The 57,671-nt window shown below is 40.1% G+C and carries 47 protein-coding genes and 1 pseudogene (2 of these 48 only partly in view); 17 read left to right on the forward strand and 31 right to left on the reverse strand.

What is annotated here, in order from left to right; all coding sequences use genetic code 11:
• Together ACIQXP_RS08595 and ACIQXP_RS08600 are read right to left on the reverse strand one after the other, a co-directional pair.
• Positions 1–54, reverse strand: partial view of a hypothetical protein gene (locus ACIQXP_RS08595; protein WP_387505220.1) — the 5' portion only. It extends 1,077 nt beyond the left edge of the window; 54 of the gene's 1,131 nt are visible here — the first part of the coding sequence; the start codon lies at positions 52–54; the stop codon falls past the left edge of the window.
• Complete coding sequence (locus tag ACIQXP_RS08600) at positions 54–686, reverse strand: ABC transporter ATP-binding protein (protein ID WP_387505221.1); 633 nt, start codon at positions 684–686, stop codon at positions 54–56. The genes ACIQXP_RS08595 and ACIQXP_RS08600 overlap by 1 nt, the downstream gene beginning before the upstream one ends.
• 74 nt (positions 687–760) lie before the next feature.
• Here ACIQXP_RS08600 and ACIQXP_RS08605 point away from each other — a divergent pair, with 74 nt between their 5' ends.
• The 5 genes from ACIQXP_RS08605 to ACIQXP_RS08625 all read left to right on the forward strand — a co-directional run bounded on the left by ACIQXP_RS08605 (position 761) and on the right by ACIQXP_RS08625 (position 5,135).
• Positions 761–1,270, forward strand: a complete 510-nt coding sequence (locus ACIQXP_RS08605; RefSeq protein ID WP_387505222.1) for a GNAT family N-acetyltransferase — start codon at positions 761–763, stop codon at positions 1,268–1,270.
• Between the two features lie 71 nt (positions 1,271–1,341).
• A complete protein-coding gene (locus tag ACIQXP_RS08610) occupies positions 1,342–2,190 on the forward strand; it encodes a DUF2911 domain-containing protein (RefSeq protein WP_387505223.1) in 849 nt (282 codons plus the stop codon).
• A 410-nt stretch (positions 2,191–2,600) separates the two neighbouring features.
• Complete coding sequence (gene eno / locus ACIQXP_RS08615) at positions 2,601–3,896, forward strand: phosphopyruvate hydratase (RefSeq protein ID WP_387505224.1); 1,296 nt, start codon at positions 2,601–2,603, stop codon at positions 3,894–3,896.
• Positions 3,897–4,122: 226 nt separating this feature from the next.
• The gene (locus ACIQXP_RS08620; RefSeq protein WP_029286805.1) at positions 4,123–4,422 is read left to right on the forward strand and encodes an FtsB family cell division protein; all 300 of its coding nucleotides are present in this window, start codon (positions 4,123–4,125) and stop codon (positions 4,420–4,422) included.
• Between the two features lie 98 nt (positions 4,423–4,520).
• On the forward strand, positions 4,521–5,135 hold the full coding sequence (locus tag ACIQXP_RS08625; RefSeq protein WP_387505225.1) for a trimeric intracellular cation channel family protein: 615 nt from the start codon (positions 4,521–4,523) through the stop codon (positions 5,133–5,135).
• 182 nt (positions 5,136–5,317) lie between these two features.
• On the opposite strand, the gene ACIQXP_RS08630 is transcribed toward ACIQXP_RS08625, so the two are convergent.
• On the reverse strand, positions 5,318–7,402 hold the full coding sequence (locus tag ACIQXP_RS08630; protein ID WP_387505226.1) for a hypothetical protein: 2,085 nt from the start codon (positions 7,400–7,402) through the stop codon (positions 5,318–5,320).
• Between the two features lie 256 nt (positions 7,403–7,658).
• Here ACIQXP_RS08630 and ACIQXP_RS08635 point away from each other — a divergent pair, with 256 nt between their 5' ends.
• Positions 7,659–8,393 (forward strand): L,D-transpeptidase family protein, encoded by a 735-nt coding sequence (locus ACIQXP_RS08635; RefSeq protein ID WP_387505227.1) that lies wholly within the window; start codon positions 7,659–7,661, stop codon positions 8,391–8,393.
• Between the two features lie 160 nt (positions 8,394–8,553).
• On the opposite strand, the gene fabG is transcribed toward ACIQXP_RS08635, so the two are convergent.
• The 14 genes from fabG to sucD form a co-directional block, all read right to left on the reverse strand.
• Positions 8,554–9,297 carry a 3-oxoacyl-[acyl-carrier-protein] reductase gene (fabG, locus tag ACIQXP_RS08640; RefSeq protein ID WP_387505228.1) on the reverse strand — a complete coding sequence of 248 codons (744 nt, stop codon included), beginning with the start codon at positions 9,295–9,297 and terminating at the stop codon, positions 8,554–8,556.
• A gap of 47 nt (positions 9,298–9,344) precedes the next feature.
• Positions 9,345–9,644, reverse strand: a complete 300-nt coding sequence (locus ACIQXP_RS08645; protein WP_387505229.1) for a GIY-YIG nuclease family protein — start codon at positions 9,642–9,644, stop codon at positions 9,345–9,347.
• A gap of 148 nt (positions 9,645–9,792) precedes the next feature.
• Positions 9,793–10,869 carry an agmatine deiminase family protein gene (locus tag ACIQXP_RS08650; protein ID WP_387505230.1) on the reverse strand — a complete coding sequence of 359 codons (1,077 nt, stop codon included), beginning with the start codon at positions 10,867–10,869 and terminating at the stop codon, positions 9,793–9,795.
• Between the two features lie 228 nt (positions 10,870–11,097).
• Positions 11,098–11,973, reverse strand: coding sequence for a carbon-nitrogen hydrolase (locus ACIQXP_RS08655; RefSeq protein WP_145860175.1), 876 nt, complete (start codon positions 11,971–11,973; stop codon positions 11,098–11,100).
• Between the two features lie 309 nt (positions 11,974–12,282).
• Positions 12,283–13,422, reverse strand: a complete 1,140-nt coding sequence (locus tag ACIQXP_RS08660) for an efflux RND transporter periplasmic adaptor subunit (RefSeq protein WP_387505231.1) — start codon at positions 13,420–13,422, stop codon at positions 12,283–12,285.
• Positions 13,423–13,428: 6 nt separating this feature from the next.
• The gene (locus ACIQXP_RS08665) at positions 13,429–17,796 is read right to left on the reverse strand and encodes a CusA/CzcA family heavy metal efflux RND transporter (RefSeq protein WP_387505232.1); all 4,368 of its coding nucleotides are present in this window, start codon (positions 17,794–17,796) and stop codon (positions 13,429–13,431) included.
• A 72-nt stretch (positions 17,797–17,868) separates the two neighbouring features.
• Positions 17,869–18,249, reverse strand: a complete 381-nt coding sequence (locus ACIQXP_RS08670; RefSeq protein ID WP_293744264.1) for a hypothetical protein — start codon at positions 18,247–18,249, stop codon at positions 17,869–17,871.
• Positions 18,250–18,464: 215 nt separating this feature from the next.
• Complete coding sequence (locus ACIQXP_RS08675) at positions 18,465–20,429, reverse strand: SPFH domain-containing protein (protein ID WP_387505233.1); 1,965 nt, start codon at positions 20,427–20,429, stop codon at positions 18,465–18,467.
• 471 nt (positions 20,430–20,900) lie between these two features.
• Entirely contained in the window at positions 20,901–21,122 is a 222-nt protein-coding gene (locus tag ACIQXP_RS08680) for a cysteine-rich CWC family protein (protein ID WP_387505234.1), read from the reverse strand.
• 189 nt (positions 21,123–21,311) lie between these two features.
• Positions 21,312–23,696: a ribonucleoside-diphosphate reductase subunit alpha gene (locus tag ACIQXP_RS08685; RefSeq protein ID WP_134204802.1), complete on the reverse strand. Its 2,385-nt coding sequence runs from the start codon at positions 23,694–23,696 to the stop codon at positions 21,312–21,314.
• A 160-nt stretch (positions 23,697–23,856) separates the two neighbouring features.
• Positions 23,857–24,828 carry a ribonucleoside-diphosphate reductase small subunit gene (locus ACIQXP_RS08690; RefSeq protein ID WP_090771670.1) on the reverse strand — a complete coding sequence of 324 codons (972 nt, stop codon included), beginning with the start codon at positions 24,826–24,828 and terminating at the stop codon, positions 23,857–23,859.
• A 455-nt stretch (positions 24,829–25,283) separates the two neighbouring features.
• A complete protein-coding gene (locus ACIQXP_RS08695) occupies positions 25,284–25,664 on the reverse strand; it encodes a septal ring lytic transglycosylase RlpA family protein (RefSeq protein WP_090984688.1) in 381 nt (126 codons plus the stop codon).
• 144 nt (positions 25,665–25,808) lie between these two features.
• Positions 25,809–26,312, reverse strand: a complete 504-nt coding sequence (locus tag ACIQXP_RS08700) for a methionine-R-sulfoxide reductase (protein WP_090984690.1) — start codon at positions 26,310–26,312, stop codon at positions 25,809–25,811.
• Positions 26,313–26,779: 467 nt separating this feature from the next.
• Entirely contained in the window at positions 26,780–27,652 is an 873-nt protein-coding gene (gene sucD / locus ACIQXP_RS08705; RefSeq protein ID WP_293744255.1) for a succinate--CoA ligase subunit alpha, read from the reverse strand.
• A gap of 1,108 nt (positions 27,653–28,760) precedes the next feature.
• Between sucD and ACIQXP_RS08710 the strand changes: the two genes are divergently transcribed.
• Complete coding sequence (locus tag ACIQXP_RS08710) at positions 28,761–29,192, forward strand: cupin domain-containing protein (RefSeq protein WP_293744253.1); 432 nt, start codon at positions 28,761–28,763, stop codon at positions 29,190–29,192.
• Positions 29,193–29,325: 133 nt separating this feature from the next.
• Here ACIQXP_RS08710 and rlmF read toward each other — a convergent pair whose 3' ends face one another.
• The 12 genes from rlmF to truA form a co-directional block, all read right to left on the reverse strand.
• Positions 29,326–30,294 carry a 23S rRNA (adenine(1618)-N(6))-methyltransferase RlmF gene (rlmF, locus tag ACIQXP_RS08715; protein ID WP_387505235.1) on the reverse strand — a complete coding sequence of 323 codons (969 nt, stop codon included), beginning with the start codon at positions 30,292–30,294 and terminating at the stop codon, positions 29,326–29,328.
• Positions 30,295–30,514: 220 nt separating this feature from the next.
• Positions 30,515–31,783 carry a C4-dicarboxylate transporter DctA gene (dctA, locus tag ACIQXP_RS08720; RefSeq protein WP_387505236.1) on the reverse strand — a complete coding sequence of 423 codons (1,269 nt, stop codon included), beginning with the start codon at positions 31,781–31,783 and terminating at the stop codon, positions 30,515–30,517.
• A 552-nt stretch (positions 31,784–32,335) separates the two neighbouring features.
• The gene (locus tag ACIQXP_RS08725; protein WP_387505237.1) at positions 32,336–33,175 is read right to left on the reverse strand and encodes a cyanophycinase; all 840 of its coding nucleotides are present in this window, start codon (positions 33,173–33,175) and stop codon (positions 32,336–32,338) included.
• Entirely contained in the window at positions 33,175–34,200 is a 1,026-nt protein-coding gene (locus ACIQXP_RS08730) for an isoaspartyl peptidase/L-asparaginase family protein (RefSeq protein WP_387505238.1), read from the reverse strand. Before ACIQXP_RS08730 ends, ACIQXP_RS08725 begins: the two co-directional genes overlap by 1 nt.
• Positions 34,201–34,206: 6 nt before the next feature.
• Positions 34,207–35,298 (reverse strand): cyanophycinase, encoded by a 1,092-nt coding sequence (locus ACIQXP_RS08735; protein WP_387505239.1) that lies wholly within the window; start codon positions 35,296–35,298, stop codon positions 34,207–34,209.
• 51 nt (positions 35,299–35,349) lie between these two features.
• Positions 35,350–36,741 carry a RagB/SusD family nutrient uptake outer membrane protein gene (locus ACIQXP_RS08740; protein ID WP_387505240.1) on the reverse strand — a complete coding sequence of 464 codons (1,392 nt, stop codon included), beginning with the start codon at positions 36,739–36,741 and terminating at the stop codon, positions 35,350–35,352.
• Between the two features lie 11 nt (positions 36,742–36,752).
• A complete protein-coding gene (locus ACIQXP_RS08745) occupies positions 36,753–40,151 on the reverse strand; it encodes a TonB-dependent receptor (RefSeq protein WP_387505241.1) in 3,399 nt (1,132 codons plus the stop codon).
• Positions 40,152–40,227: 76 nt separating this feature from the next.
• On the reverse strand, positions 40,228–41,403 hold the full coding sequence (locus ACIQXP_RS08750; RefSeq protein WP_387505242.1) for a FecR family protein: 1,176 nt from the start codon (positions 41,401–41,403) through the stop codon (positions 40,228–40,230).
• 95 nt (positions 41,404–41,498) lie between these two features.
• Complete coding sequence (locus tag ACIQXP_RS08755) at positions 41,499–42,083, reverse strand: RNA polymerase sigma factor (protein ID WP_387505243.1); 585 nt, start codon at positions 42,081–42,083, stop codon at positions 41,499–41,501.
• Between the two features lie 97 nt (positions 42,084–42,180).
• Entirely contained in the window at positions 42,181–44,025 is a 1,845-nt protein-coding gene (locus ACIQXP_RS08760) for a glycoside hydrolase family 2 protein (protein WP_293744237.1), read from the reverse strand.
• A gap of 110 nt (positions 44,026–44,135) precedes the next feature.
• Positions 44,136–45,905: an ABC transporter ATP-binding protein gene (locus tag ACIQXP_RS08765; protein ID WP_387505244.1), complete on the reverse strand. Its 1,770-nt coding sequence runs from the start codon at positions 45,903–45,905 to the stop codon at positions 44,136–44,138.
• 128 nt (positions 45,906–46,033) lie between these two features.
• Positions 46,034–46,786 (reverse strand): tRNA pseudouridine(38-40) synthase TruA, encoded by a 753-nt coding sequence (truA, locus tag ACIQXP_RS08770; RefSeq protein WP_293744232.1) that lies wholly within the window; start codon positions 46,784–46,786, stop codon positions 46,034–46,036.
• 202 nt (positions 46,787–46,988) lie between these two features.
• On the opposite strand from truA, the gene ACIQXP_RS08775 reads away from it, so the two are divergent.
• From ACIQXP_RS08775 to ACIQXP_RS08795, 5 genes and pseudogenes are all read left to right on the forward strand, one after another.
• Positions 46,989–47,456 (forward strand): DUF4293 domain-containing protein, encoded by a 468-nt coding sequence (locus tag ACIQXP_RS08775; RefSeq protein ID WP_293744231.1) that lies wholly within the window; start codon positions 46,989–46,991, stop codon positions 47,454–47,456.
• A 16-nt stretch (positions 47,457–47,472) separates the two neighbouring features.
• The gene (locus tag ACIQXP_RS08780; RefSeq protein ID WP_387505245.1) at positions 47,473–48,033 is read left to right on the forward strand and encodes a DUF4256 domain-containing protein; all 561 of its coding nucleotides are present in this window, start codon (positions 47,473–47,475) and stop codon (positions 48,031–48,033) included.
• Between the two features lie 7 nt (positions 48,034–48,040).
• On the forward strand, positions 48,041–48,502 hold the full coding sequence (locus tag ACIQXP_RS08785) for a glycosyl-4,4'-diaponeurosporenoate acyltransferase CrtO family protein (protein ID WP_293744228.1): 462 nt from the start codon (positions 48,041–48,043) through the stop codon (positions 48,500–48,502).
• Positions 48,503–48,598: 96 nt separating this feature from the next.
• Positions 48,599–48,925: pseudogene (locus tag ACIQXP_RS08790) on the forward strand (DUF2200 domain-containing protein).
• A gap of 255 nt (positions 48,926–49,180) precedes the next feature.
• The gene (locus ACIQXP_RS08795; protein WP_090984730.1) at positions 49,181–51,067 is read left to right on the forward strand and encodes a DEAD/DEAH box helicase; all 1,887 of its coding nucleotides are present in this window, start codon (positions 49,181–49,183) and stop codon (positions 51,065–51,067) included.
• A gap of 120 nt (positions 51,068–51,187) precedes the next feature.
• Here the strand turns inward: ACIQXP_RS08795 and ACIQXP_RS08800 are convergent, their stop codons facing one another.
• A complete protein-coding gene (locus ACIQXP_RS08800; RefSeq protein ID WP_387505246.1) occupies positions 51,188–51,562 on the reverse strand; it encodes a hypothetical protein in 375 nt (124 codons plus the stop codon).
• 167 nt (positions 51,563–51,729) lie between these two features.
• On the opposite strand from ACIQXP_RS08800, the gene ACIQXP_RS08805 reads away from it, so the two are divergent.
• From ACIQXP_RS08805 to ACIQXP_RS08825, 5 genes are all read left to right on the forward strand, one after another.
• Entirely contained in the window at positions 51,730–52,632 is a 903-nt protein-coding gene (locus ACIQXP_RS08805) for an alpha-L-fucosidase (RefSeq protein ID WP_387505247.1), read from the forward strand.
• Positions 52,595–53,077: an alpha-L-fucosidase gene (locus ACIQXP_RS08810; protein ID WP_387505248.1), complete on the forward strand. Its 483-nt coding sequence runs from the start codon at positions 52,595–52,597 to the stop codon at positions 53,075–53,077. The genes ACIQXP_RS08805 and ACIQXP_RS08810 overlap by 38 nt, the downstream gene beginning before the upstream one ends.
• A gap of 326 nt (positions 53,078–53,403) precedes the next feature.
• On the forward strand, positions 53,404–53,577 hold the full coding sequence (locus ACIQXP_RS08815; RefSeq protein WP_387505249.1) for a hypothetical protein: 174 nt from the start codon (positions 53,404–53,406) through the stop codon (positions 53,575–53,577).
• 262 nt (positions 53,578–53,839) lie between these two features.
• On the forward strand, positions 53,840–55,426 hold the full coding sequence (gene bshC, locus ACIQXP_RS08820) for a bacillithiol biosynthesis cysteine-adding enzyme BshC (protein WP_387505250.1): 1,587 nt from the start codon (positions 53,840–53,842) through the stop codon (positions 55,424–55,426).
• A gap of 73 nt (positions 55,427–55,499) precedes the next feature.
• On the forward strand, positions 55,500–56,585 hold the full coding sequence (locus ACIQXP_RS08825; RefSeq protein WP_387505251.1) for an Ldh family oxidoreductase: 1,086 nt from the start codon (positions 55,500–55,502) through the stop codon (positions 56,583–56,585).
• Between the two features lie 601 nt (positions 56,586–57,186).
• On the opposite strand, the gene ACIQXP_RS08830 is transcribed toward ACIQXP_RS08825, so the two are convergent.
• Positions 57,187–57,671, reverse strand: partial view of a glycoside hydrolase family 3 N-terminal domain-containing protein gene (locus tag ACIQXP_RS08830; protein ID WP_387505252.1) — the 3' portion only. It continues 2,188 nt past the right edge of the window; 485 of the gene's 2,673 nt are visible here — the last part of the coding sequence; the start codon falls outside the window, past its right edge; it ends in the stop codon at positions 57,187–57,189.

Genomic DNA, 57,671 nt, shown 5'->3' on the forward strand with positions numbered 1-57,671 from the left:
GTAGAATCCATCAACAAATATTTTTCTTAAAGCGATGTTTGAAAGCGGAAACATTAAAAATTCAGCGTTATTTTTTTATCATCAATATTAATCTGTTTAAGTCCTGTCAATTTTACTTTATCAAATGGCTGGTGTGAGGATAAAAGAAAACTGATCCTTTCTTCTTTATGTTTTTTGTTGATCCAATTGTACAATACTTCTAGAGCTTCGGCATCAATGGTATTTAAAGGTTCATCCAATAAGATCAACTTGGGTTTACCCAAAAAAGCCAGCACCAGCGAAAGCTTTTTAAGCATCCCACTGGAATAAGAACCCAAAGGGTTGTTGAGATAGCCCTGCATTCCCATTTCGGCAACCAGAATTTCCGCCTGACCAGCTCCCGCACCTTTTGCTTTTGCAAAAAGGGTAATCATCTCCGCTCCACTTAGAAACTCGGGAAATAATGGTTCTGCAGCGGCAAAATTGACCAGCTTTCTATAAGCCACAGCGTGATTTTTCAGATAAACCGTTCCTAACGCGATATCCCCCTGAAAAGACAATATTCCGGCAATTGCCTTTAGCAAAGTACTTTTGCCAGAACCATTGCTTCCTTTTATCCAAAAAATGCCTTCAGGAAGTTTAATATTATCTATCTTTAAAACAAGATGATCGAAATAAGATTTTTCAAATTGATTGAAGTGTAGCATAAAACCATTTTATTTCTGACTTTATTTTTGTTGAAAAGTTACAAGCTGCGCTTGTCTTGATAAAATCCCATAGCATGCAATTAACTTTACGCCCTTATCAACCCAGTGATGTTGAAAATCTGGTTAAACATGCCAATAACTTTAACATTTCCAAATACCTTACCAATAAATTCCCCTTCCCCTACGAAAAAAAAGATGGCGAGGCTTTTATTCAACTGGCTTTGAGTCACGATCCCCTGCAGATCAAGGCTATTGTGTTAAACGATGAAGTTATCGGATCGATCGGCGTGCATCAACTCGCAGACATTTACAGCAAAAGTGCAGAAATGGGTTACTGGATTGGTGAGGAACATTGGGGTAAAGGCATCGTTGCGCTTGCGATAAAAGAAATGCTACAATATGGTTTCAAAACATTTGAGATCGACAGGATTTTCGCGAGGACTACCCATACCAACCTGGCTTCACAAAGGGTTTTACAGAAATCTGGTTTTATTTTTGAAGCCGAATTAAAGGGGACCATTTTTAAAAATGGCGAATATTTTGATGAACTGATTTTTGGTTTCAGAAAAAACCAACTGATTTAGAGTTGATATTAAACTTTTGTTAAAGCCGGAGCTTATTGCGTAAATTCGCAATAAGCAAAAACAACAAAATAATGAAATTATCGATCAAATCATTAATGCTATCTGTTGCACTTTTAGGTGCTGCACATTTCGCCGGTGCTCAGGATGCAAAATTCCCTCAGCCAAGTAGTGGCCAAACCTTAATCCAGGATTTTGGATTGGGGAAGATAACTTTAACCTATTCCCGTCCGAATGTAAAAGGCCGCAAAATTTTTGGTGGTATAGAACCAATGGGTGTAGTATGGCGTAACGGAGCAAACGCTGCTACGCGGGTTAAATTTACCGATGACGTTAAAATTGAAGGTAAAGATTTACCAGCAGGGGAATATAGCTTGTTCAGTATTCCTGGTAAAAATGAGTGGACCGTTATTTTCAATAAGACAGCCGATCAGTGGGGTGCATATGATTATAAGGAAAGTGACGACATACTTCGAGTGAAAGTAAAAACGATAGCTCTAAAGGATAAAGTTGAAACTTTAACCATGCAGTTCTCCTCTGTCAGCGAAACTTCTGCAACTTTAAACATGATGTGGGAAAATAGCGCGTATGCTGTTAATATCACCACTTCTATTGATGAAAAAGTAATGGCCAATATTGCCGAAGCCATGAAAGGTGAAAAGAAACCCTATTTTGCAGCCGCACAATACTATTTTCAGCATGGAAAAGATTTAAAACAGGCTTTGGAATGGGTGACTGAAGCAGAAAAATCAGATCCAAAGGCACCTTGGTTTAAACTTTGGAAAGGCCGTATACAGTTAAAAATGGGTGATAAAGCTGCTGCTGCAACTACAGCGCAACAAGGCATTGACGCCGCTAAAGCCCAAAAGATTGATGAATATGTACGCCTGAATTCAGAACTTTTGGCGGAGACTAAAAAATAAAGAAACTCTATTCGGTCGGTGAGACACCGACCGATAAATATCACCATTCCAATGCTGCCTGATCTTACAGCTATAGCATCGGGATGACAGCATCTTCAGCACGGGCATTGTTTCCTATAATTTACCGAACCTAAGTAATTTAAACCCGATTTCAATGAAAAGCGGGGCCAACCCCAACCGAAGCAATGCTGCAATTGCTTTTCAAAAAAATATCAATGTTCCATAAGGATCATGAGTTTAACTAGCAATATTAACTTAAAATTAACCATCTATTAACTCAAACAACTATCGTAACATTAACCCTCAAAACGCTTTATTTATTTAAAAATTATACTAACTTTGATGTTGGGCTTAGTAATTGTACTTTGTACACTAAGCAGATTAAGAAATCAACAAAAATTAAAATAAAAATGAGCATAATCGTTAATGTCCATGCGAGACAAATCCTCGATTCAAGAGGAAATCCAACAGTAGAAGTAGAAGTTGCAACAGAAGCAGGTGCATTTGGCCGTGCTGCAGTACCAAGTGGTGCATCTACCGGACAATATGAAGCTGTTGAATTACGTGATGGAGATAAATCTACATATTTAGGAAAAGGCGTTTTAAAAGCAGTAGAAAATGTAAACACCAAAATTGCTGATGCATTAAGGGGTATTGATGTTTTTGAACAAAACGCAATTGACAAACTTATGTTAGACCTTGATGGTACCGAGAACAAAGGTAACTTAGGCGCCAATGCTATTTTAGGTGTTTCTTTAGCGGTTGCAAAAGCTGCTGCTGACGAAATTGGCCAGCCATTATACCGTTATATTGGCGGTGTTAATGCAAACACTTTACCTATCCCGATGATGAACATCATCAATGGTGGTTCTCACTCTGATGCTCCTATTGCATTCCAGGAGTTTATGATCATGCCAGTAGGTGCACCTTCTTTCTCTGAGGCGTTACGTTGGGGAACTGAAGTTTTCCATAGTTTGAAAAAAATCCTTCACGATAGAGGTTTATCTACTGCGGTAGGTGATGAAGGTGGTTTCGCCCCAACTTTTGATGGTACTGAAGATGCAATTGAAACGGTATTAAAAGCTATTGAAACTGCTGGTTACCAACCAGGTTCACAAATCTGTTTAGCGCTAGATTGTGCATCATCTGAGTTCTACAAAGATGGTAAATACGATTATACCAAATTTGAAGGCGATAAAGGTGCTATACGTTCAAGCGAAGAGCAGGCACAATATTTAGCTGATCTTTCTGCCAAATATCCAATCATCTCTATCGAGGATGGTATGGATGAAAACGATTGGGCTGGTTGGAAAACTTTAACTGATAAAATTGGCGACCGCGTTCAATTGGTAGGTGATGATTTGTTTGTAACTAACGTAACCCGTTTACAACGTGGTATCGATGAAGATACGGCAAACTCTATCCTGGTAAAAGTAAACCAGATCGGTTCATTAACTGAAACGATTAACGCGGTTACTTTAGCACAAAACAGTGGTTATACTTCGGTAATGAGTCACCGTTCTGGTGAAACTGAAGATGTTACCATCGCTGATTTAGCTGTTGCATTAAACTGCGGACAGATTAAAACCGGTTCGGCTTCACGTTCGGACAGGATTGCAAAATATAATCAATTGTTACGTATTGAAGAAGAATTGGGCGAAAACGCACGTTTCATCGGTTCGAAATTCAAATACGCGAAAAAATAATCTTTGTGATGAGTGTCATTCTGAGCTTGTCGAAGAACTTTTCGATAGGTGTTTAGACGGGCTCAACATGAAAATCCAATTTGATGTTAACAAGTTGAAAAACTTATTTGCGAAACATCCGGAGATTTTAAATCTTCGGATGTTTTTATTTTAATACTATATTTGCTCAGCAAACCTTACAGGTTTTAAAAACCCGCAAAGTTTAATAACGGTTTTCGAGAAAAATATGAAACGTTTAATAGATCTTTTCCGCAATAAATATTTCCTTGCAACGGTCGCTTTTGCGATGTGGATGTTATTTTTCGACAAAAATGATATGATGTCGCAATATGAATACCGCAGTCAGGCGAATAAACTGCAGGAAGAAAAAGAATATTTCGAGAAAGAAACCGCCCAGGTTAAAAAGGATTTAAACGAACTGAACACCAACTTAAACACTGCAGAGAAATTTGCACGCGAAAAATACTTTATGAAGAAAGATAATGAAGATGTTTTCGTGATTATCAGGGAGGAGAAGAAAGATTAGTTTTCAGTTGGCAGTATTCAGTTGGCAGTATTTATTTTAAAGTTCAACTGTTAAACAATCTGCCGATCAATTAACCGATTAAACCTTTAAACATTCGAATGCTCCATATCCTCTACATTATAGCCATAACTGCCGAGGCCATGACTGCTGCATTATCTGCCGGCAGGCGCGATATGGATTGGGTTGGCGTTTGTATTATTGCCTGGGTTACCGCTCTGGGTGGCGGAACGGTTAGAAATGTATTATTTGGACATTACCCTATGAGTTGGGTAGAACATCCCGAGTATTTAGTGATTACCGCGGTGGCGGCCTTATTTGCTGCTTTTATTGCGTCGATCATGACCAGGCTCAAAAAACTTTTTATTTACCTGGATGCTTTGGGTTTGGTGGTGTTTACCATTATCGGGTGCCAGGTAGCGCAACAGATTCATTTACCTTATTTGATTGTACTTTTTAGCGGAATGATCACAGGTTGTGCAGGTGGTGTACTCCGTGATGTGCTCTGCAATGAATTGCCTTTTCTTTTCCGCAAAGAGATTTATGCCAGTGCCGCAATTGTTACCGGCTCTGTTTACATCGGGATCGAACATTTTCACGGATCCGAAATGCTTGCAACTGTTTTTGCTGCCATAGTGGGTTTAACATTGAGACTGCTTTCTATCCGTTTCGAATGGCATATGCCTAAGTTTGTTTACCGGGATGAATGGCACTAACTCAGTTTGGAGTTTTTAGTTCGGAGTTCTGAGTCTCCAAACTTAAGCTCCCTATTCCTTTTGCTTTCCGTGGTGTCACAAGTACCTTATGTTTAATGGTGCCGGGTATTACCACCTTTCCATGGCTAGCATGTATAGTTCGGCGTTCTAAGTCTCTAAACTCATAACACCCAGCTCCCAACCTAAAGTTCTCCGTTTCTTTTCCTTAAAAACCACTCGGTTCCGAGCAAAATCATGATTAAACCAAACAGCCACTTCATATTAATTAACTCATCATACTTACGGTCTTCATAGCTGATGGTTTTGATGTTCTCATTTTTCAGGATTTCATCAGCTATTTTAAGCAGGTTTTCGGGCATAAACAATTTACCATTGCTTTGTCTAGACATGGCATTTAAAAGCTGGTGGTTGGCTGTTGTTTGCTGGTATTCAGCAATTAAAGCGTTTACATGAAAACTTCCGGTAGCCGTGTATTTCTTTCCGCCGAGTTCTGTATTGGCCAAATACGAATAATTACCAGCTGGCATGGTACCTGCATCCAATTGATAAGCCGTTTCCGTTTTGGAGAAAGTATAATTGAACAGCTTTCCTGCTTCATTTTTAACCTGCAGATTTACCTCCGGCTCATTAACCGCCTGGTAACTGTCGTTATAAAGGGTTGCATTAAACTGGATACTTTCATTTTCATCATAAGCTGCTTTAGCAGTAAAAACCTTAAACCTGCGTTTATCACCTTTAACAGAAAGGTATTGAACGGTTTTTGAAATCAGATCATTTAAAACGGATTTCGGCGCTTCGTTCTCAGCTTCAGCAAGTTTCCATCGCCATAGCCCCTCCCCCATTAAATAACCGGTCTTTAAGCCGTTTTCGTTTGCAAAAAACAGCAATGGTTGCTGCGTACTCACTTTACCAATGCGTTGATTAAACACCGGAGTTGCTCCTGCATTTACGGTTAACCTGCCAAAAGGACTCAGTAAAGGATCGAAAGATGAAACCTGCTTTTTATCCTCATCCGTCAGGTTGAAACTGGTAAAACCATTGGCAAAATCAGCATATACTTCCTGAACAGAACCATTGGCGGAGCTCAAATTAACTTGATTTTGGATCTGATTAAAAGCATTTACATTGCTCTGTGCCCCCACAATGTACCAGACCGGTTTCTTTAATGCGGTGAATTTCTTTAAAAAGACTGACGAGATATTCTGCACATCGGGTAGCTGATACAATATAATTAAATCAAATTTAGATGGATCTGTTGCATTTAAATCATCTGCAAGGGCAAGTTTAACTTCGTAGTGTTTATTAAGCGAAATAGCCTCCTTTAAAACACCCAGATCAGGGTGAGGTGAAGCAGCAGCAAGCAATACCTTCTGCCTGCCGTCAATAACCTCTACATAAAAGGTCTGAACGTTATTTTGCGTGGTAATTTCATTTTCTAAAGCGCCTAATTGAACGGTGTACTTCTGCACACCGATTTTGCCTGCATGGAGCTTTACCGGAATGGTTTTAACAAACGAAGCGGCATTAATCAAGATATTCTGTTGCGTTATCTTTGCACCGTTTTCGCTAATGGTTAATGAGGTGGTTTCACCGTTGCTTTGAAAAGCCTGTACCTGTACTTCGACCGTAAAATCATCATCCAGGTAAACAATGTTATTATAGTTTACATTCGAGATCAATACATCGCGCCTGGGAATACTATCACCCAGCGCAATGGTGTAAATTGGGGCATTGATCTGATTAACGCTGTATAATGGGTTGCCACCTTGGTTAAAAATCCCATCAGTGGCCAAAACAACTGCCCCGACATTGCGGTTGGTATATTCATCTCTGACTTTCTGAAAAAGTGCAGAAGCATCGGTCAATTTTCCCTGGTTTTTAAAGTCGAAGCCATCAGCAACCTGATCGCCAAAATGAAGCACTTTTACTTCGTATTTGCCTGCGAGTTTATCCCTTAACCTTTCAAGGTTTTGTTCGTATCGTTTTTGATCGAAACCTGCTGCTTTAACCTGACCAACTGATAGTGAATTATCCTGTCCGATGATGATTACAGGCTTATCTAAAGTATAATTTATGGTTTTAATGAGTGGTGCAAACAGGAACCATGAAATCGTAGTAACAACCACAATCCTCAACGCAGCCAAACCATATTGAAGTTTTTTATCCAGATTTTTATTACCGCGATAAAGCAACCAGGCATACAGGGCACCTAAGGCCAAACAGCCCAGAAAAGATAAAATAGAAGCACCCGAAAAAAAACCAGTCATAATTCATAAAGATGGTAATTTTAGGGAAATTTTCAAGGTTATTCATTATAAAGAATTTATGCTAAGACCAAAAAACATCCATTTGTTTAACCACCAAGTGCACTGAGTTTTACACAGAGGATCACAAAGTACCTAAACCTTTTTAGGCACCTAACTCTATGTACTTCGTGTCTTTTCTTTGTGAACTTTGTGGTAAAAAAAGAGAGCGCTATGCTCTATGTGGTTAAATTCATATTTTTAACCCAAATCAATCCTTATGAAATTAATCTGTTTAACGTTACTGCTATCTCTAAGCTTTATGGTAAATGCCCAAAGTAATTTCAAAGCTACTCAAATCAAATTTGAAAGAGTAGAAAAGGCATACAGCGAAAAGTGGGAAACATTAAGAAAATTTATCCTGGCTGAAGGTTTTGGTGATCAATTTTCGATGGTAATCAATGCTTATAAAAGCGAAGGTAAACTGGAAGTTTGGTTAAAGGCTAATACCGATAAAAACTACAAATTATTCCGCACTTATGATTTTTGTGCATATTCGGGTACACTGGGGCCAAAAGTAATGGAAGGCGACGGACAAACACCTGAAGGATTTTATTACATCAATGTTTTCAACCCGATGAGCAAATTTCATTTATCAATGGGTATAAATTATCCGAATACGATAGATGATTTTCGAACTGGAAAAAACCGAAAACCGGGAAGTGATATCTACATCCATCGCGATTGTGTTACGGTTGGTTGCATTCCGCTAACGGACGAAAAAATTAAAGAAGTGTATATTCTAGGCGTTGAGGCAAGCAATGCTGGTCAGGAAAGGATTCCGGTAAACATTTATCCCTTCAAAATGACCAATGGAAACTTAAAAAAGTATTCAAAGCAATTTCCTGATCAGGCCAGTTTCTGGAAATCGTTACAACCTGGCTATTTAGCTTTTGAAAAAAATAAAAACCAGGCTAATGTTAGTGAAGTGAAAGGGCAATATGTTGTAAAATAGATTGAAAAGTTAAAGGTTGAAATGTTGTTAAGTTATGTCCCTAAATAAGACAAAAACCAAAAGGCGTAAGATTTGGGGTCATTACCCGCCTTACGCCTTTACTATTTTATATTGATGGAAAGAAACCTTCTACCCTAAACCTTTTAACCCTCTACCTTTCTTAAAGCATTCCACCGCAAACCGATAAGGTTTGTCCGGTTACGTAAGCACTCATATCAGAAGCTAAAAAGACGCAAACATTGGCAATATCTTCGGTTTCGCCGGCACGTTTTAACGGAATATCTTTTTCCCATCCTTCCACTACCTTAGGATCTAAAATATCGGTCATTTCCGTACGGATAAAACCCGGTGCAACTACGTTTGCACGGATATTTCGCGATCCCAGTTCTTTAGCTACCGATTTGGTAAAACCGATAATACCAGCTTTAGAAGCGGCATAATTAGCCTGACCAGCATTACCTGAAACACCTACTACTGAACTCATGTTAATGAAGACACCTTTACGGGCTTTCATCATCACTTTAGAAGCTGCCTTAGTTACGTTAAAGATCGATTTTAAGTTGACGTTGATTACATCATCCCAGTTCTCCTCGCTCATCCTCATCAATAAACCATCTTTGGTGATACCTGCATTATTTACCACAATATCGATCGCTCCAAATTCAGCTACGATGTCATTGATCAATTGCTCAGCTTCATGAAATTTAGAAGCATCAGAACGATATCCCTTAACTTTGGTACCAAAACCTTGCAACTCCTGCTCTAAAGCCTGACCTTTTTCTACTGATGATAAATAGGTGAATGCTACATTAGCACCTTGCTCTGCAAATTTCTCCGCTATTTTACGACCGATCCCTTTTGATGCGCCGGTAATCAACGCTGTTTTTCCTTCTAGTAATTTCATTTGTTATCTTATTGTTGTCAGTCTGAGCCTGTCGAAGACCGAACGTGTTATTTATTTTTATAGTTTGATAATCTTACAATTTCATTCCAATCTTCTTTAAATAAAGCTTCCTTTTTCTTTCTACTCCAACCTTTAACCTGTTTTTCGAAGTTTATAGCGTCTTCTATTTGATCAAATCTTTGATAGTACTTCAAAGTGACAGGCCTTCTTGAAAAAGTATATGCAAAAGCATTTTCACCGTCATTATGCTGAGAACGTCTAACCTCTAAATCATTTGTTACCCCAACATAATAACTTTTGTCGGAGCACTCCAAGATATAGACAAAATAGTTATGTACTCTTGCCATAAAAGATCTTTAGAAAGATGAAGTTACTAAAAATATTTCTTGCTAAAACTGTCATGTTGAGCTTACCGAAACATACCATAAAAGTCCTTCGACAGGCTCAGGATGACAATCGCGCAGAATGGAAACTACCTACTTTCCAACTGCAAACTTAAACCGCCGGTTCCTGCTGGCTTAAACAGTGAAAGCTTCCCAATCCCCAAATAATATCAACAGAATTAATACCTACTACCTTACGATCGGGGAAACAGCCCTGGATAATATCTAAAGCTTTTTGGTCGTTCACATCATCAAAAACCGGAACAATTACAGCTGCATTAGCAATGTAAAAGTTCGCATAAGATGCAGGCAAACGCGTATCATCATAAATTACCGGTGAAGGCATTGGTAATTCAATAATATTTAATGATCTGCCATCTTTTAGTTTCATTGCCTTTAAAGCTTCCAGATTTTCCTGCAGCAGCACGTAGTTTTCATCAAGCGGGTTACTTTCAACAACCGTTAAAACGGTATCCTTGTTTACGAAACGGGTAATATCATCAATATGGCCATCGGTATCGTCTCCTACAATTCCATCGCCCAACCACAGTACCTGGTCTTGACCATAATACTCAAGCAAATACTTTTCAATCTGCTCTTTAGTTAAATGTGGATTACGGTTCTCGTTCAACAGACATGCAGTAGTGGTTAAAACTGTACCGGCGCCATTAAACTCTACCGAACCGCCTTCCATTACAATATCGGGATTGAATAATGGCAGATTAAAATGTTTTGCAATTTTAGTTGGCACTACATCATCCAGATCAAACGGGGGGTACTTACCACCCCAGGCATTGTAACCCCAATCCACCACTGCTTTTTCATTGCCTTTAAGCACAAATGCCGGCCCATGATCTCGGCACCAGGCATCATTGGTTTCATTGAAATAAAATTCAATCTGCGTCAAATCGGCATCTGCTTTTTGAAGTTCGCCAATGGCAAAGGCTTTCATTTCTTCGTCTTTTACATTGATCCGTACCTTTTCACCTTCGGCAACAGCTTTAATAAACTGACAGTAAGGCTCATAAATAGTTTCAATCTTACCAGGCCAACTGGCCTCTTTGTGCGGCCAACTTAACCAGGTTGCCTCATGTTTAGCCCACTCAGCAGGGAAAGCATAACCTTGCTGCTTAGGTGAATAATCGAATTGATTGATATTTAAATCTTTTCTTGGCGGAAAGTTTGACATCTAATTTTAATTTATAAAATGAATGGTTCGTAAGGACACGAACCATGGATTTGGATGTTCGTCATCTCGACTGAAGCGCAGCGCAATGGAGAGATCTATTGACAAAAACTGAAGATTAGATTTCTCGCCTCCGTTTCACTCCGCTCGAAATGACGATTTTGGAGGTTTATTGAAATAAACAACCCTCGATAATTGTTCGCTTTAAGCTTTGGTCTTTAACCTTCCCGCTTAATCCCCATCAATATACCTTTTTGTAATCGGCTGGTAAGAATCAATTCTTCTGTCTCTTAAAAATGGCCAGTGCTTACGCATAAAATCACTTTGATCGAGGTCCAGCTCCACAACTTCGGTTTCTTCCTGATCGTGCGACGCTAAATAAAGTAACCGGCCCTGTGCATTGGTAGCAAAACTGCCTCCCCAGAATTTCATGGCACCATCTTGTTCAAAACCAACACGGTTTACACTCACCACCGGAACGCCATTGGCCACAGCATGCGAGCGTTGAATGGTTTGCCAGGCATTGTATTGATCCTGGTTGGTTTCCTCATCCTGATCGGTAGCCCATCCAATTGCTGTTGGATAAAACATGATATCGGCCCCCATTAATGCGGTAATGCGTGATGCTTCAGGATACCATTGATCCCAACAGATTAGAATGCCGATCTTCGCAAATTTGGTTTGGAAAACCTTATATCCCAAATCACCTGGGGTAAAGTAAAATTTTTCGTAGTAAGCCGGATCATCAGGAATGTGCATTTTGCGATACTTACCTAAATATGATCCATCGGCATCTAAAACAGCAGTTGTATTGTGGTACAAACCTTCAGCGCGTTTTTCAAACAACGAAGCAATAATTACTACACCCAATTCTTTAGCAATTACCTGTAAAGCATCGGTTGACGGACCCGGAATAGCTTCTGCCAGATTGAAATTATCGTAATCTTCAACATCGCAGAAGTATAAGGATGTAAAAAGTTCCTGCAAACACACAATCTGTGCTCCCTTTGCAGCGGCTTCCCTTACTTTAGTAATCGCTTTATCTAAATTTTCCTGCTTATCTTTAGTACAACTCATCTGCACTAAGCCAACTTTTACTTTCTTCATGTTTTCTGAAATGAGAGAATGAGAGAATGATTAATTGAGAGAATGTTATTGTAATTTTAACCACATTCACTCCTTCAAAAATTCACTCATGCTAAATTAACATGCAAAGTTACTATTTGTTTAAGAGTAGAACGGCATAAAATTGTAAATATTGGTATAAATCGGCTTCAATCATTTATGCTAAAGATGAGGTATTTTGTTTTTAAAATTCAATGCCCAAAAAGCAAAGAAATATGCTGCAAGTGCTTCATTTATTTTTTTGAGGCATTGTGCAGCATATTCAAATATTTGGTATTCAGACCGAAGTTATTAGCCCTCTTCTCCTCCGTTTTTCATTTTCATTAAAAGTGCATAAGCATTTTTTGTCACCACACTGCCCAGCTGTTTATTGGTTTTAATTTCTATAAATCCATCCACTGTTGTTCCAATTTCTACAGGAACCATTTTGTACAGCCTATTACCAACGTCCTCAAAAATGTAATATTTATTTTCCCATTTAACTATGGCATCTTCCGGCACGGCATCAACAATTTCGTTGCCAACAGAAATAGCCGCATTTAGAAAAGAGCCAGGTAATAGTTTATGATCTGAATTTTGAATATCACAATGTACGGTTGTGGTCCGGTCGTCTTCAATATTAGGCGTAATCAGATGTATTTTAGCGATATATTTCTTTTCGGGGTTTGTTGTCGTATTGCAGATCACTTCTTGTCCTTTTTTTAAACTGGCCGCATCTTTTTCAAATACAGTAAGGTTTGCGTGTAATTCTCCCGGACCAATTAATTCAAATAAAATATCGGCTGCATTAACAAATTTGCCCGTGTTTACATTAACCTTGGTAACGTATCCACTAATGGGCGAATAAATTTTAATATAACGGGTGATCGAATTTTCATTTAAAATTTCAGGATTAATGCCAATTAGCCTCAGTTTTTGAGCAAGTGCTTTTACCAAAACTTTTTGATTGTAATAATCGCTTTCAGTTTGCTGAAAGATTTTATCACTCGTCGCCTTGGTTTGATTTAGCCCCTTTTGCCTGGTATAATCTGCCGCCAAAAACTTCAGTCTGTTTTGAGAAGTTAAGTAATCTTGCTGGAGTTGGATGTACTGCTGATCTTCGACGGTAGCCAACACTGCTCCTTTGTTGACAAACATTCCGGGCATCATAATCATTTTCTTAATATAGCCGCCCATAGGCACACTTACGGAATAGGTATTTTCTGGTGGCACATCTACAACACCATTAACATTAATGGTGCTATGCATCGTTTTTCGTGTGATTTTGCCGGTTAAAATCCCGGCATTTTTAACTTGTGCGTCGGTAAGTTGTACCTCGTCTGTGTTTGCTGCTACAGGTTTTTCTGCCTGTACGGTTTCTTTTTTATCCGCACTGCTGCAAGCCATTAGAAGTGACATGCAAAACAATCCTGCTAATATTTGAGTTCTCATTTTATCTTATTTATCTGTGGCTGTAATACGTTCAATTTCAAACGCAGCTTCGTTAAATTGCTGCACCTTATCATAATATTCTGCTTTGACCTGTATAAACTGGTTAACCAGGATCACCCAATCCAGATAGGCAATCTCTCCGGCATTAAGTTTATCAGATGCCGTTCTAAAAATATCACCAGCATTCCGTAAAGCGATTTTATGGTAAGAGCCAATCAGTTTTTCAAGCCTGTTATACCGTTCAACCGCGTTTATTAAATTATTATCCAAAGTTTTTTTTGTTAAGGCCAATTCTTTTTCACGCTGTTGGATGAGGATGCCATTGGCTTTGATGCGTGAATTTTGCGCACCGAAAAAGATTGGAATTCCAATGCCAACACTAATTGAAGAAAACCTTTTACTTTTGTCGAAATATTGCTCTGCCCCAATACTGCTGGTTTGCCAACCAATAATACTCGAGTTATTATAACCAAAACTTAAAGAAGGAAGCAGTTTACTTTTTTCGAGTGCCTTTTGTTGCCTGGCCAATACCAACTGTTCCTCTCCCAATTTTAGCAAAGGATGGCTGATCTCTTCCTGTTTCAATAAAGGCCTTGTGGCGTAAAGCAAGCTATCAGCCTCCGGCTGCAGGTTTTCACTGCTGTTTAACAAAAACTTAAACCTGTTTTGCATCAGGGTATAATCTGTTTTAAGCAACTCAAGCTGATTGTTAATTTGTTGCTTTTGATTTTCTGCAGTGCGAAGTTCAAGCAAATCGACATCTCCTGATTTAAAACGCTGGGTAGATTTATCCAGAAATGCACCATAAACGCTATCGGCCCAAAGCAATAATTTCTCTTTTTCACTTAATAACAAAAGGCTGTAGTAGGCTGATTTCACTTCGGTTTTCAAGTCAAGCTGGCGCGCATTAACTTCAATCTCACTGATGCGCAAATTTGTTTTATGGGTAGCAAATTGCCTTGCATAAACAGTCGGAAAATCGAGTGTTTGTAAAACAGAAAATTTATTGTCATTCTCCAGACTGTTGAATTTGCCATAATCGAAACCAATTGCTGTTTTTGGTGCGTCAAAGCTACTTTTAGCAATCTGCTGATAATACTGAACGTTGGTTTTGGCAACCTGCAACGAAATGTTGTTTTTAACAGCCGTATCTAACGCAGCTTTTAAGCTGATGGACTTCTGTGCATTCGTATTTAAGGTTCCAAAAAGCATGATGAGTACAGTTAACGCAAGTTTATTTTTAGGTTTGAAATACGAAAAGCCCTTTTCAAATAATATGTATAACATGGGCAAAACAAATAATGTTAATAACGTAGAAATTAATAAACCACCAATAACCACTGTAGCCAATGGTTTTTGAACCGCACCGCCCGCACCAGTACTGATGGCCATCGGAATAAAACCAAGTGACGGGACCAATGCAGTCATTAAAACGGCACGAAGTTTTGATTTTGTAGCATGGATGACAATTCTTTTTACATCTGTCCAGCCCTCTCTTTTTAACCGGTTAAATTCCGAAACCAGTAGAATTCCGTTTAATACGGCTACACCAAAAAGGGCAATGAAACCAACACCGGCCGAAATACTAAAAGGCAAGTCCCTGATCCATAAAGCAAATATGCCACCTGTTGCGGAAAGTGGAATAGCAGTATAAATTAAAAGTCCTTGTTTAACAGAACTGAAAGCAAAATAAAGGAGTAAGAAAATGAGCAATAAGGCAATCGGCACTACAATTGCCAATCGTGATTTCGCTGCCGTCATATTTTCAAAAGAGCCGCCATAAGAAATCGTATAACCTTTAGGTAAGTTAAGTTTTGCAGCTGCTTTCTGCTGTAGTTCCTCTACAATCGACTGCACATCCCTATCCTTCACATTAAACCCAACAATTATCCTGCGTTTGGTATCTTCTCTTTGAATCTGGTTAACTCCTTCCACTTCTTCAATATTAGCAACCATACTTAAAGGCACCTGATTACCGGATTTGGTTAAAACCATCAGGTTTTCTACATCTTTAATATTTTTCCGGGCTGCTTCGTCAAGGCGTACCACCATATCAAAACGTTTTTCCCCTTCATAAACCTGACCAGCCACCTGTCCGGCAAAAGCAGTATTAACCACCCGGTTTACATCGCCTACGTTTATGCCATATTTAGCCATTCCGTCGCGGTTGTATTTAATTACTACCTGAGGCATTCCCGTAACTTGCTCCTCGTAAACATTGATAGCTCCTTTAACGGTACCGATTATAGCTCCTAAACGTTTGGCATAAATAGCCAGCGAATCCAGGTCTTCACCGAATATTTTACAAACTACATCCTGCCTTGCACCAGTCATCAGTTCGTTAAACCGCATTTGTACCGGAAATTGAAAACCCACGGTAATACCAGGAATTACTTCAACCGCTTTGGTCATTTTGGCACTTAATTCCGGAAATGATTTAGCAGAAGTCCATTCTTTTTTGGGTTTTAAAATTACCATCATATCTCCTGCTTCAAAAGGCATGGGATCTGTTGGTACCTCGGCACTTCCTATTTTGGTTACGATTTTTTGCACCTCAGGAAACTTATCCAGCAGAATTTTCGATGCTTTTTGTGTAGTTTCAATCGTATTGTTCAGGTTACTACCGGTGAGCAAACGGGTTTCAACGGCAAAATCGCCTTCTTCCAGCTGTGGAATAAATTCCCCACCGAGGGTACCCATTATAAAAATAGAAATAGCGAACAAGGAAAGTGTAACCACCAGAATGGTTTTTGGAAAACGGAGTACTTTACTTAAGATGGGTTGGTATTTTCTCTCTATCCATGCCATCAGCTTATCGGTTAAATTTTTCTTGTGGCTGATGGTTTTATTTAGGCATAAAGCCGACATCATCGGCACATAAGTGATGGACAAGAGAAATGCACCGAGAATAGCAAAAGCTATGGTCCATGCCATAGGTTTAAACATCTTACCTTCAATACCTTCCAGCGATAAAATAGGCAGATAGACAATAAGGATAATGATCTGACTGAACACCGCCGATTTAATCATTGATCCGGTTGATTTTTCCACTTCATTATCCATCTGATTTTGGTCTATCTTACCGATAGCCCTAAAGTGTTTACTATGCGAAAAGCGGTGAAGGATGGCCTCTACCACAATTACAGAACCATCTACAATTAAACCGAAATCTATCGCGCCAAGCGACATCAGGTTTCCGCCAACCCCAAACTTATTCATCAATATGATCGCAAAAAGCATAGATAGCGGGATCACTGAGGATACGATCAGGCCTGCACGAAGGTTCCCTAAGAAAAACACCAGTACAAAAATCACAATCAGCGCACCTTCCATTAAGTTGGTCTCTACGGTACTAATGGCATTATCGACCATTTTTGTTCTATCCAGAAAAGGCTCGATCACCACGCCATCGGGAACCATTTTTTGAATTTTCGCAATTTTATCTTTAACCCGTTTTACTACCACAGAAGAATTTTCACCTTTTAACATCATCACCACAGCACCTGCAACTTCACCCTGGGCATTATAGGTCATCGCGCCATAACGTATGGCCGAGCCATACTGAACCTTGGCAACCTGGCCCATTAAAACAGGCATTCCATTGTCAAGCGTTTTTACCACAATCTTTTCAATATCGGCCAGATTGGTTGTTAATCCTTCGCTTCGGATATATAAAACAGTTGGTCCCTTTTCAATGTATGCCCCGCCTGTATTTTCATTATTTTTTTCGAGGGCATCAAATATTTCAGCAATGGTTAATCCATAGGCTTTAAGTTGGTCTTGCCGTACCGCAACTTCGTATTGTTTCAGCCTGCCGCCAAAACTAGATACTTCCGCGACTCCCGGCGTACCTAAAAGTTGCCTTCTTACTATCCAATCCTGAATGGTACGCAATTCCTGTTCATTAAATTTGCCTTCGTAACCTTTTTTTGGCCGAACTACATATTGATATATTTCGCCTAGGCCTGTTGAAACAGGAGCCATTGCCGGCGAGCCTATGCCCTGTGGAATTTCTTGCTGCACCTGCTGCAAACGCTCGGCAATTTGCTGCCTTGCCCAGTAAACATCGGTTTCTTCAGTGAAAACGATGGTAACCAAAGAAAGTCCGAAACGTGAAAAACTCCGAATCTGCTTAAGTCCTGAAATACTGCTACAGGCCTGCTCAATAGGAAATGTAATGAGGCGCTCTATATCCGGTGCGCCCAATGATGGAGAAACGGTAATAACCTGCACCTGGTTATCGGTAATATCAGGAAGTGCATCTATCGGTAATTTGGTAACCTCGTAAGTACCCCAACCAATCAGTGAGCATACGAACAAAGCAATGATCAGTTTATTCCGGATGGAAAAACCGATGATTTTATTTAACATCATAACTTAAATTAAAATAACAGACATATCCAGAAGCCATGGGGAATGGTTCTGAAAAAATTTGAAAAATAAATTTTAAGCTATGGCAATGGGAGGGCGAAATAGGCTTCCGAAAGCAGGATTACTATAGCAATTGGTGTAACTGAAAGTTTTCCAGGTATGTATATTCAGGCATACTGCTTTTAGTAAAATAAATTTTTCTGCCGGAACACCGATTGAAATGATATGATGACCATCAATCTTTTTGAAAGGAAGTTTCATATCCTCTTCATCATCATGATCATCCAGGTCATGCCCGAAGTAATGCATTTCAAGAAAGTCCATAAAACTGATTTCAGCATTAAGCTGATGGTGTTGTAAAAAGTGAAGAACAAGTTGAGGTGCCTTTATTACTTCGCGAACGGAGGTATTAAAAATGAGTACCGGGAAAAGTAGCAGAAGGACAACTTTATTCACCTTGCAAAGATAGCAAAGCTTTCAAAATAATTCAAACCTGCGCGTTTATAAGAGCTGTTACTTACCGAAAAAGAACGGTAATTAAAGCTGGTATTTAAAAAATGCGTCAAAAATCGAAAAATGTTAGCAGAATGGAGCCAGTACAGCTCCGAAATCGATATCAAAAAAAGCAGATGAACATTTTTAGCACTGTTCACCTGCTTTCTTAAAATTGTTTAGGGATTGATATTATCCTTTTTCGGTTTCGTTTTGGTTTCTACAATTTCGGCAACCGCAACCACCTCCTTACGTTTTTCAGGATCCATTAACTCCATTAGTTTCAGTCCTAATAAACCATCCATTGCTGAACCGCCCGCATTGGCATTTCCACCAATCAATACATCCGGGATCAGTTTCACATTGCCTTTGGATAACTCTTCAGTAATTTTGTAACGGGTAAAGTTTTCGCCTCCCAAAGCTTTGACAGCAAGTTCGTAAGCCTCTGCTGTAGATTTACCTACCGCTAAAATTTTACCTGCTTCAGCACTACCGGTTAACGAAATCTGTTCTGCTTCTGCTGATGCCCGTAACTTAATTGCTTCAGAATCGGCTTGTGCACGTGCTTTCGTAGCTTCAGCTTCAGCATGAGCACGCATTTTGGTAGCCTCAGCCTCTGCTCCTACCGCTAGTTTTACTCCCGCTGCATCACCTTCCGATTTTTTCACTGTTGCACTTGCGGTACGTTCAGCAATCTCCACACTTTGCTGTGCCTTCACAATATCTTTTTGCATATCGGCAATGGCAGTTTCTTTCTCCATTCCCTGGCGGGTTTCCTGTGCTTGTTTTTGAGTTTCGTATGTGACTTTTTGTTCCTCCGCAATTTTACGATCGGTTAAAGTTTTCATCAACGATTCTGGCGGAACAATATCACCAATCAACGTATCAACCGCATTTACGTTATATTCATCAAGTACCTTACGGATATGCTCTTTTGCCGATTCCTGACGCTCTCTACGGGTACTTAAGAAAGCAATTACATCGCTGCCCTGCGCCGAGTTACGGAAATAGTTACCAATCGTAGGCTCTAAAACCTGCGACACCAGATTCAACATATTTCCAAAACGGGCAATCACTTTTGGCGCTTCGGTAGTGGGTACATGGATAATCTGTGCCACATCCAGGTTAAAAGGGAAACCATCTTTGGAGCGCACAGTTATAGTGGATAGATTTTTATCCAGGTTATGTGCTTCACTACGTGCCGATGCCCAGTTGAGTACTAAATTGGTTGTAGGAACCAGCTCGACCTTCATAATGTATTTGTTAATGGGATATTTTCCTGGTCCAAGCGGTTCCAGCCAAACGCCTTTTGATCCTTTAGCTACAATATTACCATGTTTAAAATCGGCACCGGTTAAATCATCACCTTCTTTATCAATAAATGAAATCACCACGCCTACATAACCTATGGCAATCTCAGTCATGGGAATTTCTTCTAACTGGATAGCCCAGGGGTTTAAGTTGTACGAACCTGCCAGAATTACCTGTGGTTGCAGCCCACGATTACCACCATGCCTTATAAAAGCGTCGAAATCCTGAAAATTATTGTGGCCTTCTACCAGTTTACCCGCAATCTGGTTAGCTTCGATCGGTAAACCATCCAGCGTCGTTACAATTCCCACCATACTTTCCTGAATGCGGACCATATCGGTAACCGAAACCTGAAACAACATGGTATTGATCCGGTACGAACCGGAAGTAATGTAAGCGGTTTGCCTCCCCCGCTGACCACCGTTTTCGAGGAACTTTACAGCATCCTGAAAATTATCAGATTCTACTTTTTGCCCCAGGATATTGCCTGTTGGGATTTCGGCCCCGTCTTTAGCCATAATAAGTCCGATTTTCCCTTCAGGGATGATGGTAAATTGCTCCATGCTTACACTGTACTGCCAAAACCACATCCCGAAATATAAGCCCGGCGCCAAAGTTTTTCCCTGGAAACCGGCCTCGCCTTTAATCGCGATAATACGTCCGTCCGGTAATTCCCTTGCCGATCCAAAGAGCACAAATTTTTTGGTAATCAACCCGATCCTGTCTTCGGGTACGATGACCATACCGAATAGGAAACGTAAAATATATTTGTATAAAACAATGCACAACAGTGCCACTAAAACCCACCAGTAATTAGAAATGAGCGCTTCCATAATCTTTTATATTTTTCTTTTTTTTAAGCCTGATAAACCATTTATCAGGCGCGATATGGATATCAAATGATGTGCTTTATTATCATTTTCAGCGCTTAATTTGAAACTATTTTTTATTGGTTTTAAGGCCTCAAAAACGACTCAGGATCCATTGAGTGCAAAATGTCATCTGCAGATGACATTTCCTGGAATAAGCTGACCGAACGCTTATAATGAGCAAATTCGGGCGTTTTAATTTATACAAATAGCCTCAGAAATTTTAAATGTATAAATTACAATTAATGCGAAAGAGATGTCCTTTTTTCAGAACTAAGGAACCGACCTAACCGCAGGACAATGCTCATAAAGCTGGACAATGGAAACAATATGGATATTAGTTAACCGAACGCGTTTTTGGGACAACGTTATCAATGCGTTGGTGTTTAGCCAAAGACCAGGTATATAAATTGGAAAGCAACAATTAATTAAAACTTACACCCCTATTTCTTCTCTGTATTCCTGTTGCAGTTCGAACAGGCATTTGGCACAAAGGCAGCCATCGTAGAGTTCGGAGATATACTGTACTTCGTTAATGCTGAGTTGCACCACACTGCACTGGCATTTGGTATAGGAATTTGCCTTGCATTCAATAGCGCTTCCGCATCTTTCGCAGGGAATGATTTCGTGTTTGCTATGAGGTGAGGTATAAGGCATGAGGTGTAAGGTAAAACCTATTGTAATACAAAAATATAAACAAAAAATAAGGTTTTGAGCGTTTGCCCAAAACCTTATCTATTTTATTGCTTTATGATGAGAAGGGGTCGACTATTGCATTAAGATTGCTTCGTGCATCACAATGACGGCGCTAGCGACCTTAAACCTTCTGCCTTCCAAGCCTCTACCTTAACCTGAGCAGCTAATACAACCTTCTTCCATGGTACAAACCGGGCCGGTGATGATTTCTTCTGCTACCTGATCTTGTGGGATTTCGGCAGGGATAACCGCTTCAATCGCTTTGCCACCCTGGTTCTCTACGGTAAACTTAACCGCTTGAGAAGCCGCTTGTGTACGCAAGTAGTACATACCGGTTTTCAAGCCTTTCTCCCATGCATAGAAGTGCATTGAAGTTAGTTTTGATGTATTTGGTGCGTTTACGAACAGGTTTAATGATTGTGATTGGCAGATATAGGCACCACGGTCGGCAGCCATATCGATGATATTACGCATCTTGATTTCCCAAACGGTTTTATACAGTTCTTTAATGTAATCAGGAATTTCAGGAATAGCCTGAATTGATCCGTTGGCCAATATGATTTTGTTTTTCATATCATTGTTCCATAGACCTAAGGCGACTAAATCTTTCAATAAGTGTTTATTTACCACCACAAACTCTCCGCTTAATACACGGCGGGTGTAAATATTAGAAGTATAAGGCTCGAAACACTCATTGTTACCCAAAATCTGCGAAGTAGATGCAGTTGGCATCGGAGCAACCAATAATGAGTTGTACACACCATCTTTAACTACTTTTTCGCGCAATGTATCCCAATCCCAACGGCCGCTATCTGGCTTTACGTTCCACAGATCGAACTGGAATTTACCTTCAGATAATGGCGAACCTTTAAACGTTTGGTAAGGACCGTGTTTTACTGCCAAATCGTGCGAAGCCGACATCGAAGCAAAATAAATGGTTTCGAAGATGTCTTTGTTTAAACGTTTAGCCTCATCGCTTTCGAAAGGTAAACGCAACAGGATAAAGGCATCAGCCAGACCTTGCACACCTAAACCAACCGGACGATGGCGCATGTTGGAGTTTTCGGCTTCCTGAACAGGATAATAGTTGTGATCGATGATCTTATTCAGGTTTAAAGTAGCCTGATAAGTTACATCATATAGTTTTTGGTGATCAAAAGCACCGTTGATTACAAAACGAGGCAATGCCAATGAAGCTAAGTTACAAACCGCAACCTCATCTTTAGAAGTATATTCGATAATTTCTGTACACAGGTTAGAACTTTTAATGGTACCTAAGTTCTGTTGGTTAGATTTGCTGTTCGCTGCATCTTTAAACAACATATAAGGTGTACCGGTTTCGATCTGCGAATCTAATATAGCAAACCAAAGTTCCTGTGCTTTAATGGTTTTACGGCCACGGCCCTCGGCTTCATATTTAGTATACAATTCTTCAAATTCCTTACCGAAACAATCTGCCAAACCTGGTGCTTCGTGCGGACAAAATAAGGTCCAGTTGCCATTGTCCTTAACACGTTGCATAAACAAGTCGTTGATCCACAGGGCATAGAACAAATCGCGCGCACGCATTTCTTCTTTACCGTGGTTTTTACGTAAATCTAAAAATTCGAAAACATCTGCATGCCAAGGCTCCAGATAAATCGCAAAAGCACCTTTACGTTTACCTCCACCCTGATCTACATAACGGGCGGTATCGTTAAATACACGTAACATTGGAATGATTCCGTTACTGGTACCATTTGTACCGCCAATGTACGAACCGGTAGCACGGATGTTGTGGATGCTTAAGCCAATACCACCTGCACTTTGTGAAATTTTAGCAGTTTGCTTTAAGGTATCGTAAATGCCTTCGATGCTGTCATCCTGCATGGTTAACAGGAAACATGAAGACATTTGAGGTTTTGGTGTAGCCGCGTTGAACAACGTTGGTGTTGCATGCGTAAACCAACGCTCGCTCATTAAATTATAGGTTTTAATGGCGCTTTCGATATCTTCTTTGTGGATACCAACCGAAACACGCATAAACAAATGCTGAGGGCGCTCCACAATCTGACCGTTAACTTTTAACAGGTACGATTTTTCAAGAGTTTTAAAACCAAAATAATCGAAACCGAAATCGCGGTCGTAAATGATCGAACTATCTAAAATATCCTTGTTTTTTTCAATGATCTCATAAATATCGTCAGCGATAAGAGGGGCCTCTTTCTGCGCTTTCGGGTCGAAATATTCGTACAACATCTTCATCGTACCCGAGAATGACTTGGTGGTATTTTTATGTAAGTTGGAAACCGCAATGCGCGAGGCCAGCAAAGCATAGTCAGGGTGTTTTGTGGTTAATGAGGCAGCAGTTTCCGCAGCAAGGTTGTCCAACTCCGACGTGGTTACCCCATCGTATAAACCTTCAATTACCTTTTTGGCAACGTCAATCGGATCAACAAGATCTGAATTTAAACCATAGCAAAGTTTTTGAATACGCGCTGTGATTTTGTCAAATTGCACCGGTTCTTTCCGGCCATCTCTTTTTAGTACGAACATATTTTATGAGATTTAAGTTTTGTATTAGGTAGCGTGTATCAAGTATCAAGACTTGATGATCGCTCTATATTTTTGTAATTTAATTAATTGGTATTAAGTGGTGAGTATCAGGTATCGAGATTACAACAACCTTCCACCCTCAACCTTCTAACCTTCCACCTTAGAAGTCTTCATCTAAAGAAAATGCCTGTGCTTTGTTATCCGCAGCAGTTAACACACCACTTTTCTGATAATCGCCAACACGTTTTTCGAAGAAGTTGGTTTTACCCTGCAACGAAATCATTTCCATAAAATCGAAAGGATTGGTTGCGTTGTATATTTTTTTGTAACCTAATTCCTGTAACCATCTGTCGGCTACAAACTCGATATACTGGCTCATTAATTTTGCATTCATGCCAATCAGGGCAACCGGCAATGCATCGGTAATAAATTCTTTTTCAATCTCAACTGCATCGCTGATAATGCCATGCACTTGTTCTTCACTCAATTTATTGCTCAACATGCTGTACAACAAGCAGGCAAATTCGCAGTGAGAACCTTCATCTCTTGAAATCAACTCATTACTGAATGTTAAGCCTGGCATTAAACCGCGTTTCTTCAACCAGAAAATTGAACAGAAACTACCGCTGAAGAAAATACCTTCAACCGCAGCAAAAGCGACTAAACGCTCAGCAAAGGTTCCGTTATCAATCCAACGTAAAGCCCATTCGGCCTTTCTTTTTACTGCCGGAACAGTATCAATAGCATGGAACAAACGATCCTTTTCTTCCGGATCTTTAATGTAGGTATCGATTAATAAAGCGTAGGTTTCTGAATGGATATTTTCCATCATAATCTGGAAGCCATAAAAACAGCGCGCTTCCGGAATCTGAACTTCGCTCATGAAATTTACTGCAAGATTTTCGTTTACAATACCGTCACTGGCTGCAAAAAAGGCTAAAATATGTGATATGAAATGCCTTTCACCATCGTTAAGGTTCTCCCAATGCTTCAGGTCATCAGAAAGGTCGATTTCTTCGGCCGTCCAGAAACTGGCTTCCGTTCTTTTATACATCTCCCAAACTTTCGGATACTTAATCGGCAAAAGCACAAACCTGTCTTTGTTTTCTTGTAGTAATAATTCCTGTTCCATACGCTGATGTTTTTAAATCTTATTTTTTTTCAGAGCCGACGAAGACATGCATCCATCAGTTTTAATATGATGATTGTAATGTCTTGATCAAAACGCTGCTGTGAAAGTGTTAACCCTATTGTCTGGCAAACAACTGAATTTTTAGTTGCGAAAATTTAGAATGGTAATCTGAGAGATCTACTTATAATTAACTAAAAACTAAGCTTTTATATTTGTTTCCAAACGCAAGAAGTTAAAGAACTTTGTTATAACAAATATATACACGGGGGCTATTTTTTGTGAACCAAAGTTGTTAACACACCACCCAATTGCTGGGGAAAAACGATCAGCCAAATATCATTTTCAAGCAAAAAAAAAGCTAATTGTTTCTTTTAAAGGCTTTAACAAACGAAAATAAGTGTTAATAACTTAAATTTTAGGAGTATTTTGAGCTGTAAATAGAGCTAAAACGAGTATTATTCAACCGTATAACTGAGTTCTACTTTACCTATGCCTTTACGATAAATACCTATCTGTTTTGCAGCACGTTCAGACAAATCTATAGCCAATCTTTTAGAGAAAGGGCCACGGTCATTTACCTTAACTACTACAGATTTCCCGTTATCCGGATTGGTTACTTTAACCATGGTGCCGAATGGCAGGGTACGATGTGCAGCTGTGAGTTTTTTCGAGCGGTACTTGGCGCCGCTGGTGGTTCGGTGCCCTTCGAATTTTCTGTGGTAATAAGTCGCGAGAACTGTTTTTTTGATACGATCCGGTTCATTTGATGAACCAGAATTTTGTGCTTTACCTTGTAAAAACAGGAAACAAAAACTTAATAACAGCAGATACTTCATAGGCTAAATTTTCTTTATCGAGCCTGCAAATATAAGCATTTAGTTTATAATCAATAATTTGTGGAAAAACAGTACATTTTTGTGCATTAAAAAAGGCGTAAAGCTAATCGCCTTACGCCTCTACCTAACCCATCTACATCCACCTTATTTTTGATCCGGCACAAAGTTCATGGAAATCGAATTTACGCAATGACGGGTGTCTTTGTTGGTAAATCCTTCGCCCAAAAACACGTGACCCAGATGCGCACCACAATTGGCGCAAACAATTTCTGTACGTGAGCCGTCGGCATCCGGAATACGTTTCACAGCGCCTTTAATTTCATCATCAAAAGCAGGCCAGCCACAATGGGCATCGAACTTACTTTCTGAGCGGTATAGCGGAGCGTTACAACGTTTACACGTATAAGTTCCTTTATCTGTAGTATGTTCATATTTACCTGTACCAGGATATTCGGTACCCTTATGTACAATTACCCTTTCTTCTTCGGGAGTTAATGGATTCCAGTTCATCTTTTTCTTGGGTATAATTTGTGTCGCTTCCTTTGCCTGTTTTGTTTCTTTCTTATCCTGCTTTTGTGCACAGGCAGATAGCCCTGTAGTTAAAACAACAGCAGAAAGCAAAAATAGTTTATTTAACATCGTTTTCATACCTCAATATACGCTATAGATATTGTTTTGGTTTGCTGGTTTAAGGGTTTGTATTAGTGTTTACCTCTCCCTGACAAAGTTTGATGCTTATTATCTTCTGTGCTGTCCCTCTCCTAAAGGAAAGGGAAACAAAATAAAGTGGTTTTAACCCGAAGCTAAACTTAACCAAAGGCATTAAGATTCTGCCTGCGCAGGAATGACGAAGTGAAAACAAAAAAGAATAATAAAGTCCAACTTTGTGTTCTTTGCACCTTTGGTGATCAAAACCAATCTTTGAGAATTTTTCGGTTAAAAATGAGACCTACTAAAGCCTCCTACTTCTCTGTGCCAACCTCTGTACACTCAGTGGTTAATAAAACAAAAAACTTTGCGTGCTTTGCGTCTTCTCTTTGCCTTCTTTGCGGTTAAACAAAAAAAGCGCTTCGAACCTAATCGAAACGCTTTTCATTATGTAAATTTTAAAAATCTTACTTCGCCAATTCTTCTGCCATTGCAGCACCGATTTCAGCAGGACTTTCTACTACACGGATACCACACTCACGCATAATTTTCATTTTAGCAGCTGCAGTATCATCAGCACCGCCAACAATAGCACCTGCATGGCCCATTCTACGTCCCGGAGGCGCAGTCTGACCAGCGATAAAACCAACAACAGGTTTAGTTCCGTTTTCTTTGATCCAACGTGCAGCTTCAGCTTCCATACCACCACCAATTTCACCAATCATGATGATACCGTGTGTTTCAGGATCGCTCATTAATAATTTTACGGCTTCTACAGTTGGGGTTCCGATAATCGGATCACCACCAATACCAATCGCAGTAGTAATGCCTAAACCAGCTTTAACCACCTGATCTACAGCTTCGTAAGTCAAAGTTCCTGATTTAGAAACCACACCTACATGACCTTTTTTGAAGATAAAACCTGGCATGATACCAATTTTAGCCTCATCAGCAGTGATTACACCAGGGCAGTTAGGACCAATAAGCGTTACGTCACGATCTGCAATATATTCTTTAACCTGAATCATATCCTTTGTAGGGATACCTTCGGTAATACAAACAATAACTTTAATACCGCCTTCAGCAGCTTCCATAATGGCATCAGCAGCAAAAGCCGGCGGTACAAAAATGATCGATACATTTGCACCTGTTTGATCAACGGCATCTTTAACAGTATTAAAAACAGGCTTTTCTAAATGTAATTGCCCACCTTTGCCAGGTGTTACACCACCAACTACGTTTGTACCATAGGCCAGCATCTGCTCAGCGTGGTAAGTTCCTTCGTTTCCGGTAAAACCCTGAACGATAACCTTAGAATCTTTATTTACTAAAACGCTCATGTATCAATATTTTTTTGTGCAAAGCTAATATTATTGAACTGGAATTCAAATCTAAAACCATATTATTTAGTCCGTTTTTTCAGTAAAATGTAAGGAAATGGTTTTAAGCTGAAAGGGGAAAGATTAAAGCTAAAAGCCTAAAGCAAATCAATGATTGTCTTACTATCATAAAAAAGATGCTATCGGGTTATCAACATCAACCGTAGCCTCCGATTTCTCATATCAGAGTTACGGTGTGGGGCAAGGTTAGAGGCCAAAGAACCACAAATCGCTCATTTAGAAAAAAATATTGGTCCTTTTGGTTAGGGAATGAGCAGTCCCATTCTTTTGAAGGGCTTCAGCCCCGCTCCCCCTTCCTGCTCCGAAGAAACCCGTAAAACAAGCAAGCACACCAATAAAAAACAAAAAACAGTGCTTAAATCGGGAGCATCCACTAAGATCGTCCACCTGAAACGGGCAGGGGTTTAGTAACAAAGGCGGGGTGCTTTTAGGCTCCATAACCGGAGCAGGCCTTTCGGTAATAAACCTGACAGCAGCGAACACGGAGTGCAACGGAGTAAAGCGAATGGCAGGGCTAAAGACAGCCAAGAATTACTGCGCGTCCGTTTCCGAATTAAAAACATTAACGCTTAGAGTTAGCAAATGAGCAGTCCCGTTCTTTTGAAGGGCTTCAGCCCCGCTCCCGATCCTGCCCCGATGAAACCTGTAAAACAAGCAAGCACACCAATAAAAAACAAAAAACAGTACTTAAATCGGGAGCATCCACTAAGAATACGGGTTTAGTAACAAAAACAGGGTGCTTTTGGCAAGATGCGCGGAGCGAGCCCCTCGGTAATAAACCTGACAGCAGCGAACACGTAGTGCAACGGAGTAAAGCGGATGGCAGGACTAATGATAGCCAAGAATTACTGCACGTCCGTTTCCAAATTAAAAAAATATGCTTAGGGTAAGTGACGATGAACAGCCCACAAAAACCGGGGCCACTCCGATCACGTTTAGTAACAAGTTTAAGTGATATTGGCTAAAATAGGACAAAACATTTAAATTTACCTTAAAGACCAAAAACTTAAAGCAGAAAGATAAGCTTAAGCCAATAACCTACATAAAAATGAGCCACAAGAGTTACCGGACATTAGTCGTACTATTTTTTATCCTCTTTGTTTCAATTGCCGCGAAAGCTCAAACAACTGATACCAGTAAATACATTTTGCAAAATGATGCTGAGGTAGCTAAGGAAGAAACAGGAACCCACAATGGCGGAGGTAAAACCATAGGCTTTAACTTTTTCTCCAATGCCAAAAACCTGAAAACAGCCTTTAGGAAAAGAATCCTGAAACCAGGCTCATCGATTGGTTATCACCTGCAAAAAGAAGATGAAATTTATTACGTGATCAGCGGAAAAGGAACCATGCAAATGAACGGAAAAACTTTCGCCGTTAAACCTGGCGATGCCATTTTAACCCGACCGGGCAGTTCACATGGGATTGCGCCAGATCCAGGCAACGACCTAACCATTTTGATTGTTTATGAAAAGAAATGATTGGCAGTTTTCAGTTGGCAGTTAATGAAGTAATTAAAAAAAATGCCAAATGATGATATCCACCCGGCATTACTGTATCATCTGATTAGATTACGCACCCAAAACTAACAACGCCAAACTGCCGACTCCAAACTCAGACCTTCCATCCTTTTACCCATTCATCCTGTGCTCTTTCATCCTGAAAAGTCCAGGCTACAAAGCGGCTTATTTTCTGGCCCTGGCTCATGATAACGGTACGCACCTCAAAAGCATTTGCTTTAACCAAAGCATTATAAATACTTTTTAGGTTTGCGCTTTTTGAAACGAGTGAACTGAACCATAACACCTGGTTTTTAATCTGCGCACTCTGGATAATCATCTGCTCCACAAAGGCACGTTCGCCTCCAGGACACCAAAGCTCGGCCTTATTGCCTCCAAAGTTTAATACATGTTTTACTTCTTTTTCATTTCCCCCCAGGTTGCGCCATTTTTGGCGGGTACCCTGCTCAGCTTCTTTTAAGGAAGAATGGAAAGGTGGGTTACAAACCACGGCATCAAAACGCTCAGTTCTACCTACAATCCCCCTGAAAATACCCATTTTAGATGATTGCTGGCGGATTTCTATTGCACCCTGCAATGGCTTATTGGCTTCGATAATGCGTTTTGCCGATTCAACTGAAAGTGGATCAATCTCCGACCCCACAAAACTCCATCCATACTCCTGATGACCGATAATCGGGTAAATGCAGTTAGCCCCTACACCAATATCCAACACGTTGATTTTAGGCCCTTTGGGATTTTTACCTTTATTGCTTGATCCCAGCAGGTCGGCAATGTAATGGATGTAGTCTGCCCTGCCGGGAATAGGCGGACAAAGAAAATCCTGTGGGATATCCCATTGCTGTATATCGTAGAAATATTTCAACAGCGCCCTATTTAGTGCTTTTACGGCATTTTGATCAGCAAAATCGATTGAATCGTCGTTATGTTCGTTTTTAAAAACAAAACGTCTTAATTCTTTTGAAGCGGCAGTAAGTTGTTTGAAATTGTAACGCGAACGGTGTTTGTTGCGTGGATGTAACTCGCTTTTTTCTTTGCGGTTACTTTGTTCTTCTTGAGCCAATGTATTATGGATTAACTAAACAAGCTGTGTTGCCTGTTTCTGCTGCAAAGATACGGAAAAAGGTTGAGGGTGGGAAGGTTAAAGGCTAGAAGGCTTGAAAAACAATCGAATTAGCTTGAAGTTGGGAGTTCGGAGTTTTTAGTTAGGATTAGACTCAACTCCAAACTAACCGTTTGCTTTCGACTTCCTGATCGCCTTACGACAAACGCTCAACTCCAAATTAACCTTCCTTACCCTTTTCTATGGTTACAGGTTGAATGGCCTTCAGATATTTTTCTTCATCGAACTGGTTTTCACTTTTGGCAATTACAATAGTGGCCACGCCGTTTCCGATTACATTGGTAATGGCCCTTGCCTCGCTCATAAAACGATCTACACCAATTAAAATAGAAATGTGCTCAATCGGCATCATTTTTAAGGCGGTGAGGGTTGATACCAATACAATAAAACCACTTCCGGTTACACCTGCTGCCCCTTTTGAAGTGACCATAAGTACCCCTAAAACAGTAATCTGTTGACCTAATGTTAAATCGACATGAAAAACCTGGCAGAGAAATATCACTGCCATGGCCAGGTAAATGGCTGTACCATCGAGATTAAAAGAATAACCTGTTGGAATAACCAAACCCACCACCGATTTATCACAGCCTATGCTTTCCATTTTCTGCATCATACTGGGCAAAGCTGATTCTGAAGAGGAAGTACCCAATACGATTAATATCTCCTGGCGGATGTATTTCAGGTATTGCCAAAGACTGAATTTATAATAGCGGCAAATGGCATTTAACACAATAAAAATAAATAAAATGCAAGTTAAATAAACTGAGCCCATCAACTTTGCCATTCCCAGGATGCTTTCCAAACCATGCGTACCAATGCTAAAAGCCATCCCACCAAAAGCTCCGATTGGCGCTAATCGCATAATCAGCTTCATAATTTTAAAAAGCACATTCGAGATTTTATCGAAAGCATTTAAAACACTGTTTCCATCAGCCCCCAGCTTGTTCAATCCATAACCAAAAAGAATGGCAAACAGCAAAATCTGCAGAATATTTCCCTCTGCAAAAGCAGCCATTACATTATGTGGAATGATGTGAAGGAAAAATTCTCCCCAATTCATCTCTTTTGCCTGCTCGGCATATCCTGCGATTTTTGTAGCATCACCAGTTTTGGCTACCATGCCTGCACCCGGTTTTAAGATATTCGCCACCAGCAAACCAATGGCAATGGCAACCGTGCTTACAATTTCGAAATATAACAGTGCCTTACCACCAACCCGGCCAACCTTTTTCATATCGCCCATGTGTGCGATGCCCAAAACAATGGTAAAAAATATGATCGGGGCAATTAACATGCTAATGAGCTTAATAAAACCTTCACTGATCATTTTGGCTGTTGGTGCGAAGCCAGGAAAGTAAGTACCCACACAGATCCCTATGAAGATGGCAACTAAAACCTGAACTGTTAAATTGGAGAAAATCTTTTTCATTTATGATTTAAGAAAAATGAAAGATAAGGTAATTTTTCTTTCTGTCTAAATCCTGTATAAAAATCTAAAGTAACCTGAAAGAAAAACCTATTCTGATTTATACGTAGAGTCTTAAAGTTAAAGCGAGAAGCTACAGTATTTACATTCGTTTAAAAACAAGTGCAAGCACCTTAACCTATTGATATACCTGCTTATGGCCAGCATTAACCCTGGCTGACCCAAAAATGGCTCAATGCAGCCTCTGGCTTTACCTTCCAGGTAAGCAATAGGTAAACAATAGGTAATGAATAGCTAAACAATAGGTAACGAATAAGTAAAGAAAAGGTAAGCAAGGGGTTAACTTGGTACCTAGAAAGGGTAAATGAAAAGGTAAATATATTACATTAAAATCAATATATATTTTACTTGCTCGATATTGTTAACAAATAGCTTATTACTGCCGTTAGTTTAACATACAGGGTTTCAATTAGGTCGTAATCTGCGGCCAGAAAGTAAGAAGCCTATCCTGATTTCTCTGGATAGGCCTGTATTTAAGATATAAGCAAGTACGATTTAAGGTTTAATGTTAATCACATCACCTGCGGTAAAAATACCAAAATCGGCCTGTTTAAATTTTAACAGCCCTTTATCTGTTTTTTTGATGTCTTTTGGATTGGCCAGACGAACGACCTGACTTTCGCCTGCAATTGTTGCCTTATTGCCATGAACAATGATTGCTGTGCTTTCATCAATACCTATGCAAACCAGATCGGGATGGGCGGCTAAAGCAGAAATTAAGCGGTTATAGCGGTTGCGTTTTAAAAAGTGCTGGTCGATAATGGTGTTTTGCAATAAACCCATTCCTTCAGCAAATTCGATATTTTTATCCCATAGTTTGTTAAAAGTTTCTTTATAAACGGTATCCAAAAGCTGTTTGCCGGTAATCATATACTTACTCATTACCGCAGCTCCGGCGCTTGTTCCGGCAATAGTTGCCCCATTTTGATAGGCTTTATGAATAGCAGTATAAACAGGGGTATTGAGTACCGATTTCATAAAACGGTTCTGGTCGCCACCTAAAATATAAATCAGTTTTGCCCCAGTAAGGGAATCGATCCATTTTTTATCATTCACATCATGTTTGTTGAAGTTAAAATTCCTGATCGCCCGGTTGTCAAGCTTCTTTAGCTGAGTAGAAAGGGTTCCGAAGCCTACATCAGGCACCTCGCTAGCCATTGGCAACACAATAATATAATCGTTCGCTTTTAGTGAAGCTATATTCAGCATTTCTTGCATCAACGCATCTGACCGATCGCCACCTCCGATGATAAACAGCTTACCTTCAGGCTTTCCCTGGGCAGCCGCCATTAATGAAAGGCTGACCAGACATGTCATCAAAAATAGTTTCTTCATTATTTGTAAATATTTACCTCAATTTTTCCATCTGCGGTTATGGTGCCCCTGTACATGCCTTCAGTATTAAAAGGCATGGCTACATTACCTTTTTTATCTAATGCGATCAAACCACCGTCGCCACCCATTTTGCCTACTTTGTCCAATACAATTTTCGAAGCTTCTGCTACCGAAATACCTTTGTATTCCATTAAATCGGAAATGGTTTTGGCTACCACATTGCGGATGTAAAATTCGCCCCAGCCGGTACACGAAATACCTGCTGTTTCATTGTTACAATAAGTTCCTGCACCGATAATCGGCGCATCGCCTACCCTTCCATATTTTTTGTTGGTCATACCACCTGTTGATGTTCCTGCTGCCAGGTTGCCTGCTTGATCTAAAGCCACACAGCCTACAGTGCCGAATTTATAATCGTGGTTTTTGATGCCAAGCAATCCTGATTTTTTACTGCCATGATCTAAAACTGCTTTAGTAGAATCCTCTTTAATGGCTTCCTGCAAACCGTTCCAACGTTCCTTTGTCCAGAAATACTTAGGATCTACAATTTCCAGTCCGGCATCTTTTGCAAACAGATCGGCCCCCGAACCCACCATCATCACATGTTCTGATTTTTCCATTACCGCCCTTGCTGCTGAAATGGGGTTTTTAACGGTTGTGACACCAGCAACGGCTCCTGCCATCAGGGTTTTTCCGTCCATAATGGCGGCGTCCAGTTCATTTCGGCCATCATGAGTAAAAACTGCTCCTTTACCGGCATTAAAATGCGGATCGTTTTCCAAAACATGGATGGTTGCCTCAACAGCGTCGAGACTGGATTTTCCGGCTTTAATTTCTGCATAACCGGCCTGCAAAGCCTTTGTTAACGCAGCTACATAAGCAGCCTCTTTCTCTGGCGTCATGTTTTTCTTTAAAATGGTACCTGCACCACCGTGGATCACCATTACATATTTTTTCTGCTGTGCTGCAACATTCAATGCCAACACAGTACACAGTAATACCGCAAATAATTTCAATGCTTTCATTTTATTTTATTGATCTTTTTTATTTAAAACTCCGTTATCGATCCACCATGCATACCATTTTCCACCGCTGGCCTCATTTGCTTTAAAGGTAGCAACATTAAAACTTCCACCACCATTAACAGAGGCCTGAATTTCGTAAACAGAAACAGCTTTTTCGTTATTGTTCCAATTTACTTTCTGGTTTGCTTCGAACTGCTCTGGTTGTTTACCGGCATCGGAAGAGATGAAGTAAGCATAACTGTAAGGTCTGGTTACGGAATCATCACCAAAAACTTTAGCCATTCCGTCTTTATCAATACACACAGCTGTACGCTCGTCTACAGCAATACATTTAGCCTGAACTGAAAAATCTTTATTAATCCTCCCTAAAAACACCACCGATCTTCCTTCACGATCGCGGGTTAAATAATGCTGATCGGTAATTACATTTTGTAAATAAGGCACTTTCAGAAAATCGTTATTATACAGGGTAACATTGGTATGGTACGGATTTGCCAATGCCTGTGCAGAGGTTAAGCCACCGGTTTCGCCGCTGTAGTAAAAACCACCCAAAATAGCGCAGCCTGCACTGGTACCACCAACGGGTGCTTTTTTATCATTCAACAAATAATTTAAGGCCTGTTCTGTTTTGGTGCCTTTCCAGTATTTCATGTAATCAGACTGGTCGCCACCGGCAATGAAAACCATTTCTGCATTGCGGATAATATAGGCAACCCCATCATCATTGGCCAGTTCCCTGGAGTTGATTAACAGGGTTTCGACAGAATTAACGATACCCAGGGCATTTACAAAAGGGTTGTACGCATCGGTTCCGCTTGCACGGAGAATAACCACATCACCGCCCCCGCTTCTGGCTATCATCCACCTGAAAGCAGCTTCCACATCGGCTCCGCCACCCATTAAAACCATACCGCCATTGGTTGATTTTACCACATTGGCACTATCGCCAACAATTCCGATTGAAGCTGGCCTGAGTTTGGCCACAGGTGTATTGGTGGCATTACCTGTTGAAGAAGGTATTGGTGTTTCGGTTGCTTTACTGCATCCCATAACCGAAAAGCAGTAAGCCAATAAAATGATAAAAAAGGACGGTTTCATTGTAAATATATTAACCCAGAGGCATGCGAACATGCCTCTGGACAATGGTACTTAGTAGTTAGGATTTTGAACGGTTTGCTTGTTTACTGAGATTTCTGCAGCAGGAATCGGGAATGCATACTGCGCCTGCGTAGTGGGCAGGGTGATGGCTCCAGATGCATTTGCGGCATCAGCTGCCAGCCTGACTACCGGCAAACCTCTTCGTTTTAAATCGAAAAAGCGGTGCCCTTCGAAAGCCAGTTCTTTGTAGCGCTCTTCTAAAATAGCAGCGATTAAAGTTGGTTTATCGGTGAAAGCAGCAGTCACATATCCATTGATACGCGCACTACGTAAGGTGTTTAAATCTCCAAAGGCATCACCTGTCGATTCTGCTTCTGCTTCAGCTTTAATCAAATACATTTCTCCTGTACGGAATAATTTAACATCAGTTAAACCAGGGGCTGTTGAAGTGCCACCAATATATTTATTGACCAGATATTGTGATCGGGTTCCAGTTCTTGTTGCGTCAAATCTGATGTATGCACTATAACGTATATCGTTCACTTTATCAAAAGCGTTGATCAACTTAAATGCCGGAGCATATAAAACAATTCCGCCTGTTTGTCGGAAATAAAAATCGCCCAAACGTGAATCTGTAGTTCCTACGCGTTTTGCTTTCCAAATGACTTCACTATCATTCGCATCTGTCCAGATACCAGGAAATTGCGCTTTTGTAGCGAGTGGAAAAGCTGCAATGGCTTCGCTGGCATAAGTAATTGCCTCGCTCCAGTTTTTTTCGTACAAAGCTAATCTGGCCTGTATCGCTGAAACAGCCGCTTTTGTAATACGGGTTTTATCTGTAAAAGTTGTTGGAATTAATGGTTTTGCGGCCACTAAATCTGCTTTTGCATTGGCAACAACTACTTCAAAATTGTCTCTTGCGGGGTAAACAATGGCTGAGGCTTTCATGTAAGGCACACCTAAGGCACCTGTTTGATAAGATGAGGCATAATGACGAAGCAACTCGAAGTGGAAATAAGCGCGCAAAGCCAGCAACTCGCCTCGGTAGCGGGCACCAGTTACAGCGTCGGCACCTGTTAATGTTAATGCATCTAAACCGGCCAGGGTTCTGTTTATACGGTCTATCGCAACATAAAATGTATAATATTGAGACGTCACGGATCCACTACCTGAATTGTAAAGCCACCTGAAAGCATCGCTATTTCCGACCGTATTTTCTGTTGGAAACGTAGCTTCATCAGAAACGGTAGAAACTACACCAATGGTAGCACCATCCAAAAGCGCGTAAGCACCAAGAACACCTAAATTGATATCATTGATATTTCTGTAAGCTTTATCTGGTGATATGCTATCTGTTGGAACCAAATCCAATTTTCCGCAAGACGATGTTAAAACTAACAACGAAAATAGCAGTACGTATATTTGAGATATTTTATTAATCATTGCTGTAATTATTAAAAGTTAACGTTTAAACCTGCTGTGTAGGTTCTGGTGTTAGGATATTGGAAGCGGCCATAAACAGCATTGTTTTCCGGATCTAAACCTCTCCATTTTGTCCAGGTAAATAAGTTTTGTCCTTGAACGAAGATTTTAACACCTCTGATGATTTTAGTTTTCTCCAATAAACTTTTTGGTAAAGAATAACCCACATTTACATTTCTCAATCTAAGGAATGAAGCATCCTGAATATCTTTTGAGGTGAAGTTTCTTGGAAGATCGAATTTTTGTAAAATCGCGTCATTTCCTGTATCTCCAGGAACCTGCCACCTGTTTTCGAGCATCCTAACCGTTTGGTTACTGGTTGCATATCGCTGGTTTTCATTATAAAAATCTTCGTTATTCCAACGCATTACGTTTGATACGAAAGAAAACAATGCTGATGCAGTAATGCCTTTGTAGCTTAATGAAGTATTAAAACCTCCGGTAAATGTTGGATATAAACTTCCGGAATTGGTGTTGCTTTGTGTGTTTACATTATAGGCTGTTGTGATCGATCCATCAAGGTTATAATACTGAGGTTCTCCTGTTTGCGGATTTACACCTGCCCAATCTGGTGCATAATAAGTGCCATAAGGCATCCCTACTTTTAAAATTCGCGTATCACCATCAGGATAGGAATCTACCAAATCGGTAACATGCAAAATTTTATTTTTGTTATAACCGGCATTTACGCCAATAGTCCAGATAAAATCACGGTTTTTGACTATGTCTCCACTTACATCAAACTCCACTCCTCTGTTTCTCATGATACCAGCACTCAGGTTTAACTCAAGGAAGCCCGATGTTGCCGAAAGTGGTTGATTGATGAACATATTAGTAGTTTTTCTATTATAATAATCAACCGTAACGCGTAACCTATTGCTGAATACCGCTAAGTCAAAACCAGTATTGAATTCTTTCACGTATTCCCAGTCAAAAGCATCATTGCCCGGGGTAGTTGCTCTTAATGCCGGGGCACCGCCATAAGAGGTATTCACTGCGTAAGTTGGTAAATACAAGAAATCGCCACCGAACGGACTTGCTGTAATACCATAACTTCCTCTTAGACGTAAATCGTTAATTAATTCATTATTCTTTAAGAACTCTTCTCCTTTAACATTCCAGTTTGCACCGAATGAATAGAAACCGTGCCATTTATTTGCCGGTGCTACCCTTGTCGATCCGTCGTAACGGTAGCTTCCTGTTAAGGTATATTTATCATTGTAAGTATATCTGGCTACGCCCATGATAGATGCCAGGGCATTTTTAGTTTTTCCACCAGTGGTACTTGGCAAAAATGTCGCGCTGCCATTTGTTGCACCTGCCGGTGTTTCCGGTAAACGACCATCGATACCGTAAGCACTGAAACCAAATGAATTGTAATTATTGTAAACGTATTCATAAAAAGCAGAAGCTTCAAAGTCATGAAGGTCATTGAATTTCTTCGCGTAAGTTAAGCCGGTAGTTGAAATAATATTAAAGTTTCTTCTGCTCGCATCAGTTAAACGACCTTTTCCGCCTAATGTATTGGCTACACTTCTTGATCCATAATAAGAATCCGGATTAATGAATTGCTGGTCAGTTGACTGACGGTAATCAATACCCGCCCTGGTCGTTATTTTTAATTCAGGTAAAATCTGATAGGCAAAAGCGGTGCTGATGATGGATTTTAATTGTTCTGTTTTATCTGATGAATTCAGTAAACGTTCTAAAGCCTGACTTCCTTCACGCTGATCTAAGATGAAATATTGGGATCTGTTTCCCGGGTGTACCAATGTACCGTCAGATGCATAGGGTTTTTCGTAAGGCAAAGCATAATAAACCGAAGCCATAGCCGTACCAGCGCCTGTTCCGCCCTCACCTTCAGTAAAGCTTGATTGCGAATAGCCAATAGACACATTGGTACTTCCGCTAAATTTACCATCATTAAAATCTAAATTACTTCTTAATGAGTAACGATCCAATCCGGTACGTTTCGCCACACCTTCCTGACTATAATAGTTTAATGAATTGTAAAACCGGAGTTTATCATTTCCACCGCTAATGCTCACTTGTTGTTCCTGAAACTTACCGCGCTGGAAGAAAATATCTCTCCAATCGGTATTGATCTGCTTTAAACTGTCGATGATATAATCAGCCCGTGCACGTGATGCTGCGGTTCCTGCAGCGTAAGTTGGGTTTTTAGGAGAGTATGTCCAGCCCGGGCCGAGATTACGACCGAAAGTTGCGCCAATTTCCTCTTCGAACTGTAAACGCTGAGCAGTGTTCATCATCTCGAAATTTGGCCTGCTTAAATTAGAGAAACCATATTGTGAAGTATAATTAACCGCAATTTTGCCTGCCTTACCTTTTTTGCTCGTAAGCACAATCACGCCATTCGATCCTCTTGAACCGTATAGTGCTTTTGCGGATGCATCTTTCAACACCGTTGCCGATTCAATATCTTCCGGGTTAATGGTTTGGAAATAGCCGGCTTCGATCGGCATACCATCTAACACGAATAATGGCGTGGATGAACCATTCACGCTTCCAATACCACGAATGACAACTGATGCACTTTGACCCGGCTGTCCGGTGGTAGAAATTACACTCATTCCAGGTACACGGCCTTGTAAAATCTGATCAACTGTTAATCCCGGAACTGTATTAATTTTATCAGCAGTAACCAAAGAACTCGCTGCAGCTGATTGTGTTTTAGTATAGTTGGTATAACCCGTTACCACCACATCACTTAAAGTGCCTGCTGATGGCGTTAATTTCAACGTACCCATCTGTGGCTTTGCCATTACTTCTCTATCCGTGTAACCAATGTATGAAATAACCAATACCGCATTTTCGTCTACATTTCTAATGATAAAATTTCCATCGCTATCGGTAACTGAAGCAGCCGGTTGCCCCTTAACCTTTACCGATGCGCCAGGCATTGGGTTTCCATTCTCATCGACAATTTTACCGGTTACATCAATCGCTTTAACATTGTTGCTCCTGGCAAGGGGCATAATTAAAATGGTATTTTCTTTAATTTCCCAGCTAAAAGGCTGCGATCTTAAAACCTGTGCCAGTACCTCTTTGATTTCGGCGTGTTTAACATCAACTGTTACCGGTTTTGCCAGTTTTTGAATCAAATCTGCATCATACAGGAAAAAATAACCGCTTTGTTTCTTAATTTCTTTCAGAACACGTACAAGAGGCACGTTTTTTTGGTTTATGCTAATGTTCTGGGAAAATGCCGATGCACTAACCTGTAAGCATAAAACCGTTATTAAAACAACAAAAAGTTTCATTGTTCTAATACAGGTTAGGTTAAAATAACTTGTAACCAGCCCTGCCGCCTTTAAGGCATTGGGCCGATTACTTTGAGTGTAAAAGTTCATACATTCAGTTTGGTTTAAATTTAAATTGATTAGGTTATTTGTGGGTTAATTGAGAAAGCCTGGCTGTGATAGGCAACTATTTTTCTGGCAATACGGTTAACTTCTTTCCCTGGCCTATTTCGAACCTGATATTTCCGGTCTTCTCCAGCATTTTTAATACTTCAGATAGTTTGGCCTTACGTGGAACCATACCGTTATATTTTTTATTCGGGATACTTCGATAATCGATTTGAACATCGTACCACCTTTCTAATTGCTTCAGAATGCTTTTCAGGTCGGCATTGTTAAATTGAAACAAACCATTTTTCCATGCCGTTTCGTCATCTGTATCTATATCAGCTGCCAGCCTGATACCGTTACCCGAAACCGCTGCAATGGCTTGCTCGCCCGGTTTCAAAATCTTTACGGATTGGCCTTTGCTGACCCGAACACGGCCTTCGAGTAAAGTAGTTTTAATGGTATTGTTGTCTAAATAGCTATTGATATTAAAATGTGTACCCAGCACTTCCACATCCTGCTGATGACTTTTGACATGGAAAGGTTGTGCCTTATTTTTAGCTACTTCGAAATAGGCCTCTCCCATAAGTTCTACACTACGTTCGTTCCCACTAAATACTTCCGGATACTTTAAGGAAGATGCAGCATTTAGCCAAACTTTTGTGCCGTCCGGTAAAATCACTTGGTATTGACCACCTTTAGGCGTTTGGATGGTATTATAGGCAATTGTTGATCCTGATTTTAGATTGCTTTGGTTTAAAACAGTATATAGCAATTGGCCTTCTTTTGTCTTTGAAATTTTTAGACCATCTTTTTCGCTAATATTAATGGCTGTATGTTCATCTAAAACAACTTTTGAACCATCAGCGAGGGTTAAAACAGCTTTATCCTTACCTGGGAGAATATCCAGGGATTTTTGAGTAACCAATTCAGGCTTGAGCAATGGTCTGGTTTGATGAAAAAAAGCGAAGGTGAGTCCAAAAACAATCAGCAAAATAGCCGCTGCTGCGCCATACTGATATAAACGGATGGTTTTACGTTTTTGATCTACATTAATTTTAGCATTAATCTCCGAGAAATTATCAGCAGCCATTTTAGCTATTTCTTCGGTATTAAGCTGATCAAGAATATCAGCATTCTTGTCTAAATACTGATAATATTTTTCTACAAAAATAATTTCATCTGCCGTAGCCGTACCCGACACATAACGCTGAATGATTTTTTGTAATTCTTTTTGAGGTTTGAAGGCGTTCATTTTTTCCGGCTTTATATAGATGTACCGGAAAGCATAAAATATCCCAAAAGAAAATTAAAATATTTTAAAAAAAATTAAAAAAGAACTTAAATTTATCAGGAAATGGCAGCGATTACAGCCGAAACAAACAAAAAGAGATGTGTAAGCCTTAAACGCAGTGCTTGTGTGGCAACAGTCAACTGATTTTGAACGGTTTTTTGCGAAATATTAAGTTCAAAAGCAATTTTGGCTGTAGATAACCCTTCAAAATAATGCATTACAAATATTTTACGGCGTTTTTCAGGAAGTGCTTTGATGAACAAGGTTATTAGTTCGGCCACTTCTTTTTCTAATAGTATGCCATCGGCCTGTAAAGGAGAAATTAACTTATTTTCGAAAGATTCCCCAAAAAAGCTGTTTTTTGGACTTCTGGCAATATGTTTTAACACCTGAAACCGTACCGCCGTATGCAGATAAGCCACCGGATTTTCTAAATCGAGTTCAGCTTTTCTGTTCCACAGGTCGGTAAAAATATTCTGAATGATATCCTGGCATTTTTCTTTTTCGGGCAGGCGCTTGTAGGCTGCATTATAGAGTTCGATCCAATACAACGTATAAATTTTGCCAAACGCAACCTCATCTCCTTGCTTTAATAAGTCAAAAAGGGCATGGTCATGCTCATTATTTCTTTCGATATTCAATGATTAGGTGGGTTGCGAAACCAAACATAATCATTTTTAAGCAATTATATCATGCTTCCAGACGGGAATTGAACATCCACAAAAAAATGCAAAAACATTATTTTTGTAGGCGATCATCTTTTTTAGCTGTACCAAGGGTCCTGCCAGATTCGATAATTGCCTGGTTAATTTCCCTTACACGTTTGATATCCATTTTTTCCACCTCGCGATCATAGGTAAGTAGACCATTTATTTCGTGTTCAACGTCTGTAGTCTGGGTGTAAACGGCTGTGCTCAGGCCTTTATAACGCATTAACTGCTCAACCTGCTGCATCAGCAGTACATAACGATCCGTAAGCGCACTAACAGTCGGTTCGTATCCGTATGCATTATTTTCGACCGGCCACATATGCCCCCTCACAAAAAGTCCGACACCACCATATTCTCCCAATGAAGCGGCGCGATTTTCATCTGGTTGTGATGCCCCGTTCGGGCCAATATAAATATGCGTATCTACAAAATCGCCATTTCCAGGGTCGCCCAGTGGTTTCTGATACCCGGGATTATTGTTAAACCCGGAATTGCCGTTAACCAGTCTGGATGGATCATATTTTTTTACCCAGGCGGTAATCTCCTTAACATCAAATGCACCCCAGTTTTCATTAAAGGGTACCCAACTGATAATTGATGGTGAATTGTAGAGATCATCCATTACCGCTTTAAGTTCTTTTCTGAAAACGCTTCGATTTTTCAATGTATCCTCGTTTTGGTACCACATGGCGGGCATGTCCTGCCATACCAGTATCCCCATTTTATCGGCCAGATAATAGAAACGTTTTGGTTCAGTTTTCATGTGTTTTCTGATGAGGTTAAAACCTGCATTCTTGGTAAACTCAAGATCAGATTTCAGCGCTTCTTCAGTTGGTGCGGTTAAAATCCCATCTGGCCAGTAGCCCTGATCCAGTAAACCCACCTGCATCTCAAACTTCCCGTTCAGCAGCGGCCTTACTACACCATTTACTTTACCCAGCCTAATATCACGCATCCCAAAGTAACTCATTATCTCGTCGGTTACTTTTCCGTTTTTATCTTTGAGCACAATTTTGAGGTCGTATAAAAAAGGATCATCCGGCGACCACAACCTTGGTTGATTTATCGGGAGAAATAACCGGGTTCCAGCTGCCCCCTTTATCTGCGAAACGGCTTTTTTTCCCTCAAATACGGTAGCCTCGATCTGGCCATCAGCTGCTTTAGCTGAAAGAATAAGCCGCTTATTTTCCACATCGGGCGTAATGCGGATCTGTTCGATATACGTATTGGCAACCGGCTCCAGCCACACACTTTGCCATATACCTGAACTGAAAGTATAATCGCCTCGCGGACCATTTTTGCCAGAAGGTGCTTTTCCATCATTGGGATCATAGGCTGCTACGATCAAGGTATTGGAACCAGTTTTTAAAAACGTGGTGATATCAAAACCAAAAGCATCATAAGCACCTGAATGGCGGCCGGCAAGTTTTCCGTTGACAAATATCGTTGCATTGTGATCCACACCATCAAAATGTGCAATAACTCTTTTTCCTTTCCAGTTAGCAGGGATCTCGAACTCCCGTTTATACCACATATTAATTTCCTGCTTACGCTCAATGCCAGAGAGAAAAGATTCAGGACAGTAAGGAACCAGGATTTTTTCAGCTTTGCCAGAGAATTCTATGGCCTGCTTAGGCGCCTGGGCCGATGATGCATTCTTTCCACCAATGTAATCCCAGCTGCCGTTTAGGTTGAGCCAATCTTTGCGCTGCAGCTGTGGCCGTGGATAATCTGGGAAAGGCACTTTTACCGTAGCAGCAGAAACCGTCCATTTGGTGGGAAGTTTAGCTTCCTGTGCCTGTAACGCTATTGAAAACAGCAGCGTTAATGTGAAAAACAGGTGTTGTCTAAAAATGAATATCAAATTTATCATCAGAACATCTTGAAATATCAGGGATATGTTAGCAAGCCATCGCTCGCTATTGCAAAGTAATGATAATGAGCGTGTAGGTCAAATTAATTTCAAGAAATGGATTGCAATTGTTACACTTTGGCAATCCCTTTTGAAGAGAACTGAAGATCGTAAAGCTTTTTATAGTAGCCATTCAGTTTTAACAACTGCTGATGTGTGCCTTTTTCTTTGATTTCCCCCTTATCAAGCACAATAATCTGATCGGCTTTTTGAATGGTTGACAGGCGGTGGGCGATTACAATTGAGGTACGGCCCTCCATTAAATTATCAATGGCTTTCTGGATCAATAATTCGGTTTCAGTATCTACCGACGAGGTGGCCTCATCTAAAACCAGGATAGCCGGATTATGAACCAATGCACGGATAAAGGAAATTAACTGCGCCTGACCTGCAGAAAGTGTAGCACCTCTTTCCATCACATTATACCGATACCCGCCAGGCAAACGTTCAATAAAATCGTGTGCACCTACTTTTTTGGCTGCATTTACCACTTCCTCTATCGTAATTTCGGGATTATTAAGCGTAATGTTGTTTAAAATGGTATCTGAAAACAAGAAAACATCCTGAAGAACAGTTGCAATGTGACTTCGCAGATAATCGAGTTCAAAATCTTCAATACGAATACCATCAACAGTAATATCTCCTTTTTTCACTTCGTAAAAGCGGTTCAGGATATTAATGGTAGAAGATTTACCGGCACCGGTTGCCCCAACCAGGGCAACAGTTTCACCAGCTTTAACCTCAAAACTGAGGTCTTTTAGTACATAGTTATCGTCATTGTACGCAAACCAGACCTTTTCAAACTTAATATTTCCTTCCAGTTTGCCAGGTTTTTGTTTACCGTTGTCAGGAGTAGTTTCGTCCGTATCTAAAACTTTAAAAACGCGTTCTGCACCCACCATACCCATTTGCAGGGTATTAAATTTATCTGCCAGTTGGCGGATGGGCGTAAAAACCATACCGAGGTACATAATAAACTGTGTAATGGTGCCGGGCGTAACATCCAGCGGTTTGGAAAGAATGCTTTTTGCACCATACCATACCAATAAACCCAATGACATGGCCGAAATCAGCTCAACTACAGGGAAGAATATAGAATAATACCAATTGCTACGGATATTGGCATCGCGATAACGTTTGTTAATGGCATAAAATTTCCGGTATTCCTGTTTCTCCCTGGCAAAATACTGCACAATAGAAACGCCGGTAATGTGCTCCTGCAAAAAGGTATTCAGGTTTGAAACCTCATTTCTAATTTCCTGAAAGGCAACCTTAATCGCTTTCTGAAATTTCCTTGTAGCCATAATCAGCAATGGAATGGGCAAAAGCACAACCAAACTTAATTCCCAATCGGTATAAAACATCACGCCCACAATAACCACTACCTGCAAACTGTCGCCGATCATGGAAATTAAACCTTCCGAAAAGATGTCAGCAATGGTTTCCAGGTCTGAAACCGTTCTGGTGATTAATTGACCTATTGGTGTTTTATCAAAAAACCTGAGCCGCAACCTGGTAATGTGGTTAAAAACACTGATCCGCAGATCGCGGATAACAGACTGCCCTAATGTATTGGTTAACAGCGTATGGTTATATTGGATCAAACTCTGCAAAACGAGCATAAAAACCATCAGCATCGTCATATTTACCAGGCCATCGTAATTTCCGTTTAAAATATAATGATCGAGTGTGTATTTGATCAGAAAAGGGCGTACAGGTGAAATGGCTGCCAGCAAAATGGTTAAAATAACCGACCACACAAAAACGGCACGGTAAGGCTTTACATATTTAAAAATACGTTTCAGTAATCCGGTGTTATATACTTCGCCTGTAACTGCCATGTTTAGGGTTTAGGGCGTAAGGCTTAGGGTATAAGGCCTGACACCTTCTTAATAATTTTAAATTATACTATCTTTTATCACTATTTCTATAACGGTCGCTGCACCTTCCGCCTTAAACTTTCGGCCTTCTACCTCAAATATGGATATTCTATTTTTACTAGATATAAACCACATGCAGGTACCGATTGCCCGGCCTTGCTACGGTTTTTACTTTCTATTATGGTCTTAAAAGCAGCTAAATTTATTTCTTTTTTACCAATAGACACCAAAGTACCCATAATGGCCCTCACCATGTTACGCAAAAAACGATCTGCCTGTATGGTAAAAACCAGGCCATCTTCCTGTTCTTCAAATACCGCGCTGGTAATTTTACAATTATTGGTAAAAGTTTGGGTATTCGATTTACTGAAACAGGAGAAATCGGTATAATTTAACAAAACAGCAGCAGCCTCGTTCATGGCTTCCACATCAAGCGGATCTTTTACCAACCATGACCTGTTAACTTTAAAAGGATCTTTTGCAAAGTGGATATAATATTGATAAGCACGTGCTGTCGCATCAAAGCGGGCATGGGCATCAGGATGTACGGGTATAATTTTTTTTGCAGCAATTTGATAGGGCAACATGGCATTGATGCCTGCTATGGCATTCAGCACCTTAAGTTCTTCTACATCTTCAACATCAAAATGTGCATAAAAATCCGTGGCATGCACTCCGGCATCGGTTCTTCCACAGCCCAATGTTTCGATAGGCTGCCGAAAAAAAACAGACATCGCCTTATCCAACAATTCCTGAACGGTGATCGCGTTAGGTTGCGTTTGCCAGCCATGGTATAAGCTGCCATCGTATGCCAATTGGATGAAATACCTTTTTTTACTCAAAACGATGCAAAAGTACAGTTTAACAGCCAAAGGGCAAAGCGCGAAAGCGAGAGTTTGAAGTTGCGCGTTTGGAGTTCAGCGCATATTCCCGTCACAAACAGTCATTAATGCCTCTTATATACGAATCCCACTCCTATCCAGTAACTTTAATCTTCTTTCTTTTCTCAAAAAAGGCTAGATTTGTTCTAATATATTTACATTCATGATACAAAGAATACAATCTATCTGGCTTTTTTTAGCCACTTTAACCCTTATTTTAATGCTTTTTTTACCAATTGCAACAAAAGTTGTCAGTGGTGATGAAAATCAGGTATTCACAAATGGCCTGCATTACTTTGTTAATGGAAAAAGCGGAAAGGTACTAAATGTTGACGTTTTCCTGCCCTTAATCATTACACACTCCGTATTGATATTGCTGTGCTTCATTAACATTTTCAGATTTAAAAAACGCACTCAGCAAAAACGGATTGCAGTATTTACCATTGCAGCTATTGCCGGGTTTGCTTTTTGGTGCAGCATTTATGTAAAAGAACTTCCTGGCGGCATAGAAGGTGCTAATTTTGGTACCGGCGCTTACCTGCCAGCTGTAGCGATCCTCTTTATTGTACTGGCTATTTTCGGCATCAATAAAGATGAAAGGCTGATCCGTTCTGCTGAAAGGTTGAGATAGTTTAATCGATTTCAGGATGAAAAATCGAATGTTATCCATAGATCAAACCCGCGAATTGCTTAACTTATTAAAGCAACGTTTCGAAAAAAACATGAACCGGCATGAGGATATGGAATGGCAACATGTACTAAATAAATTAGAAGCCAATCCGCAGAAACTTTGGGCGCTGAATGAAATGGAAGAAACCGGTGGAGAACCGGATGTAGTTGATTTTGATAAAAAAACAGGTGCATATCTTTTTTTCGATTGTGCCGCTGAAAGTCCAAAAGGACGTAGAAGTGTGTGTTATGATGCCGAAGCGCTGGCATCAAGAAAAGAACATAAGCCAAAAGACAGCGCCATTAATCTTGCAAATGAATGGGGTGTTGAACTTTTAACCGAAACACATTATCATTATTTACAGCAATTTGGCAAGTTTGACAGTAAAACTTCCAGCTGGATCAAAACACCTGATGATATTAGAAACCTTGGCGGTGCATTGTTTTGCGACTATCGCTATGGAAAAATTTTCACTTATCATAATGGCGCAGAATCTTATTATGCAGCAAGGGCTTTCAGAGCTTGCTTAAGGGTTTGATTTTAAAATGATTATTAAATATCTATCTTTCAGTATTTCGATTGCCTTTATCTCATGGATTGTTGGCATGTTGATAAACGCTTTCATCAGAAAAACTGATTTTTATCAGAACCACCTAAACCATCTTAATTTCATTAAAAGTGAAAAACTGAATAAAATTATTGGATTGCCTGTTTTTAAATGGATGGTGAGAAATACTTTTTTCAAATTTTTCAATCAAAAACTTAAACTTAAAGGCAAGATTGACAAGGCCGGTTTAATTAAATTACGTGCTGAGATGACGACATCGGAAACAGATCATTTAATTGCGTTTATTTTTGTAACTTGTTTTGCAATTGTTGCTTTTTACAATTTCAAATTTAAATCTGGCGGCATTATCATGTTTGTAAACATACTTATGAATCTGTATCCGTCTTTACTGCAGCAAGAGAACAAAAGGAGAATAGATCAATTTATCAATAAATTTTAGATTTATCTCCACTCATTATAAATATTGTCAAAGGAAAAGGAAATTAAAAAGAATATAATGAAGGTAACCCCGGAGCATAATGAAAAAATAGCTAAAATGACTTTTTCATCTGTTTACCTACATTACGTTACAAAAGTTGAGAAAAAAGGAAGAACAGTTGAAGAGCTTCACCAGTTAATTAACTGGTTAACAGGCTACAGAGAAGAAGAAATCCAAAAAAAAATCTAACAAAAAACAAGCTTTAAAGACTTTTTCGAACGAGCTAATATCAATCCGAAAGCGCATTTGATTACCGGTGTGATTTGTGGTTACCGGATTGAAGAAATTGAGTATCCATTGACCAGGCAGGTGCGTTACCTGGATAAATTGGTTGATGAATTGGCTAAAGGCAAAGCGATGGAAAAAATTTTGAGGGCCGGATAACCAATTAAATTGATCTGTACTGATCAAATCCTGATTTCAGCTACAAATGAAATCAAGTTTTAATGCGGTAATCCGTTTAAAGGTTTTAAGCGACAATTTGCCCTTTGCCAGCCTGCCATTTTCTTTCTATTTTCTTAACCGCCCTATTTCGTCCTTATTTCCAAACATTTAGCCTAAAAAACTATTTACTTGATTCTCTGTGAAATACAAAATATTAACCGTACCTTTGCGGCTCAATTAAAAATAAATAGACGAATGACAAACCCATTTCAATTATTGGGGATAAGTGATGACGTCGTTAATGCCGTAAAGGACCTTGGATTCGAAAATCCAACGCCGATTCAGGAGCAAAGTATTCCTGTACTGTTAGAAGGCACTAATGATTTTGTTGGTTTGGCCCAAACAGGAACAGGAAAAACAGCCGCATTTGGTTTGCCGCTGTTAGAACTAATCGATTTTAAAGTTAACAAACCACAGGCATTGATTTTATGCCCTACCCGTGAGTTATGCTTGCAAATCGCTAACGACCTTAAAAACTTTTCTAAAAACATTGCTAATGCCCACGTTGTTGCCGTTTACGGTGGCGCGAACATTATGCAACAACTACGCGAAATCCGTCAGGGAATTCAGATCGTAGTGGCCACGCCCGGCCGTATGTTGGATATCATTGGCCGTAAAGCCATCGATTTTTCAAATGTTAAATATGTGGTGCTTGATGAAGCTGACGAGATGTTGAACATGGGTTTCCAGGACGACATCAACGACATTTTATCAACCACTCCTGATGACAAAAAAACCTGGTTATTCTCGGCTACCATGCCGTCGGAAGTTCGCCGTATAGCTAAAAACTATATGGATAACCCTGTAGAACTAACCATGGGCACAAAAAATACTGGTAACGTTAACATCGAACACGAATATTACATCGTTCGTGCACGTGATAAGTACGCTGCCTTAAAACGTATTGTAGATTTTAACCCTGATATTTTTGGTGTTGTTTTCTGCAAAACAAAATTAGATACCCAGGATATTGCAGAACACTTAATTAAAGACGGCTACAATGCTGATGCTTTACACGGCGATTTATCGCAACAACAACGTGATAAGGTAATGCAGCGTTTCCGTGAGCGTAACATGCAATTGTTAATTGCTACTGATGTGGCTGCACGCGGTATTGACGTAAACAATGTAACGCACGTAATCAACTATTCTTTACCTGATGAAATTGAAAGTTATACCCACCGTTCGGGCCGTACCGGCCGTGCAGGTAAAACCGGTATCTCAATCTGTATCATCAACTCTAAAGAACTGGGCAAAATCCGTCAGTTAGAGCGCATTATCGGTAAACAGTTTACCAAAGCCGAACTGCCTACAGGATTTGATGTTTGCGAAAAACAATTGTTCTCATTGGTACACAAAGTACACAATGTAGAGGTTAACAACGAACAGATCGATCAGTACATTCCTCGTATTATGGATGAATTTAAAGATCTATCTAAAGAGGATGTGATTAAACGTTTTGCTTCGCTGGAATTTAACCGTTTCTTAGATTATTATGCCAAAGCGCCTGATTTAAATGCTGCTGTAGGTGAAGATCGTGGTGAAAGAGGTGAGCGTGGCGAAAGACGCGGACGCGGTAGCGAAGGCTATACCCGTTTGTTCATCAACTTAGGTTCTGTAGATGAATTTACCCGTGGCGATATGTTATCTTTTATCTGTAACAACGGTAAAATTGGTGGCAAAAGCGTTGGTAAGATTGATCTAAAGGGTGTCTTCTCTTTCTTTGAAGTAGAAGATGCTGTTGCAGACAAAGTTTTTGAAGGCTTTAAATCAGTTGAATTTAACGGTCGCCAGGTACGTATCGAGAAAAGCGGAGATAGCGGTCGTGGTGAAGGCGCTGGCGAAAGACGCGGTGGCGGTGAAAGACGTGGCGGTGGTTTCGGCGGCGAACGCAGAAGCGGTGGTGGTTACCGTGGTGGCGACAGAAGAAGTTCTGGCGGCAGCGGAAGACGTGAAGGTGGAAACAGCGGTGGCGGTTTCAGAGATTTCTCTGGTCGCAGCCGTGATGAAAAAGGTGGAAGCGGACGGAGAGAAGGCGGAAACCGTGAAGGTGGAAGTGGCGAACGCCGTAAAAAATGGTAAAACATCAACCAAATATTTATAGCCGTTCTGATTATTCAGAGCGGCTTTTTTTTTAAAAATAAGAACTGGTTATTTGTCACCGAAGCACTGTTCCTAACAAAGGTTAACTAGTTATGCTTTTCAGCTCCAGGATAAAGCAGTATACGCTATGTGATTGGCATTCATAAATTCGCCAAACAGCGAATAAGCCTTATTACCACTAAACCGCTGCTTTAAAGCGAATAATAAACCAGACTTATCCCCTGGGGCTAAATTAAAGATTTGATAAAACTTATCTACCTCTTCTGGTTCAAGGATATAGGTATATTCATAATCCGTATCTCCCCAGATGGCTTCAACTGATTTTCCAATATTATATCCATCAAAGTAAAGTTGATCACGATCAGTAAAATACAATTCCATCGATATTTTGATATCGGGTTTTTCCAGGTAAAATAAGGTAAATTTTCCAAGATATTTAATCTGTTTTAGGCTAGTGATGCCGGAAGATAACATCCGGCAGAAATCTAACCGCAATTTATAAATTATACAGCACCTAAAATACGATAGTAGTGTTAGCTCTTTTTCGTTTCAACATATCGCCGAATGTCATAAATGCCCATCTTTTAAACCAAATCACTTTCAGAATATTATCTTTAACGTTAGATATACTAAACAACATCATGCGTTATTTAAGGCTTTTCTTTATTTTATTCCCATTACTTACTGGCAATAAACTTTCTGCCCAACCAAAGGTATCTGATCAAAAAATGCAGTGGTTTGCCGATGCTAAACTGGGCATTTTTATTCACTGGGGCATCTACTCCGTAAATGGAATTTCCGAATCCTGGTCGTTTTTTAACAACTACATTAATCATGACGCTTACATGAAACAGCTCGATGGTTTTACTGCAGCTAAATACCAACCCGCAACATGGGTAAATTTAATTAAAGAGAGTGGTGCCAGATATGCCGTAATTACAACAAAACATCATGACGGTGTTGCACTTTGGGACAGCAAAATGCCAGGTGCTACCACCACGGTAAAGCATAGTGCAGCCAAAAAAGATTTAATTACACCATTTGTAAGTGAACTTAAAAAATCAGGTCTTAAAACAGGTTTATATTTTTCATTACCTGATTGGAGCTATCCTGATTATGAAGGTTTTACGCGTGACAGGAAACGTTACGACTATAAGCAAGACCCTGACCGGTTTAAAAAATTCCAGAATTATTTTCATGGACAACTCAATGAACTTTCCAACCAATACGATCCGGATTTAATTTGGTTTGATGGCGATTGGGAACATAGCGGCGAAGAATGGCAGGCTAAACAAATATTGGAAAATCTGCGTAAGGTGAATCCAAATGTTATTATCAATTCGCGTTTAAATGGCCATGGCGATTACGAGACACCGGAGCAGGGTGTTCCGGTGTTAAAGCCTGCCTCTCCAGCGTGGGAATTGTGTTACACAATGAACGATTCATGGGGATACCAGCCTTATGATAACCACTACAAATCGCCAAATATGATTATCCGTACACTTGTTGATTGCATCAGTATGGGTGGTAAATTTGTTGCTTGATATCGGTCCGAAAGCGGATGGAACCATTGCGCCTGAACAGGTTAAAATTTTAAAAGGTTTAGCTCGCTGGACACAAAAACATACTGAAGCCATTTACGGTACACAGGCTGGAATCCCAGGCGGCCACATTGTAGGAAAAACGAGTTTATCCAAAAACAAAGATGTATTATATCTATATCTGGACTATAAAACAAAAAATGGCATTTTGCTATCAGGTATCAAATCGAAAATCAATAAAATTGAAATCGTTGGCAGCAAAGCGCAGATACATTCAATCAAATTAAATGAAACTGATTATTTGCTCAATTTAAAAGAACCTGATTTCGACAGCGATGTAACCGTTATAAAAGTCTCCTTAGATGGCCCTATCGAACTTGCAGATAGTAAACAAGCCGCCCTTTCGCTGGCGCAGACCTGTATGCCGCGCCCAAAGAAAATAAATTAACCAGCTTAAGCCTGAATAAACTGGCCGGTAATCTAAACGCTGGCATAAATATATTTCAAAACACCAGCTTACCTGCCGACGGTTTAGACTTTGACCCAGGCATTAAAAATGCGGATCAAAAAGTTAGTAACTGGGTAATCAAAAATGCCGAGGCCCTTTACAAAACCGGAAAAGGAATCCCTGGCGGTCATTACCAGGGCAACACCGCACTTTCTGCCGATAAACAAACGCTTTATTTATTTGTAGAAGGCACACCAACTGGTCCCATTGCCATTAAAGGCTTAAAAAACGACATCAGCAGGATCAGGATTGTAGGTGATGGCACTATGCTTCCGCACGAAATTTATAACAAACTATATTGGAGCAAGATACCTGGTATGGTTTACATTCCACTACCTGAAGATAAGCTGGATCCTGAATTAACCGTAATTGCTGTACTTTTAGATCGTCCGATTGACTTGTACCGTGAAAAAGTTGGCGCGATTGAAAGCAATCTCTAATAGAGAATCGTCCTCTCCACTGAAGCGCAATCCCGAAAGCTAAGTCGGGAAAGCGTTTTTTCAACATAGTCAAAATATTTCTTCGATACGGTTGAAAGGACGAATCCACGAAAAACAAATCATTATTTTTTTATTTTTCCGAAACTGAGCCAGAACTATGATTATGCTGATTGCTGTTACACCCCGGCAAAAATTATTTAACAATTGTAAAATAGTGGCGCGACTTTATAATTATCCTTAAATTGCATTACTTTCGCAAATCATGCAGGCAAAATATATTTCCTATCAGGAAACCGGATCATTTTCAAAACTGGTTTTAGATTATATTAACGACGAAGAACAGCTGAAACCTTTTTACAGTTATCGCCCGGATATGGAGGGTTTAGCCCATGCAATTGAACACAGAAATTTCCCTGGAAACCGGACTACTTTAGTTCAGGTTCTGCAAGATCAATACCGGCATTTAAAGCCCAATAAATCGGTTACCAAAAATATAGAGCTTTTAGCCCTTGATAATACCTTTACGGTAACGACCGGTCACCAGTTAAATTTATTTACCGGTCCGCTTTATTTTATTTACAAAATCGTAACGGCCATTAACTTAGCTATTGAGCTGAAAATGGCCCATCCCGAAAAAAACTTTGTCCCGGTTTATTGGATGGCTACCGAGGATCATGATTTTGATGAGATCAATCACGTTAATGTGGATGAGAAACATATCAGCTGGATCCAGAAAACCAATGGTGCTACCGGAAGATTAAGTACCAAAACAGTTGCCGCAGCAGTAACCGCATATAAAGGATACCTTGGTATCTCAAAAAATGGAAAACGGATTGCCAAACTGGTAGAACAGGCTTATTTGCAACATGATAATTTAGCCGATGCCACCCGGTTTTTAGTGAATAACTTATTCGAGAAATATGGCTTGGTGATTGTAAATGCAGATGACGCTCAATTAAAAAAGCAGTTTGCGAATATTATTACCGAAGATATTATTCAGCATAATAGTGCGAAAAATATAGATAACAGCTCTAAAAATCTTGAAGAACTGGGTTATAAAACACAGGTTAACGGTCGGGACATTAATTTCTTTTACCTGATTGATAACCTCCGCGAACGCCTGATTTTTGAAGATGGTAAATATATTGTCAACCATACCGAAATCAGTTTTACCGAGGCTGAATTAAAAAACGAAATCGAATCTCATCCTGAACGGTTTAGCCCTAATGTGGTGATGCGCCCCATGTACCAGGAAGTGATTTTACCTAATATTGCCTATATTGGAGGGGGAGCTGAAGTATCTTACTGGATGCAGCTCAAAGCAAATTTCGATTATTATCAGGTAGATTTTCCGGTATTATTGCTACGCAATTCTGCCTTACTGATCGACAAACGCAGTGCTGAAAACCTGTACAGACTGGGGTTTTCATTAGAAGATATTTTCCTTCCCGCAGAAGAACTGAAGAACATCTGGGTAAAGCGGAATACAACTGCCGAGCTCAGTTTAGCTGATGAAACCCGCTCAATTAACAGCATTTTCGACCAAATTAAGTTAAATGCCTATAAGATAGATAAAACCCTCTCTGTTTCTGCAGATACGGCAAAACAAAGAGCCAACCATTTATTGGCAAACCTGGAAAAGAAACTATTCAGGGCAGAAAAAAGAAAACATGAAACAGCTTTGCAGCAGATTGATAACGTAAAGAAGAGACTATTCCCAAATGGCACATTGCAGGAAAGGATTTTGAATATTGCACCCATGTATGTTAATTATGGAGAAGATTTTCTATCATCTTGCGTAGAGAATTTTGAGCCATTAGGCGGTGACTTTACTGTTTTGTTGCCATGATAATAGTCCGGAGTCCGCAGTCAATCTTGATACTGAATACCTGATACTTGATACTCAATACTCAACCCCTAAAATGAACTTCATCACTTTTACCGAAACCAACCTACGAACCTTTACCTATCATGTTTTCAAAAAAATGGGCTGTTCAGATGAACATGCAGGTTTAGCAACCGATGTTTTAGTCCGCTCAGATTTACGAGGAATCGATTCGCATGGCGTTGCGCGCTTAAGTGGCTACGTACGCCTGTGGGAAAAGAAACGAATTAATGCTAATCCAAACATTAAAATTGTTCATGAAACCCCTACTACTGCAACCATAGATGGCGACGCCGGGTTAGGATTGGTGGTGGCGCCCTTTGCCATGCAGGTTGCTATCGAAAAAGCAGAAAAGTATGGCAGCGGCTGGGTATCAGTTAAAAATTCCAATCACTTCGGCATAGCAGGTTACCATGCTTTAATGGCGGTAGAAAAAGATATGATTGGCATCAGCATGACTAATGCGAGCCCTTTGGTTGCACCTACTTACGCCAACGAACGTTTACTGGGTACTAATCCCATGTGTTACGCGTTCCCCGCGGGAAAATACCCACCAGTAGTGGTAGATATGGCGACTGCAGCTGCAGCTAACGGTAAACTGGAAATTGCACAGCGCGCCAACACAAGTATCCCGGATGGTTGGGTTCAGGATAAAAGTGGAGAAAATTCGACTGACCCTAACGAATTAAAAAATGGTGGTTCGCTATTACCATTGGGTAGTGATAAAGACCACGGAAGCCATAAAGGTTATGGATTGAGTGCAACGGTCGATATTTTATCGGCGGTATTATCCGGGGCAAATTATGGTCCATGGGTACCTCCTTTTGTAGCATTCCTGGAACCCTCTGCGAATCCGGTTGGTGAAGGACTTGGCCACTTTTTAGGCGCTATGCGTGTAGATGGCTTCAGACCAGCTGCAGACTTTAAAAATCACCTGGATAATTGGATAGAACGCTTTAAAAGTGCAAAAACAGTAGATCCAAACAAAAAGGTTATTATACCAGGAGAGCCGGAGCACGAATTTGAACAGGAAAGAAAAATCAGCGGCATTCCGATCATTGATGTAGTGTTAAAAGACCTGAATGAGTTGGCTGCAAAATTGGGTTTAGAAGCGTTGAATTGATTGATTTTGTAACCGCAAAGAATGCAAAGAACAGGCACTAAGCTCGCGAAGTTTGGTGTGGTGATTCTAAATATCCTGCAAATCCGCTACCATAGAAAGAATTTATCAGTCCGGCCGTCATCCGACAGCTATAGGATCGGCGCAGGCGGGAACCAGAAAAGTGCTCAGCGAAGCTAATCTTAATCCATTCGTTTTAAGATTCCTAATCAAGTTGGGAATGACGATCTCTCCTAAAATAGGATCTGTAATTATTGAGTTCGAAAACTCAACCTTATTTAACATCCCTAGACACGCTACGCTTAACTCTACGGAAAGAAACGATTCCAACAAAAAAATCCGTCATCTCGACCGAAGCAACGCGGAGTGGAGAGATCTTTTGATTACATGATCTGTTCTTAGCGTCAGATGAAGTAATAGAGAAGAGTCTCCAACTTGGTTCATACTTATTAAGTTTTTATTCTTCCGTAGAGACGCTACGCACAGCAATAGGGATTTGACTACGCTCAACCTGACAAACTTGTTAATAAAAAAGCCGCAGATTTGACCAGAATCTGCGGCTTTTTTTATTGATATGGTTTATACCCAACCACCAGGGGCGTGGTTACGGCTTCACAATTAAGTTATCTTTCAAATAAAGTGCTTTGCTGGATGATCCGATCATGATTCTATATTCTCCAGGGGCTGTTTCCCAAACATTATTAATATTAAGTGTTTGAACTACTTCTTTATCCAGTTTAAATGAAATGAGTTTGGTTTCACCTACTTTTAAATGTACCCTCTGGAAACCCCTCAATGCAAGAACAGGCTGTGCCAATTTGCTGATCAGTGGCCTCATATACAGTTGTACCACTTCTTCACCATCGTAATGACCTGTATTCTTCAGCTCAAAACTTACGGTAGCAGTTTCATTTTTAGCCATACTTTTACGGTCGAACTTTAAATTTTGATAGGAAAAGCTGGTATAACTCAGTCCATATCCAAATGGGAAGAGCGGCTCGCCACTTAAGTTATTGTAATCATCGCCTCTACCGGTAGGCTTGTGATTGTAAACCAGGGGCAATTGCGATTCATCAACCGGGTAAGTAA

Origin of the sequence: Pedobacter suwonensis (assembly GCF_044762335.1) — a bacterium.
In the GTDB taxonomy this organism is placed as follows: domain Bacteria; phylum Bacteroidota; class Bacteroidia; order Sphingobacteriales; family Sphingobacteriaceae; genus Pedobacter.

Excerpts from the sequence above, each read along its gene's own strand:
- ACIQXP_RS08710 (WP_293744253.1), top strand. The coding sequence starts at position 28,761 with ATGAGCCACAAGAGTTACCGGACATTAGTCGTACTATTTTTTATCCTC.
- fabG (WP_387505228.1), bottom strand. The coding sequence starts at position 9,297 with ATGAAATTACTAGAAGGAAAAACAGCGTTGATTACCGGCGCATCAAAA.
- ACIQXP_RS08740 (WP_387505240.1), bottom strand. The coding sequence starts at position 36,741 with ATGATTAATAAAATATCTCAAATATACGTACTGCTATTTTCGTTGTTA.
- ACIQXP_RS08650 (WP_387505230.1), bottom strand. The coding sequence starts at position 10,869 with ATGTCAAACTTTCCGCCAAGAAAAGATTTAAATATCAATCAATTCGAT.
- ACIQXP_RS08730 (WP_387505238.1), bottom strand. The coding sequence starts at position 34,200 with ATGAAAGCATTGAAATTATTTGCGGTATTACTGTGTACTGTGTTGGCA.
- ACIQXP_RS08800 (WP_387505246.1), bottom strand. The coding sequence starts at position 51,562 with ATGTTATCTTCCGGCATCACTAGCCTAAAACAGATTAAATATCTTGGA.
- eno (WP_387505224.1), top strand. The coding sequence starts at position 2,601 with ATGAGCATAATCGTTAATGTCCATGCGAGACAAATCCTCGATTCAAGA.
- ACIQXP_RS08760 (WP_293744237.1), bottom strand. The coding sequence starts at position 44,025 with ATGATAAATTTGATATTCATTTTTAGACAACACCTGTTTTTCACATTA.
- ACIQXP_RS08725 (WP_387505237.1), bottom strand. The coding sequence starts at position 33,175 with ATGAAGAAACTATTTTTGATGACATGTCTGGTCAGCCTTTCATTAATG.
- ACIQXP_RS08735 (WP_387505239.1), bottom strand. The coding sequence starts at position 35,298 with ATGAAACCGTCCTTTTTTATCATTTTATTGGCTTACTGCTTTTCGGTT.
- ACIQXP_RS08750 (WP_387505242.1), bottom strand. The coding sequence starts at position 41,403 with ATGAACGCCTTCAAACCTCAAAAAGAATTACAAAAAATCATTCAGCGT.
- ACIQXP_RS08675 (WP_387505233.1), bottom strand. The coding sequence starts at position 20,429 with ATGGAAGCGCTCATTTCTAATTACTGGTGGGTTTTAGTGGCACTGTTG.
- bshC (WP_387505250.1), top strand. The coding sequence starts at position 53,840 with ATGCAGGCAAAATATATTTCCTATCAGGAAACCGGATCATTTTCAAAA.
- ACIQXP_RS08680 (WP_387505234.1), bottom strand. The coding sequence starts at position 21,122 with ATGCCTTATACCTCACCTCATAGCAAACACGAAATCATTCCCTGCGAA.
- sucD (WP_293744255.1), bottom strand. The coding sequence starts at position 27,652 with ATGAGCGTTTTAGTAAATAAAGATTCTAAGGTTATCGTTCAGGGTTTT.
- ACIQXP_RS08665 (WP_387505232.1), bottom strand. The coding sequence starts at position 17,796 with ATGATGTTAAATAAAATCATCGGTTTTTCCATCCGGAATAAACTGATC.
- ACIQXP_RS08600 (WP_387505221.1), bottom strand. The coding sequence starts at position 686 with ATGCTACACTTCAATCAATTTGAAAAATCTTATTTCGATCATCTTGTT.
- ACIQXP_RS08805 (WP_387505247.1), top strand. The coding sequence starts at position 51,730 with ATGCGTTATTTAAGGCTTTTCTTTATTTTATTCCCATTACTTACTGGC.
- ACIQXP_RS08655 (WP_145860175.1), bottom strand. The coding sequence starts at position 11,973 with ATGAAGAAAGTAAAAGTTGGCTTAGTGCAGATGAGTTGTACTAAAGAT.
- ACIQXP_RS08685 (WP_134204802.1), bottom strand. The coding sequence starts at position 23,696 with ATGTTCGTACTAAAAAGAGATGGCCGGAAAGAACCGGTGCAATTTGAC.
- ACIQXP_RS08645 (WP_387505229.1), bottom strand. The coding sequence starts at position 9,644 with ATGGCAAGAGTACATAACTATTTTGTCTATATCTTGGAGTGCTCCGAC.
- ACIQXP_RS08780 (WP_387505245.1), top strand. The coding sequence starts at position 47,473 with ATGAAAAATCGAATGTTATCCATAGATCAAACCCGCGAATTGCTTAAC.
- ACIQXP_RS08610 (WP_387505223.1), top strand. The coding sequence starts at position 1,342 with ATGAAATTATCGATCAAATCATTAATGCTATCTGTTGCACTTTTAGGT.
- ACIQXP_RS08620 (WP_029286805.1), top strand. The coding sequence starts at position 4,123 with ATGAAACGTTTAATAGATCTTTTCCGCAATAAATATTTCCTTGCAACG.
- ACIQXP_RS08660 (WP_387505231.1), bottom strand. The coding sequence starts at position 13,422 with ATGAGAACTCAAATATTAGCAGGATTGTTTTGCATGTCACTTCTAATG.
- ACIQXP_RS08795 (WP_090984730.1), top strand. The coding sequence starts at position 49,181 with ATGACAAACCCATTTCAATTATTGGGGATAAGTGATGACGTCGTTAAT.
- dctA (WP_387505236.1), bottom strand. The coding sequence starts at position 31,783 with ATGAAAAAGATTTTCTCCAATTTAACAGTTCAGGTTTTAGTTGCCATC.
- ACIQXP_RS08745 (WP_387505241.1), bottom strand. The coding sequence starts at position 40,151 with ATGAACTTTTACACTCAAAGTAATCGGCCCAATGCCTTAAAGGCGGCA.
- ACIQXP_RS08605 (WP_387505222.1), top strand. The coding sequence starts at position 761 with ATGCAATTAACTTTACGCCCTTATCAACCCAGTGATGTTGAAAATCTG.
- ACIQXP_RS08765 (WP_387505244.1), bottom strand. The coding sequence starts at position 45,905 with ATGGCAGTTACAGGCGAAGTATATAACACCGGATTACTGAAACGTATT.
- ACIQXP_RS08825 (WP_387505251.1), top strand. The coding sequence starts at position 55,500 with ATGAACTTCATCACTTTTACCGAAACCAACCTACGAACCTTTACCTAT.
- ACIQXP_RS08625 (WP_387505225.1), top strand. The coding sequence starts at position 4,521 with ATGCTCCATATCCTCTACATTATAGCCATAACTGCCGAGGCCATGACT.
- ACIQXP_RS08695 (WP_090984688.1), bottom strand. The coding sequence starts at position 25,664 with ATGAAGTATCTGCTGTTATTAAGTTTTTGTTTCCTGTTTTTACAAGGT.
- ACIQXP_RS08630 (WP_387505226.1), bottom strand. The coding sequence starts at position 7,402 with ATGACTGGTTTTTTTTCGGGTGCTTCTATTTTATCTTTTCTGGGCTGT.
- ACIQXP_RS08690 (WP_090771670.1), bottom strand. The coding sequence starts at position 24,828 with ATGGAACAGGAATTATTACTACAAGAAAACAAAGACAGGTTTGTGCTT.
- ACIQXP_RS08785 (WP_293744228.1), top strand. The coding sequence starts at position 48,041 with ATGATTATTAAATATCTATCTTTCAGTATTTCGATTGCCTTTATCTCA.
- ACIQXP_RS08815 (WP_387505249.1), top strand. The coding sequence starts at position 53,404 with ATGCTTCCGCACGAAATTTATAACAAACTATATTGGAGCAAGATACCT.
- ACIQXP_RS08700 (WP_090984690.1), bottom strand. The coding sequence starts at position 26,312 with ATGAAAACGATGTTAAATAAACTATTTTTGCTTTCTGCTGTTGTTTTA.
- ACIQXP_RS08635 (WP_387505227.1), top strand. The coding sequence starts at position 7,659 with ATGAAATTAATCTGTTTAACGTTACTGCTATCTCTAAGCTTTATGGTA.
- ACIQXP_RS08775 (WP_293744231.1), top strand. The coding sequence starts at position 46,989 with ATGATACAAAGAATACAATCTATCTGGCTTTTTTTAGCCACTTTAACC.